Consider the following 57,671-nt stretch of genomic DNA (forward strand, 5'->3'; position numbering starts at 1 on the left):
CGGCCTCGCCTGTCTCGATACATAGCTTGCGGGCTCGCTGCTCGGCGTCGGCGCTGCGGTGGAGCGGCGTCGAGAGCGCTTCCCGATCAGAAGCAGGGCGGGCCGTTTCATGCCCTGGCCCCGAGCACGCTGCCACCACCGCCGCACCCGGGGCACCCACCCCTGGCCCGCAGGCAGCGTTCGGTGCCTGGCTTCTACAGCTGTCATAGACGCACTCCCCTTCATCGCCTGCGGAACGGCTTCCGGTCATCACACCAAGCGAGAGAAGAATGCATTAACGCCACCGAGGCTCACATGGGCCCTCACGCGCCGACCGAGAAGGTAAGCAACATGAAATATGGCCCGGGGAACCTGCCCCTTCCCGCCGAGTGGCACGACGGGACACACGCGCTCTGTGTGCGGCGGCAGTTTCGTTGCCGATCCAGAGATAGTGAGATGCAATAACTCACCCCTACCTATTCGTGGATCGGCTACCAGCGATACCACCGTCCTCGCTTTCCGCCGGCGCCGACGGACCGCATCACGAAGCCAAGCAGCCACACAGCGAGGACGACAACCCCGGCAATCCACAAGGCTTTCAGCGCGAAGCCGGCACCGAAGAGAACCAGGGCGAGAAGCAAGGGGAACCATGGTTTCCGCGCGATTTCGGGGGCAGGATTTTTGGTTAAATCTGGGTCGAGCTGGGGCAATTCGTCTACTTGGTGCGCGGGACGTGACAGGTGCTGCCGTGAGCGTGATCTCGTTTCCGGGGAAGTCCTCTGGGCACCCGGAGTGCACTAGGCCGTACAGCGGCACCTGGCCCGGCAAGGCTGGGCAGATTTGTTGGAGGAACGCATGCTCAAGGCCATCGCAGACGTATTCCGCGCCATCGGCGGAGCGATCGCCACCGTCGTCACACTTCCGTTCCGAGCAGTGGCCCGCCTCTTCGGCGGAGCCTCCGACAGCGCGCACGGCCGCCACTGAGCCAGCACCTGAGTGATAGAGCCCGACCGCGGGCCCCCTTACCCGCGGAATGCCTCGAGTGATCGAAAAGGCCGGACAGCTCTACCTTGATCACCAGCGTTCCGGGGACCCGGTCGGCGGCGGTCGGTAGAGCCATGCTTCGATTGCTGCGGCAGACCGGGATATTCTCTCGTTCCGTTCTCCGGCCAAGCGTACAGCTCACTCCTTCGGCAGGCGCCTCCGCACTTTCGCGGTTCTGCCACTTCACTTTCGGATGGTGGCAGAATGACCAGCACAGAAGATATTCAGCAGGGTCCCGTGCCAGAAGATTTGCCCCTGGCGGACACCACGGAGCGAGCGCAACGGATACGGCGACGACTGGAGCGGTTGATCGGTATCGCAGCCACTGAGGGAAATGCGCTCCTTCCACTCCGTAACGGGGATGAGATCTTTGCGGCGATGCTTGCGGAAATCAGTGCCGCAGAGCACACCGTGGACATGATGACGTTTGTGTACTGGCGAGGTGACATTGCACATCGGTTCGCAGCGGCTCTGTCCGAGCGGGCCCGTGCCGGCTTGCGGGTTCGTCTGCTGCTTGACGGCTTCGGCAGCAGGCTGATCGAGAAGGATCAACTGGAAGCAATGGAACGAGCGGGAGTGCAGGTTGCATGGTTCCGCAAGCCTCTTTACCTGTCCCCGTTCAAGCAGAACCACCGCTGTCACCGAAAGGTCCTTGTCGTGGACGAGGTAACAGCTTTCACCGGCGGCGTGGGCATCGCCGAGGAATGGTGTGGCAACGCCCGCAACGAGAACGAATGGCGTGACACACACGTCCAGGTGCATGGCCCCGCGGTGGACGGCATCGCCGCAGCATTCGCCCAGAACTGGGCGGAGTGCCACGACGAACTCTTCGATGAGCGGGACCGCTTCATCGAGCACTCCCCCCACGGCGACGCGGTCGTACAGGTGGTGCGGGGATCGGCGAGCTTCGGCTGGCAGGACATGCAGACCCTGATCCGCGTCATGCTGGAGTCCGCCCAGGAACGCGTGCGGCTGACCACTGCGTACTTCTCGCCGGACCCGTACTTCGTCGAGCTGTTGTGCGCGACCGCACGCCGTGGAGTGGAGGTGGAGATCCTGCTGCCGGGCCCCTACACCGACAAGCGTGTCTCCCAGCTCGCCGGCCAGCACCACTACGAGGAACTCACTGCCTGCGGTATCAAGATCCACCAATACCAACCGACGATGATGCACGCAAAGATCATCACCGTCGACCGGGTCGCGACCCTGATCGGCTCAACGAACTTCAACCGCCGATCCCTCGACCACGATGAAGAAGTCATGCTCGCTGTCCTCGACGAGCGGTTCACCGCAACGCTGGACCGGCACTTCGAAGAAGACCTGGCGATGAGCGAACCGATCGACGGACGCCGCTGGAAGGGCCGCTCCGTATTGCAACGTGCGAAGGAAGTGACAATCCAGCCCATCCGCCGGTTCCTGTAGGAGACGCCCCCTGAGCGGCGCCATCGTCACGACCAGCCTCCCGGACTCGCCGTCCACGGCAAGCTGATTCCAACGGCCTCTCCAGGTGCAGCACCTGCCGCCTTTCCGCGGACCATGCCTCGTTCAAGGACACAGAGCCCGAGCCCCAGCGAGCACTGGACACGCAGCCGAACTGCTTGCAGGGGGCCCCGCTGTACCTAATGCCGTCATGACGACCGAGGGTGACCCGAATCGCTCGGTCCGGCTGCCGGGACAGGATCCTTCCCGCGTCTACATCCACCGTCTGGGCGCTCGTCGCCTGCCTTGTCTCATGCGACATAGGCGCCGAACGCATCGGTTACCCCGCCTCCGCGATGTCGCCGGAGGTGAGGTCACCCCGAATACGCAGGTAGCGCGCACTGGGTGCTGGTGCCGGCCGCGGCCTACCACTGTGCGAGCGCGTGCCTAGGCGGGGCACTTTCGGGAGCACCCTCATGCCTAATCCATCGATACCTCAGCTCTGTCGCCGTTTTCTTCGCGGGAACCCCCGATCACTGCCGGGACATGAGCGCCGCTGATGTCCAGGCCGTGTGCGCGTCGATGACGCGTGATGCGCCGGCGGCCGCGACAGTGTGCACTCATGTCGCTCCTTGGGGCTGCTGCGGTCACGTAATTCCCCAAGTGCCCGCTGCGGATGGTGTCCAGACAGGGGCCTTTGGTGCTGGGACGACGCGGCTATCTGCCGACGGATCCGTCGGTTTGTTCCTGGAGAATGTCGGCGTGGCCGGCGTGGCGTGCGGTCTCCTCGATCAGGTGCACCAAGGCTCAGCGCATCGATCGTGTGACCGCCTCCATGCCGGCAGCTCGGGTGTCCCGGCCGAGGCCCTCACAGGGCGGGGAATCTCTGCCGCGATCGCCTCGCCCAAAGCGACATCGTGATGGGGCTGGTCCCAGTACCACCGTGATGGGGCTGGTCCCAGTGCCACGGCAACCCGACTCGCCCCGGCGGAATCCGTTTAGGCAAGTCAGCTTCAGCGGCCGTGGTGCATCGCCAGACGGTGCCCGCTGGTCAACCGCATGCTGGGCAGGGCTGACGCAGCCTTGTCCATGAGTGGCGCGACTACGTGGTGTGCAGAGGTTCTTTGAAGGACTTGCGGAACACAGGCCCGGCGAAGGGAATGATCGAGGACATCACCTTTGACTTGAAGGAGGTGGGGTGCCGTTCGAGTCTGACGTCGACGCGGGTGCCGTTTTCCGTCGGAGTCATCTGAAACTGCCAGCCCCCCGAGCCGAAGGGAACCGAGTCATGAGTAGTGACGGTGACCCTGTGCATCGAGGGATCCCATTCGTAGTGTGCACGCTCCCACGTCTTGTCGTTCCCCTCGGTCACCTCCGCCCAGGTATCGCCCCGTTCGTGGACCTGGAAGTGCTCGGCATCGATGGAGGACCACTCCTCGACACGGGATGAGCTGAAGTTCGTCAGCACACCCATCACCTCGTCTGGGCTCATCGAGGAGTTCACATGGAAGTGGAGGGACGGCATGACCTGCTCCCTGGTTCGAGATGCCCGCTGTCTGCTGGCGGCCTTCTGTGCTCATCTTGCGTGCCTGGCTCGCCGATGCTGGTTCGCAATCACCGGAACCTCCAACTTCCAGAATGCACCTCTGACCAGCACTGTGCACCAGCAGCTTCCTGACCTGCACCTGCGTAATCGTGTCCGGGACCGGCGATGTTCTCGCGGAGTGAAGAAGGGTGCGCATCGCCGCAGGCGAACTGATGAGGGCGACTGGCCGCGAAGCCCGGTCGGGGAGGAAGGCTTGGGCGGCGATTCCGGCCTCGCGGTCGGCGGGCCGGCCCGGCCGAAGCCCTCCGGGGCTCTGCGCCGACAGGCGTGATGGTGGGCTTTCGATGCTCGGGCGGCGATCCGGAAGCCACCCGCACACCCGTCAGTAGGAAGCCGTGGCGCGCATGGGTATCGGCCGTGCCTGGCAGGCGACTTACGGTCTCTGGCCGACGGCGCCGGTCCCCAGCCGGGTGAGCAGCCAAAAGGTGATTGCCGTGCCGGTGCCGTAGGCGACGTGCGCGCTGAAATCCCAGGCCACGGTCTTGGTGTCGTACTGCCAGATCGGCTTGTAAAGACCTGCGATCGGCAAGATGACATAGTCACCGGCGAACACCGCGGCACCAAAAGGAACACCATAAACGGCGGAGGGCCTGGGCAGCGATCCGGCCACGATGCCGTACGCCGCGCCCGCCGCTGATCCGTAGGCCCAGTGCGCGACTGCGCTCGTCATCCCGGCGGAAGCATCAGGAAGCCGACGCTGGGTGAAGCCCTCGATCACCCGCTTGGCCACCTGCCCCGGATCGGGGGCCTTCTCCCAGCTCTCGACCGGCGCGAACTCCCATGCGAGCGGACTGTCCGTCCCGCCTGCGCAACGGTACTTCAGGTAGTGGACAGCATCCAGACACACCGTTCCCACCGCCCCGGCCAGCAGGCCGACCGTCACCGCCGCGAGTGGAGTCAGTGGGTTCCTGTGGGAGCACATGACGCAATCTCCTCATCGGTCACGGCCGGAAGGTCGATGTTCTTCGGCACCCGGACTGCGGTTGGAGGCAATTGGGCCCGCATCGAGTATCCAGCGGCCAGGACATCCGCGCATGAGGAGAACTTTCGCGGGCGCAGGCAAGGGACCTGCGGCGGGCGGTCCTGCGGAAGCATCTGACCGCAGGGCGCCCGCTTGCTGAACTGCGTGTACCCCTAGGTGCAGGGCGCTCCACGGTGCACTTGCAGCCCGTCCCGGCCTCCCCCCGAACCACCGCTGACCTCCCCCACGCCTTCCAAGTCCGCCCATGACTCCGCCACACCAGTGCGGACAACCGCAAAATCCGCGCGGCATCTGCGCTTTTAAGGACGGGCGGACCAGTTTAAGGAGGGGCGGACCATAGCGCTTCGGGTGGAACTGACGAGAGCCAGGTCTCCGCACCGTTCATTGGGAAGACGAAAAGCCTTGCTGCGCCTGGGTGCGTCGTATGGAAGCACCGCGCCGATTCACCTTGGCGTGACCGGCCGAGTCGTTGAAGAGCTGCTGGATGATTGCGGTGCTGATGGGCGAGCCTGAGTCGTCGACTGCGGTGTTGCGGGCGACGAAGAGAATCCGCAGCCGGGGGCAGGTTCACTCAACACGCGGCACTTGACAGAGAACGCGACATGAACGGCGAAGTCCGCACCAGGGCGGGGGTGGCGGCCGGGTCGGTCTGGAGGCGTTCGAAGGCAACCTCACCGGTGCCCAGTACGGCGACGAGTTCGCCGTCGAGTACCGCGTCCGGCGGGCTCCGCGTGGAAGGTGCGGGTCAGGGCAGTGTCGCGATCGACGTCCGCGAACGCCGCATCGGGCCGGCGCGGCACGCTCCAACCGCACGGGAAGGCCCACATCTCGGCCATCTCGCGTCCCCGCCCTGCACGTCGGACACGGCTACGCCTCGGCCCGGATGCGGCCGGGCTGCCGGTATTCGCCTAGGCCGCGACGCCACCAACACCCGGCGGGCTTGCCTCGTCGATACCCGGCGACCGCGCTGCGGCGAGACCGCATTGCGAAGGTGGTGCTTCCGCTTACCCATCCGCGGGAAGGTTCCGTGCGGTTCGTTGCTCGGGCGGAGCGCCCGAGCACTTGGCAGGCTCGCGGGACCCGCGGGCGGACATTCTGGAGAGCTTCATGGATCTCACAACGCAGGCCGGAATCAACCAATCGTTGATCATGGAACCGATCGAGGCCGATAGCGCTCCCGTGGAGGCACTGCCCCCCTTAGAACTCGCTGCCGCACCTCTCCCAGAGACGCGCACAGCAGAATCCGGAGTGCTGTTGGCGGAGACCGGGGACGACCCCGGCTACCTCATCCCGCAGGACGTCGCAGCGCCGGGCATGCCCAACGGCGCTCGCCGCGTGGACGAATGGACATCCAAGCTGACCGACGGTCAGCTCTCGGAACTCCGACATGTGCACGCGGACGCCTTCAGCGACGACGAGTTCCACAGGGGCGTCCAGTTCATCGACTCCACCACCACCAGCGAGCCCGAAAAGTACCTCTACGACCACTTCGACGACTTCCGCGAAGTCGCCGGGGACGCCCATCGCCTGGTCCACGCGGGCGGCCTGCGGGTGCGCTACCCGTGGCGGGCGTCCACCGACACCGCACAGGGCCCCACCACGGTCAGCTACAGCGTCAGCCACGCACTCACCAGGACCGAGACCGAGACGAAGGGCTGGTCGGCCGGCGGGTCGCTCAAGCTGTCCATCGGCAAGCTCGGCGACGCCACCTTCTCCGGCAGCTACACCTACAGCCGTACCAACAGCACCGCCTGGACCGACACCGACACCGTCAACTCCAACCTGACGGTCGGCGACAAGCAGTGGGGACGCATCGACCTCTTCAACATCGGCGGCACCTACGACGGATATCTGTTCTTCTGCACCTGGAACCTTCCCGTAGCTGCCGAGGACCACCGCTACCGCGTCTTCCACTTCGACGGCCTCCGGTTCAGGTGCCCATATGGACTCCTGGTCTTCCCCTTGAAGGACTTCTTCGTCAAGTCGCCCGACAGCCCCTCCCCAGCCGTGCGCCTGCCACGCCGATGGGCCAACGGCGAAAAGGCACCCAACACCGACTTCCCGAAAGCTCCCAGCACCCACTTCCCCGCCGCGGTCCTTTAGACCCCGGCCGGGGCCCGGTGACCTCCCGCCCCGTGGGGAGCTCGGCGTAGAGGGCAGCGATACGCGCGATCTACCCAGACCCGGCGTCGTTGAGCCGGGCCCGGCCCTCCACACACTCGCGCTGCTGCCTCATCAACTCCTCAAGGCGATTTGCTGGTATCCGACGCGCCGCGCGAGCAGCAAATGCCGGCTGTAGGCGGCCAGGACGGCACCCACGATTTGGCGCGCCTCCTCAACGCCTACCCGGTCGCCGCTGCCCGGATCGGGAACCGGCCCCGACTACGGACCCGAATCGGGGGAGGAACGAGGGGGCGAACCAAAGTCGTGCATATGAAGGCCACCTCGGGGTGGACGATCACCTACGGCCTGCTCGCCGGCGCGCAATGCCTGGCCAGATCCACAAGAGGTCTTCGTCAGCGGGTACTTACACAGCTAAGGGGCCGGACGGATCGTCCGGCCCCTTAAGACGTCGTTTCTTATGGTTCGTTGGCTCGTTGAGTGGTGCATGACGGATCTGGTTGAGCGGTTGGTGCCGGATGAGTTGTGGGCATTGTTTCGTCGGGTCGTTCCGCCGACGGTGGTGATACGTCCGCAGGGTGGTGGCCGGGCCCGGGCGGGCGACCGTGAGGTGCTGGCAGCGATCTTGTTTGTGGCGACTACGGGCTGTACGTGGCGGCAGTTGCCGCCGGTGTTCGGGCCGGCCTGGCCCACGGTCTACCGGCGCTTCGCGCAGTGGAGCCGGGAGCGCGTGTGGGCCCGCCTTCACCGCGTCGTCCTGGATGAGCTCGGCGCTCAGGGCGAACTGGACTGGTCTCGGTGTGCGATCGATTCCGTCAGTGTCCGGGCGGCAAAAGGGGGCTTTTGACCGGACCGAATCCGACCGACCGTGGCAAGTTGGGGTCGAAGATTCACCTGGTCACAGACCGGAACGGACTGCCGCTGTCGCTAGGGATCTCCGGCGCCAACATGCACGACAGTCTCGGCCTGGCGCCGCTCGTGCGAGGAATCCCGCCCATCCGCTCTCGGCGCGGTCCTCGTCGCAGGCGCCCGGCCAAGCTTCACGCGGACAAGGGCTACGACTACGAGCACCTTCGGCGATGGCTCCGCGAGCGTCGCATCACTCATCGCATCGCCCGCAAAGGCGTCGAGCCCTCGCAGCGGCTCGGTCGCCACCGCTGGGTAGTCGAGAGAACGGTGTCCTGGCTGGCCGGCTGCCGACGCCTCCACCGGCGCTACGAACGCAAGCCCGAGCACTTCCTCGCCTTCGTCGGGATAGCCGCAACCCTCATCTGCTACCGCCGACTCACCAAGTGAAACAACGTCTAAGTGCGTCGCGGGAGCTGGTGGCCCGCCAGCTCCCGGCGGCTATCGGATCAGTGCTGCTGGACCCAGAGCATGAGCCAGCCGACGATCGCTGTCCCCATGGCTGTCGACGCGCCGCGGACGAGGCCGGCGGTTGCCTCGCCCGAAAGCCGTCGCAGTGCCTTCCGCCAGGTGGAGGCGGAGGTGGCGCGGGGCTTCGTTAATCCGTACTTGCTCGTAGGCTCAGACGTGGACACGAGGACTCCTTCACAGCGGTGATCGTGGATCAGATGCAGAACGGCTCCCTGTTGCAGCAGGGAGCCGTTCGTCAATTGTCCCGCGAGCAGGGGTCGACTGACTGAAACCGTGCCCAGCGGACGGTTTCCGCGACACCCCGACACCTCACCGAACTGCACATGTGACATACCGTCACTTTGGGAGTACAGAAAGTAGTTGCTCATCTGGCGAAGATGGGCGAGCTTCCCCGTGACAACGTGAGTCATCGCGAGGTATCCCTGGACTTCCTGTGTCAACGGAGAGGGGAAGCCATGGGGCGGGTCTTGCGGATGCCGGGGGAAGACCAGTTACCTCCGGGCCCGCGAAGGGTCTTCGTAGAAGCCCTCTTCACCTACTACCGGTCAGCTTCCAGGCCGACGCTGAGGAAGATCGCCGAGCTGATTCCGCAGAAGTACCCTGACGCGACCGGCAGCCCCGAAACCGTGCGCCGCACGCTCCTTGGACTGTCCACCCCGGCCAATTGGGACACGGTCGATGCGATAGTCACGGTCCTGTGCGACATTGCGCAGATAGACCCCGATGCGCCAACAACATCCCCTGACGACCCCTGGGCAACCATCGTCACCCCCGCAACACCCAGGACGGAGATCAAGAAGCTGTGGCACGCAGTGTTCGACGCCGATCCCCGGAACCCTGAGCAGCGAGGACGTCCGCAGTCTGGCAGCGACCCCTGGCGTGTAGCCCCGGCGGACGGGCCAGAAGCACCGCTGTACAGCGACGAACCTCCGTTTTAGCGGCACCACCCCGTGTCCCGCGTCCCGCAAGCCACGCCGACGGATCATTGCTGCCTCCTCGCAACCGGGGCCCGCCCAAAGGCCCCCTGAGGCACACAGCCACCGGTCCGCAAAGAGCAGCGCAGCGGCGCTGTGCCAAGCAGCGTTGCCCTTGGCGGCTCAGTACCTGGATCTCATCTCGGCTCTCAGGTACGTCTGGTGATGGCCTGATCACCAGGGTTGGTGGGTGGTCGGAGTCACTACGCTGAGCGCCTTCACACTGCGGGAGGTTCGGTTGGTACGGAGCACGCTCGGGCAGGACTTCCGGCGGTTGTGGGGTGCATACGCGGTCGGCGCAGCCGGCAGTGCCGTCGGTATGGGGGCGTTGCCGCTGATTGCCCTCCTGGTGCTGGATTCCACGGCATCCAGGTCTCTCTCTGCTCCGGCCCACCTGGTACATCCCTACATCGACACTCTGGGGAGACGGCCGGTAAGGCGTCGAGGGACCGAGCCGGAGCAGCCCACGGATCGCCCTGACAGACAGCGCGCAGGTAGCCGTCGCGATGGCCATCGAGCGTCTGCTGCCACACTGCGGCCCGGCCTTCGTCGGCAGTGCCGACGAATTAGGCTGCTCACGAGAAGACACGAGCGGCAGGGACGCTTTCCCAGGCTCGGCATTCGGCCCGGCTCGGCTCGGCCACGGCAATGGTGCCATCCCACGATACACAGCGGCCTCGAACCGTGAGGTGTCGGGCGTTGAACCACTGCACTCGCAGCGACACCCGGCTTCGTCGCCGCAGTGGCCAACGCGCTGCGCACTGACCTCACCGCATGGGGCGCGCCGCCTGGGAACGCACCACCCCGCGGTTTCCTCGGCCACGGCGCGACCGAGCGGTGGCGGCCGCCGTCACAAGCCACGTGGACGTCGGTCCGGGTAAGGCTGAGGACGCCGTTCCTCTCAGGGCGCGGTCAGGGGCAGTTCGATCAGATGGGGCCATTCAGCCCGGTAGCCGGCCGCCTTGGCGGTGTGTACGGCGGCCGGGGCGATTCCCGTTGGGCTGGGGCGCAGGACAGATGCACGCGGGCCTGGTTGCGCGGCTCCAGTTCGACGCCGAGGCCTTCCACGCCCCGCTGGCACCGCTGGATGATCCGGTCCTCGGCGTCGTACGACAGGTCGTCGGCGTCGCGGAAGATGAGTCGAATTCGCGGATGCCGTAACCGAGGTCGGCTCTCCCCACAGCAATGTTCCAGACGGTCTGGAACAGCGCTCCCGCCGTGAGGTACCACGGCGGGAGAACAAGAACCGACAGGCGTTCCAGAACCGCCCGCACCTGGGGGTTGCGCAGAACCGGTACCGCGAACGCGCGTTCCTGGTCCTCGGGTGCGGCCCGCGCGAGCCCGGGCAGTTCAGCGCCGGTCAGACTCTGGCACCGGGAGGTCGGAGTACAAGTTTCGCGGTAGTCGAGGAGCGCCACGGCCCAAGATTGGCGCATCCGCCAGAAGCGCGCGCACGGGACCCGCTCCCCGGAGGAGCGGGCCAGGCCGTCTCTTCAGCAGAGCCGTCATGGCCGAGTGGTCGCTGATCCGGCGTTAGCGCACGCTGTGCACGAAACGGCAGTCGGCGAGCCGCGAAACGAGGTCGGCGGTGACGAACGCATGGTTCGAGCCGCCGCAGATGCGCCGGCCGACCCGCGCGCGGCTGCCGTTCTTCGGTGGCGCTCCGCCCACTGGTGACAGCAGGCGGAGCCACTGCACGAGGTGCTACTGCTGTTGGGTCGGTGAGGGTGTCTCCGCCCCTCGGCCCGGGACGATCAGCGCCAAGGTGGAACGAGCCTCCTGACGCAATTCCCCCCGCCGCGCGAACGTCGCCGTGAAGGCCAGGAACGAGATCGTTCCTGCGTAGACGACCGCGGCAACCACAGATACCAGCCCGATGCCCATCGGGCACGCACCTTTCTCCCCCTGTTCGGGAACGCCCGGCCCTCTGCGACCGGGCGACACGTGCTGACGCGATTGTACGAAACCCCCGAACCAAGCTCTAGTCCAACAACCGTAAGGAGGACACAGGTTGCCTACGTCTACCTATCGCGTACTCGTCTGCGATCCGAGGAGCTGGTCGACGTGCTGCCGCTGCAAGAGGTCACCGTCGAGGACTACATCGGCGAGGCCGGCAGCGTGCAAGTCACCATGTCGATTCCCAACCGCGCCATGGCTGACCGCGTCCGACCCCTCCTCGTCCCGGCCCGCACGGCGCCGTGGGTCGAGCGCGACCGGCAAATCTGGTGGGGCGGCGTGCTGTGGACGGTCACCCCCCAGAGCGACGAGCGCGGAAACAGATCGCGACGTCATCGAGGAGTCCCGAGCCGTGCAGCGGCTGTCCATACGGCAGCTCACCCGCTGAACGACAACGCTCCCTGTACGGCCCAACGCAGGCCGTACAGGGAGCGCGCTCTGCGATTCTCACGGCCTAGAGTCGGTCCGGCGGATCATGAAACGGCCTCATACTGGGTCAGACGCTGCTGATGCTGGGCCCGCCGAAATCGTGCGGCTGTCCACCGCGCCATTCCGCCCACTCAGCGTCATCGAGGAGCGGCTCGGCTCGGGGAGGCCGGCGAGGCGCAGGAACTCCACGACGTCCATGTCCCTGCGGGCGAGGCCGAGGATGGCGTCAAGGTGGACGCGGCGGCCACCGGGGCGGGCGGGCGGATGACGATGCGAGCGGTCATGTGACCAGGTTTCCTGCGAAGGGGCGGTGGTCGGCGCGCCCCAGAATTCTGTAGTGGGGCGCCGGCCTCGCTTCGGTCGACATCGCCCCTTCCGCTCGCCAAAGGCCCGGCTGACGCCGGGGCGGCGAATAAGTTGGTGTGCGGGGCCGACGGGACCGGGTAACGTCTTTGTCATGTTCTTCCAGACGCCGATTTACGAGTGAGAGCGGATGGGCCCCGCTGACGTCCTTCGGCGTCGCCGCCCCTCCCCCACCGATGAATCCGTAGAACACTTCACCTCATACCGGGAGAACCCATGACCGTGAGCAAGAACATCAACAACCCCGTGGGCATGGGCGGCGGCCAGCGCAAGCGGCTGTCCCGCGCCGAACGGCAGAACAACGGCCCGCACCGCAACCTCGACCGCCAGGGTGCGGCCGAGCAGAAGGCGGAGCTGGTGCGCAAGATGCGCGAAAAGGCAGGCGCAGCTGAGGGCGCCGGGCAGGCAGGCGACGACACCGCACAGAGCTGACGCACCGCCGCCGGGCGGCACCACACGGGGCAGGGCCCGGACCACGATGCGCGGTCCGGGCCCTGCTGCCGTACCGGGCGCGGCCGGGCCCGATCAGCTCCCGGCCGACACCGCGTCTAGCCGACCGCGTCTTTGCCGGACACCCGGGGAAGCCGCCGATTTCAGTCGCCTCGTCACCGCCGGCCCCGAGCTGCGCCAGGGGCGGCACCACCTGCGCGTTTCTCGTGCCCAGCCGGGCGAGACCGCAGTTGTGGGTGGTGGCGTAACTGATCTTCGAAAGGGTGCGGGCGAGTCGGTTGCTGATCCGCCCGTTGCCTGGTCAGCGAGGGCAAGAGTGTCGTCGTCGAGCGGCGACCCTCGTTGATGCTGCCGAATCGGTCCGATCCGGTTTGCTCACCGCCGCGGCAGAAGGACATCCTGCCGCGGGTCATCCGCCGCGGCGGCAAGCAACCCGTGATGTGCGCGGGCTACAAGGAGTGCTTGAGGACGCGCCGCTCAAAGTTGCGGAAAGCAGCTTCGAGCTCCCACTCCTGCTGGGCCTTCGGGCTGGAGTCCAGCAGCGCCTGGCAGCGCGCGCCCGGATGGCTGGCTCCGGGCTCCTGCCCGGCACACCGCGCCACGGGACGGTACCTGCGCTTGGGAGTCTTGTCGTTCCACAGGCTCTTGCCCGACAGGAACGCCTCCTCCAGCGACGTCCGGGCGATGCCCTTCAGCTCCGGGTACGACAGTGCGTAGGTCGTCGCGGCCCGCTCGTACTCGCGGGAGATGTCGGTGCGGGAGATGCCCGGGTCGTCGGTGGAGATCGTCACCGGAACGCCTGCCTTGCGGTAAGCCTGGAAGGGGTGGTCCCTACCGGCGACCTGGAGGATCTGCTCGTTGCTGGTGAGGTTCGCCTCCAGGGCGATGCCGCGCTTCGCCATGGTGTGCAGCAGCTTCCTTGACAGATCCTCGTGCTTGAGGTCGACGCCGTGTCCGATGCGCTCCGCGTGGCCGACGCGCACCGCCTCGTTGATGTGAAAGGTGAGGTCCTTACGTCCGACGAACTCGGGGGTCAACTCGCCGGCGTGCAGGGCGATGTGGGCGTCCGGGTATTTTCTGTGCAGGAAGTCCAGCATGCGCATGTGCAGCCGGTAGTTGCGCAGTGAGTTCTTGTCGTCCTCGGGCTGTACGAGATTGACGCCGACGAACCGCCTGTCCTTCTCCGCGAGCGCCATGCCGAGTTCCAGTTGCGTGAACACATCCGCGGGTGCCAGCGCGCGCAACGCGTGAGAGAGGAAACGGGTCTCAACCTTGCACCCGGGCTGAGCGGAGGCGGTGCCACAGTGCGCGGCCCTGCGGAAGTCGCGATCAGTGTTGTCGGCCTCCTTGCGAGCCGCGTTCACCAAGCGGTCGAGCTTGCCCCCCGCGGTCAGACGCTCGTGCATGGCCGCCAGGTCCTTGTCGTAGCCGACCTGCTTGGCCAGCTTCGCGGCCTGCGGGAACGCGGGGCTGATCATCGTCTCCAGGTACTGCTGGTGGTTCCTGGCAGCCGTGTTGGCTACGTCGGCTTGCAGCTTCCCGTTGAAATCATTCGTGGTGACCGCCATGAATTTGTCGAACGTGGCGAAGAAATGGTCGTGCCCCGCCCGGCTCGGCCTGTTCTGCGGGAAGTCCTTCATCGACCAGGCCCGCGCAAGCTTCTCCCGGAAGGCGGAATCAGTGCGCACGTCGGAGGCCGGGCGGCTGCCGTCCTTGCAAGGGCCCTGAACGGCAGTTGAGCTGTCCTCCTCGATACACAGGCCGTTGTGCACGGCGAGGTCGATGAGGAGCTGTGTGGAGGCGGCACCGGAAAGGTGATTGTGCAGATCAGCGCCCTTGGGCATGGCGCGCATGAACTCCCGCAGTTGGTGCGGGTCGCTTCGTATGTGCTCCAGGTGCGCAGCAACCCGCCCTTCCCTGGCGATGGTGCTGTGCTCCGAGTCGGGCCTGGGCTTCGCGGCGTCGGCGGTGGCGAGCGGCAGGGCAACCGCCGAGGCGACGAGGACGACGCCCACACCCACCATCGACGCGCGTAGACCCTTGAGCGACCTGCACCTCACGAAAATTTGGCTCATGGACACGACATCTTCGGTGTCCGGAAGACATTTTTCAATCCTGCCGCCCGATCTCCACCGCAAGCACCTCCACCACACCCCCGTCGCCGCGAAGACGAAACACCTCAGTCCCCTGGAGTGGCTACGTACTCACCCCGAGGCCGTGGACTCGGCAGTGGAGAAACTGCTGCGCCACAACCTGGCCATCGGCGACGGCCTTCCTCGTATTGCCACGAAAGATACCGAACTGGGGGAACGGCCAGTGCCAAGGCAGACCTCGTACTCGTCCTCGTCGAAGGCGCCAACTACGACCCCACCGGGCTTCCGCGACCCGCACCAACGGGACCTGACCCGCACACCCCATGCGCATCTGGCCTTCGGCGCGGGAGGGCCCCACTGCTCAAGCCGCCTCTCCCGCCCGCACCCACGCATCGGTCGCTCTCTCCGCTGCTTCGGCTCGCCTGCCTGACCTTCGCCTGACCATCCCCGCAAGCGAGATCAGCCCGCGCTCAGGCCGGATCAAGCGGACCTCCGAACGGCTTCCCGTGCTGTGGCGACGTGGACACCGGCCGCATCCGCCGGCACTTGCGACCGCAGTACCCCAACACCAGCCAGTGCGCCGCCCTGGTAGCCCACCCACAGGACGGCCTTCCATCGGCGATCACCCTTTTGCGTGCCCACAAGGGGGCCGGGCCGAGCAGCCGGCGCGCCAGAATGACCTCATGCCGAAGCTGCCCGTACGGTCGGTCCGTCCCTCTTCGGATTCAGTGCTGTCCTTGTGGTCGCAGGACTCCGTGTTGTCGATCGGCTCAGTAGGGTCGGTGCTGTCCGTGGGGTCCGTCGGATCGGCCCTGTCTGTCGGCTCGATCGGAAGCGCCCTGTCGGTCGGCTCGATCGGCTCATCCCTGTCATTGATCTCGACCGGATCGTGGCTGAGTACGGGATCCCTGTTCTCCGCGCAGTCGCGGTGGTCGGTGCTGTCCTGGCGCTCCTCCCGCGGCTTCCTGGCCATGGGAGCAGTAGGGGCAGCGACAGGAAGCGTCCTGCTGTTGATGCACATGCTGCAGCCAGGCCGCCGACCCACGTCGAGATGAGGTGACGGGCTGTCCGCCCGGCGCGGCTCTGAGCGGCACCGGCAACAGCACCAACGACCACCGGCCTCATCGAGCACAACCTCGACAACGCGGGGCAGGCACCACCACCGGGGACCGAGCAGGAACCAACCACGAGCCCTGCGCCGGAGGCCCGGGCACCTCCGGTCCGACGATGATCAGCGGTCAGCCCAACGGCGCCACACCGGCCCGCCGGTCCTGGCCATCACGGAGCCTAAAGAGCGTTCGGTCCCTCGTCGTGGCTCAGGCACCGGTGTCCACCCACGCCCAGGCCGCAGCACGTTCCCCGTGTGGAGTTGCCTTCCCGCAGCGACCCACGAGCAAGACCAAGGTCTATGGCTGGAGGTCGCGCTGGTACCAAGTGCCTGACTTGCCGCCGAGATCGGCCGGGGTGGCAGGGCCGACCGAGACGAACCCGGCCTTGACCAAGACTCTCTGGGAGGCGGCGTTGTCGTGGGAGGTGGCCGCCCGCAGTGTACGCAGGCCGTGTATCACTGACGCCATCCGGCACAGCTCCCGGACGGACGCGGTCGCCACACCACGGCCGGCGACCCGCTCCGCGACCCGGTAGCCGAGTCTGGCAGTGCCGTCCTCCAAGTCGTACAGGTTGAACCTACCGAGCACCGCGCCGTCCTCGGCAACGAGTACGTAGAAGGCGCAGATACCGGCCTCCTGCTCGGCCAGCGCGGCGTCGAACCTGTCGGTGAAGTGGTCGAAGAAGTCGTCGCCGCGGTCGGAGATCGAAGCAGCGAAGTAGGTGCGGTTCGCCAGCTCGAAGGCCAGGACCGCCGGGGCGTGGCCGGCATCCAGCCGCGTCAGCTCGGGCATCGCCCGACTCTACCCACATCGAGCGCGGCGTTCAGGGTGAGCCTCACCCCTCAACTCGCTCAGAACCGGGCTCAGCCTCGTGGCCGGTGGCCCGCAATGTAGGCGACGAGGGAATCGGCTCCTCTTGGTGGTCGAGCCGGCGGTGCACGGCAGGGCGCGCGACGGTCAGGACGCCGCGGGCAGGAGCCCCCGCTCCACCGCCGCGTCCCGGACCTCTTCGTACAGGGCGGTAAGGGTCTCGCTGACCTGGACCCGCGGGAGTTGCAGGCGATCGAGCGCGGTGGCGTCCGCGTCAACGTCCTGCCAGCCCTGTCCGGTGAGGAGTCGCATCAGTGCGGGGTTGAGGCGGTCCACGCCGCGCACCAGCCGCGCCTCCGGTGTGACGCCTTCCTCGTACTCGTGCCACAGAGCGAGGAATTCCGTGGCGAGCGGGCCGGGGAGAGGAGTGAAGCGGCGCTGGGCGACCTCTTCCTCGATGCGGGCCTTGTCCTGGGTGTGCTCGGCACTGTGCTGGGTGGCCCACGCCGAGGGGTCTCCCGCCTCGATCTCCACGAGATCGTGCATCAGGCACATCTTGAGCATCCGCTCAAGCTCCAGCGCATGCCCGAATTCCCGCTCGAACTGCTGGTGGAGCAGCCAGCTGACCATGGCCAAGTGCCAGGAGTGCTCCGCCACGCTTTCCTTGCGGTCGGCGGTGGCGTTGTTGTGGCGTTCAACTTCCCGTAAGCGAGCGCTGAAAGCGATGAAGTCGAATACCGCCCGGAGATCTCCCGGCATGCCGTTTCCCCAATCTTCCACATATTGTTGACGCGACCGCGTGATCGCCGAGCCGGACTCTAGCACCGGCGCACCGGCCGTTCGCTTCAGGACAGTTGACGGGTCATCCGTGCGTCCGCAGAGCCATCACACCATCTCCGCCCCGCACATTGCGATTCCGTGTCCAGAAATCATCGTTGACAGTTTTCCAGGCAAGTTATTACGTTCCTGTGAAACCTATTGTCAACAAGTGACAGCAAAGGAATGAACTCGTATGGCAAAGTTCTACGCAGCGTCGGAACTAGAGGGAACATTGACCGGATTCCGCTCCCGCGGCCCGGCGACACTCAACGAATGCCTCGCCTCCGGCACGCTCTGGCAGCCGGTATTCCAGTGCACCATCATGGCAAACACCGGTGACGGCATGAGCGTCTTAACGGGCACCCGCCGGGCGGACAGCAACCCCACCCACCCCAACGTGATCAGCACGCCGACCAGCATGCTGCCGCTCGAATTCGCCCGATGTTACGCCGACGGCATGGCCTCGTCGGCAGCAGAGCTTGCCCCGGTCCATCTCACCGAGCTGAGGGCGGACGACCTGCGGACCGTGGCCCGTTTCCCCGAGGACGGGCAGCGCAACGTGGTCCCCGATCCCTCCTCCGCCCTCTCGTTCCTGGTGGGCGATCTCCTCGCCCGTAAGCTCGGCTGCGAGGCCGCCATGGAGGCCGCCTCCCGGGAAAAGCCGCTGGGAACCTGCCGCTTCTCCATGATCGGGGCCGGCTTCAGCTACGTCGCCGACCGCCCCACGGCGGACCCCGAGTCGCCCGAACCGCTCTTCGAGCCGCTGCTGATGTTCGGCGCGGTCCTCGAACTGGACGACCCGGCCCTCATCCCCGAGAACACCTCCTCGTACAAGGACCTTTGCTGGACGTCGCCGGCGGACTACGCCGAGGGCGTGCGCACCAAGCGCATCGAGAGCTTCAACCCGAAGTTCCTGGACCTGGCCGACGAGGCCGACAGCGACACGGTGACCGTGTGCGCCCGGGGCCTGTGCCTGCAGACCACCCATAAGGTGCTCGCGGGTCTCGGCCCGGCCCACGGCGGCGAGACCACCGCCACCCGCGAGGCCACCCCCGGTGCCCGGGCATGACGGCGCCGACAACCGGCCCCATAGGGCCCGGCCAGGACCGGGACGCGGCTCCACTGGACCCGGCCCTGATCCGCAAAGACTTCCCGATCCTGGCCCGCACCGTCTCCGACGGTCGGCCACTTATCTACCTGGACTCCGGCGCGACCGCCCAGCGTCCCGCCTCCGTCCTGGACGCCGAACGGGCCTTCACCGAGACCTCCAACGCCGCCGTCCACCGCGGGGCGCACCAGCTCTCGGAGGAGGCGACCGAGGCGTACGAGGACGCCCGCGCCCGGGTAGCGGCGTTCGTCGGGGTCGCCCCCGGCGAGGTGGTCTTCACCAAGAACGCCACCGAGGGCATCAACCTCGTCGCCTACGCCATGAACAACGCCACGACCGCCGGACCGGAGGCCGCCCGTTTCCGCCTCGGTCCCGGCGACGAGATCGTGGTGACCGAGATGGAGCATCACGCCAATCTGGTGCCCTGGCAGGAGTTGTGCCGGCGCACCGGCGCCACGCTGCGCTGGCTGGGGGTCACCGACGACGGTCGGCTGGAGCCGGCCGACGTGGACGAGGTGATCACGCCGCGGACCCGGCTGGTCGCCTTCACCCACCAGTCGAACGTGCTGGGCACGGTCAATCCCGTGCACCGCATCGTGTCCCGCGCGGCCGAGGTCGGCGCGTTCACGCTCCTGGACGCCTGCCAGTCGGTACCGCACGCTGCGGTCGACCTGCACGCCCTCGGCGTGGACTTCGCGGTCTTCAGCGGGCACAAGATGCTCGGCCCGTTCGGCGTAGGCGTCCTCTACGGACGGCGCGAACTGCTGGAGATCATGCCGCCCTTCCTCACCGGTGGCTCGATGATCGAGGTCGTCCGGATGACGGAGGCGACCTATGCGCCGCCGCCCCAGCGTTTCGAGGCGGGCGTGCCGATGGTGTCGCAGGCGGTCGGGCTGGCGGCCGCGATCCGCTATCTGACCGACGTCGGAATGGACCGGATCACCGCGCACGAGCACCGGCTCACCGAGCTGGCTCTGCGCACCCTCACGGCCATGCCAGGGGTGCGGGTCCTGGGGCCGTCCACCATGGAAGACCGTGGTAGCGCGGTGTCCTTTGTCGTCGACGGGGTGCATCCGCACGACGTCAGCCAGGTCCTGGACGCCCGTGGCATCGCGGTACGCGTCGGGCATCACTGCGCCTGGCCGCTGCATCGCCGGCTGGGCGTGCCCGCCAGCGTGCGCGCGAGTTTCTACCTGTACAACGGTCCCGAGGAGATCGCGGCGTTGGCGGCGGGCATCAAGGCGGCCCAGGCGCTTTTCGCGACGGGGGACGACACGGAGGCCGCGGTATGCAGCTGACGGCAGAGAACCAAGCGGTCATCCTCGCGCACTACCGTGCCCCCCGGCACATCGGGCTGCGCGAGCCGTACGACACGGAGGTGCAGCACACCAACCCGACGTGCGGCGACGAACTCACCCTGCGCGTCCGGCTGACCGGTTCGGGCACCGAGGCGGTCGTGGCCGACCTCTCCTACGAGGTTCAGGGCTGCTCGATCAGTCAGGCGTCGGCCTCTGTGATGGCCGGGCTCGTCCTGGGGCATCCCGTAGCGGAGGCCGAATCCCTGCATACGGAATTCGCCTCGCTCTTGCGTGAACGCGCGACGGAGGCGTCTGCCTGGCCTGCCCGGCTGGGTGATGCCGTGGCATTCCGGGAGGTGGCCCGGCATCCCGCGCGGATCAAATGCGCACTGCTGGGCTGGGCGGCGCTCCGCAGCGCCCTGTCTTAAGCGGGCGGGCAAGCTCGGCGTCTTATCGCGGGCGGGGGTAGCGGTGATTATGCCGGTGCCCCCGCCCGTGACACGAATAGCCCGGGACACGCGCCCATAAGCACGTCTTGGCTGTTTCATAAGGACACCTTGGGCCACATGGCGGCGGCGTACCTTTTGTTTTCGCTCCGTTTTGGCCGCCGCCATACGCCGGTTGAGCGAGATGCTCACCACCAGGCTGAGAAAGAACGACCGTTGACCGGCGCCCGGGGGCTACGCAGCGACAGCCGAAGCGAAAGAACGAAGTGATTGGCCGGTTGTCGCCGCGTAAGTAGGCACCGCCCGGTTCGCGCCGATCACGTCCGCTGCCTCAAAGAAGAAGAGTCGCCGCTGTGCAGGGCGAGCGGTGCCGCGAAACCGGCCGGGTACGCCACCTTCCAAGGGCAGCCACGGTGGCCGGCTGCGGGCCACGGAACAGATACCGCGACGCTCCCCCGTACCGGAGACGGCGCCGGCGTACGCAGCGTCGGTCTGCCGACCGAGACCTGTTGGCCTATTGGCCTGTCAGAGCTCACGCCGCCCCGTGGCTTCGTGGCCAAGGCCGCTTCTTGCGACTTGTGTTCAGACGAGCGCCGCGGTGGGAGCGGGCAGGTAGGGGGCGATGTTGCGCCAGGCGCGCTCGATGTATTCCTCTTTCTCGCCGACCGGGGCGACATAGTGCAGCGCGCCTTCGGCGGCGTCGTTGCCCTCAAGGCGAGCGATGATCCAGGCGGCGAGGTAGTGCGAGGCCAGGCAGCCGCCGGCGGTGGCGATGTTGTCCTTGGCGTAGAAGGGCTGGTTGAGTACCTCGACGCCCGCGGCGACGACCCAAGGCTTGGTGGTCAGGTCGGTGCAGGCGGGGATGTCGTGGAGCAGACCCAGCTTGGCCAGGACGAGCGCACCGGAGCACTGTGCCGCGATGAGTTGACGCGACGGGTCCAGGCCGCCGCGCAGGACCTTCATGATCGCTGGATCTTCGACAACCTCGCGGGTGGCGATGCCACTCCCGACGATGACGGCGTCAGCAGCACACGCCTCCTCAAGAGTGGACATCTGCTCGACGACCACCCCGTTCATCGACGTCACCTTGGGGCTGAGGGTGGCGATGGTGACGCGCCAGTCGTCGGTCTTGATGCGGTTGAGCACACCGAGTGCGATCAGAGAGTCGAGCTCGTTGTAGCCCTCGAAGGTGAGGATGGCGATGTGCACGGTGGCTGTCCTTCCGGGTGAGTGGGTCGTGACGGTAGGGACCCGGGAACAGGACAGTCAAAGAATTGTCATGGATACAGTTCGGTGCATGGCAGTCTCGCGCTACAAACAGCTGGTCGACGCGCTCGCATCCGACATCCGGACGGGACGGCTCGCCGCAGGTGTGCGGTTGCCGACACACCGCGGGCTCGCCGCCCGCGAGGGCATCGCCGTGGTGACCGCAACTCGGGTGTACGCCGAGCTGGAAGCGATGGGCCTGGTGAGCCGGGAACAGGGCCGCGGCACCTTCGTGCGCGACATCGCGGTTCCCGCTGGTCACGGCATCGATCAACAGGCCGTCGCCCGGGACGCGGTCGACCTCAACTTCAACTATCCGTCGCTGCCCGGCCAAGCTGACCTCCTACGGCAGGCCCTGCGAGACGTGGCCACCGCTGGTGATCTCGACTCGCTGCTGCGCTACCAACCACATCAAGGGCGTCCCCAGGACAGAGCCTCGATCGCACGGCACCTGAGGCGTCGAGGGATCACCACGGACGCAGATCGGGTCCTCGTCGTCAACGGTGCGCAGCACGGCCTGGCCATCACCGTCATGGCCGCGCTCAACGCCGGCGACGTCGTCGCGGTCGACGCGCTCACCTATCCGGGTTTCAAGGTGCTCGCGCATGCCTTTCATCTCGACCTGGAGCCCGTCCCCACAACCACCAACGGGCCGAATCTTGATGTCCTGGAAAAGCTGTGCGCGACCCGACCTGTACGCGCGATCTACACCATGCCCACCTTGCACAACCCTCTGGGCTGGGTCATGCCGGCAACTGACCGCACCCGCCTGATCAAGATCGCTCGACAGTACGGTCCGCTCATCATCGAAGACGCCTCCTACGCCTACTTGGTGGAGGACCCTCCACCGCCTCTGGCTGCCAGCGCGCCGGACATCACCGTCTACGTCACGGGGCTCTCCAAGAGCATCGCCACCGGCCTCCGGGTCGGCTTCGTCGTCGCCCCGCCGTCCACGGTGCCGTCGCTCGAACGCGCGACTCGGGTGACCACCTGGAACACCCCGGCCCTCACCACCGCGATCGCCTGCCGCTGGCTCGATGACGGCACGGTGGACCACTTGGAGGCGCAGAAACGAGACGACGCCAAGGCCCGCCAAGCACTCGCCAGACAAGAGCTGGCAGGCCTACCACTCATCAGCCACTCCTCGTCCTACTTCACATGGCTGCCACTGCCCGACGACGCACGCGCCGATCGCCTGACCGCCACCCTCGCGCGTCAGCACATCTCGGTAGCCACGGCCGAGCCGTTCACCACCTCGACGCACACACCACAGGCGCTCCGCCTCGCCCTGGGCTCGACCGATCTGGACCGTCTCCAGTCCACTCTGCGTACGGTGCGACGAGTCGCCATCGAGGATGCCTACGCCTGAACTCCCCCTCGATCAGCCGATTCCTGCCCGCGCCGGCACCCGTGTACGAAGGTCGCCGGCGCTGGGTTCCTAGGGGAGCCCGGTTGGCCCCCGAAGCGACGACTCCGGCCGTGCCCTCGGCCTCATGCACAGCCAGTCCCCGGCCGAGCCTCGCCCGCGCGTACACCTCGACCTGTTCGTGGATACGGCCGCCGAACAAGAAACGGAGGTCGAACGCCTCCTCACGCTCGGTGCCACGAGACCGGACTGGGACCTCTACCCGGAGGACCCGGACTTCGTCGTCCTGACGGACCTGACGGCGACATCTTCTGCATCGTCGACCTGAGCCACGCACCAAGCCACTGACGGCGGCAAGTTCAGGCCGCGCCGGACCTGCCGAGCCGCCCATGACCTGCGTGCGTCTCGCGAACCACGCTGTACACCGAAGTGCCGGATTTTGCCGCCGGGCGCATTCCCTGATCGCCGGCGACGAGGCCGCTCAGACCGAACTCATGCGGGGCGGCCAGCTCTCCTCAACGCCGTCGGCCGCCATTCGGCTTCCGTCGTCGGGCAGATCATCGGCGCCACGTTCGAGTCATGGCCGACGCTGAACATCCCGGGCCAGGATCTACGCCCGGCCCCTCTCGGCCGCCTCGTAGCAAGCTTCGATCAGGGCGCGCAGCTCGGTCCGGGGCGGCCCGTCCCGGACCGCCAGGTAGGTCCACATGACGGGCACCGGCCCGCTCAGGGGGCGGAACACCACGCCGGGGACAGGGAGCTGGCCGGCATGCGAGGCGTAGAAGACCGTCCAGGACGGTTTGCCGTGGCCGATGGCGGCGAGGGTGTCCTGGTCGTTGGTGAACTCCGGTCCCAGGGCGGGCGCGTAGCCGGCGGTCGTGCAGGAGCGCATCACCATGTCGTGGAGCGCGGGGTTGCGGGAGCGCGGGGAGAGCCGCAGTGGCAGGTCCGCGAGCTCGGCCAGTTCGACTGTCTCCCGCCCGGCCAGCTCGTGCCCCGCGGGCAGCGCCGCTACTAGTACGTCCTGCCACAGTGGCAGGAACTCCAGCCCAGGTGCGGTCCGTTCACCACGCAGCAGGGCGGCGTCCAGGTCACCGGCCCGCACCTGCGCCAGGCGTTGCTCGGTGCTGCCGGTGACGAGTTCCAACGGGGCGTATCCGGCGTGCCGGTTGAACGCAGTGAGTACGGCGTCCAGCCAGTCGCCCAGCCCTGAGCTGGTGCCGAGCCGCACGGTCGCGGCCTGTTCGGCCCGCAGTTCGTCGATGGCCTCCCGGGCGCGCGCCTGGAGGCCGAGCATCTCCCTGGCGTACGGGAGGAGCCGGTCGCCGGCCTCGGTGAGGCGGACCGTGCGGGTGGTGCGGGCGAACAGCTCCGTACCCAGTTCGCGTTCGAGCCGGCGGAGCTGCTGGCTGACCGCGGACTGCACGATGTGCAACCGCTCGGCGGCACGGCCGAAGTGCAGTTCCTCCGCGACGGTGAGGAAGTAGCGCAGCTGACGCAGTTCCATGGCCCCGACCCCCTGTCCACCGCGATCAGCATTGATCACGGTTCGCGATCAGTGTAGACGCGGATCGCTCATTGGCCGGTGGAGGTGATCGCGGTTGGCTGAGGACATCACGAACCGCGCGGCCGCAGGGCCTATGAGACAGAGGGAGACGACCATGCCCAGCTTGGACGTCAATGACACCGTGCTCCACTATGAGGACGAGGGGGCCGGCCCGGTGCTGCTGTTCCTGCACGGCTGGGGCACCAGCGGCCGGACCTGGGGCGCCCAGCTGCCCGATTTCACCCGGGACCACCGGGTCGTCACCGCCGACTGGCGGGGCTGCGGGCGATCGGCCCGCCCCGTTCGGGGCAACACCACCGCCGGGGTGGTCAGCGACCTGGTAGCACTGATCGACGCGCTGCGGCTGGACCGGCCGGTGGTCATCGGCTCTTCGATCGGCGGCACCTTCGCCACTGAACTGAGCCTGCAGCGACCTGAACTGGTCGCAGGAGTGGTTCCCGTGGGCGCGCCGGCGTACTGGCCGTCGACGCAGACCCAAGCTCAGGCGGATCTCGTGGCCGGCCTGCGCCGCGACCGGGCCGGTACGGTGGCCGGCTGGGTGCCGGGATGGTACGCGCCGGGAACCGCGCCCGCGCTCATCGACTGGACGGTCCGCCAGATCCTGGACTCCGGCGTCTACATCGATGAGCACCAGACCGGCGCCGAGGGCTACGACCCGCGCCCGACGCTGCCTGGGCTCCAGGTGCCGATCCACTACATCCACGGTGAGCTGGACCCCGCGATCCCCCTGGAAGTGGCCCGGACCTGCGCCGCCCTTACGCCCGGCGCCATGGTCAGCGTGATCGCCGGCGCCGGCCATATGCCACATCAGGAGCTCCCCGACCAGTTCAACGCTGCGCTGCGCGTCGCGCTCGCCCGGATGGCTCCGTCGGCCCACACCACCGCGTAACCCCGCCCGGGCGCCTCCGGCCGAGCCCACTCCACGACCGTGTGGGTGCGTAGCGAGGCAGGAGTTCCCTGCCGGACCGGGGGCGGTGAGGCTAGGCGTCTCCTCCCCCGACCTGCCGGACACGATCGCCGACACATCTGGTCCGTGCCGACGGAGTGCGGGACGCGCGGTGCGGCGCGTCCCGGATGACTCGTCACTGGCCGACGGGTCCATCAGAAGTCATACGGCTCCTTGGTGCTCCAGTTCAGTACGTCGGCCTCGTTCCAGCTGAACTGCGTCTTCTCACCCTGGATGTCGACCGAGTAGGAGGGGCCGTCGTGGCCGTCCGCACCGCGCAGGGCGATGGCGAACGACTGCGCCGTGTGGTTATTCGAGCCGTAGTCGAAGAGGTTCACCGCGCTGTATGCCTTGCCGCCGGGCTGGAGCGTGATGCGCTTGTCGCCGCCGGGGTTGTCCTTCTTCGAGTGCGGCAGTGCGGCGCTGTCGACGTCGCCGAGCTTCACGGTCGGGTACGAGGTGACCCAGCATGGCTTGGTGCCCTTGTTCGACGCGGTGACCAGCAGGTGGTCGCCCTGCTGCCCGGCGAACCGGTGCACCGCGGTGAGCAGCATCACGTCGCCGCGGCACTGCTGGGCGCCGGCCGTTGTGCCCTTGCCCCCGACCTCACCCGTCCCGCCCGAGGTGGCTGTCGAGCGCGCACCGTCCTTGGTGTCACCGCCACGGTTGGCCTGCTCCGCGCCGCCCTGGCCGTCGCCGTTGGACGCGGACCGGCTCTGCGCGCTGCCGGCGGCGCTGTCGCCGCCCGCCGCCTTCGAGCCGCCGTCCGTGCCGCCGCAGGCGGTCAGGCCCAGCGCCAGCGTGGCGGTGACTGCGGCCAGGGTGGCGGTACGAATCCGGGAAGTACGCATGATCAGGTTCCCCCTGTGCTTCGTGCGGGAGCTTCCTCAGGCCGTTCCCGCGGTGTGGACACCACTCTTCCCGGGGCCACTGACGTCCTGGAAACGCCTCACTCACGTCCCGCAAACAAACCGCGCGAACGGATGAGGCGTGAGCCGCGGGTGGCGTGGAGTTCCCCAATCGCAGCCTTGGGCCGCAGCGGTGTTGTTCACTGCCGGGCAAGCTCTCGGTCAAGGCCAAAGCGTCGGCGGCCTCCCTCCCGACCCAACGGGCGACCGCCCTTCCGGGGTACGCAACGCCCCCTTGGCCGGGAGGGTGAAGATCCTTACGACCTCGATCAGCGTAGTGACGGCAACGGCCTCGGCGGGGAGCTGCATCGGCGCAGGCTGCCCGCCGGGCCGGCGGGCAGCCAAAGCGCGTGAGTGCAATCTGCCAGGCGAAGGCCCAGCGCACAGAGACTCAGCATGACAACTCCCCCGCATGGCCCGTCTGGCTAGCACCTTTGCTGTGGCCTGAGACTCACCGCCGTGACAGCCGGAACGGCCGTGGTCCTTGGGGAGATTGTGGGCGGCCCGTCCACCTATCGAGCAGCTCGCCCAAACTCGGCGGGGGGCCCAGTCTCGTCATGCAGGGGCTACGACGGGCCGGCTACCGACTCGTTGACGGCGTTGAGGGCAAGGTGCCAGGGGTATCCCTCCCGACGCCGTTCCCCGGGTTGGTTCGGCTCGAATCCACCCGGTCCGTAGAGCACGCTGACGCCTGCGCCCCGCAGGGTCTCGATCGATAGGTCGAACTGCGGGTGCTGGACGTAGGCCGCGTTCACACATGGCATGGCCAGCATGGGGATCCCATTGCCGATGCCCTCGGCCACCACCCCGATGACGAAATGGTTCGTGAGGCCAAGCGCCCACGAGTTGATCGCATTGAACGTGGCGGGGGCGAACAAGATGACGTCAGCCGGCGGCCACGCATCCGCCTCGCCAGGCCACTTGTACTCCGACCGTACGGGCCTGCCCGTCAGATCCTCCAACGCGGCGGTGTCGTCGGCGAGCCAGCGCGCAGCCGTCGGCGTCAACCCGACACAAACGTCGAAACCGCTCTCTTGAGCGCGGCGCACCACGTCCGGAAACTCGTGGACGGGCGACGCAGCGGACCCGAACAGGTACAGCACACGGCGCGACATGGGGCCATCCCACCACAAGCAGCAGCCCCGAGCCGTGAGGTGCCGGGGCGAAAGCACTGCGCTCGCACTCGACCCCTGGGTATGACCCGCGGCGCAGCCACTCAGCCAGCGCGGCGACGTTGCCGTCCTCGCCCAGTTCTGGGTCCGGGCAGATCCTGACCGCATCCCCAGGACTACTGGCGGGAGGGAGTTATTCCGACCGTGCACCGCTCCCATCGGGTGTAGCTCGCTCCTATGGGACGCACCCGATTCACCACCGGGTCACCAGGAGCCGTGGTAGGCCAGGTTCACGGTCAGAGCGGCCACCGGCAGACAGAAGAACACGGCCCAGGGGCCCAACTGGTAGTCACGGGCTCGCAGGTGGGCACCGAACGCACCAAGGAAATACAGCGCGAGACCGGCGGCCGCGAGCGTGCCGAGGACCGGCACGGCGAAGCCGGCCAGCAGCCCCAGCGCGCCCGCCGCCAACAGCGTGCCCAGCGGGCGCATCCAGGACCGGGGCACGCGCAACTTGTCCGCCTGGCTCTTGGGGTACTCGTGGCCGATGAGGTTGGCGATGGCGGCCAGACCGTTGACGGCGGAGGTGAGCAGAGTGACCACGAGGTAGGTGGCGAACACGGAAGTCTCCTTCTTCTGCGCGGGAAAGACAGATAGTCATCCGCCCTCTTGGACGAGGCAGCGCCCCCAAAAGTGACATGCCTGGTCGGAGCAGCCCCTCACCTGGAGCCGCACCCATTCCCCTTCTTCTCCCGCTTGTTGGCCTCGCCCTCAGCTCGGGCGGCGGGGTACTCCGCCCAGTCCCGTCTGGCATAGGCGCTCAGCTCTGTCACTCGTCGTGAGGGGATGCCTGTACCCGGCGCGCACCACTCGATAGTCCGCACCCGGACTCCAGCGCGGCGACCGCTACGTCTGGACCACCACCGACATCCTTGCCTGGGCACTGGGCTACTCCCGCGGGGACAAGATCGCCCCCTGCATCCGCGAACTGGAGCGTCTGCAGCACTGACCGTCATCAAGGTCCCCGCCGGCGCAGGCCCGCAGATGCACAACGTCTATCGCCTGCGCCATCCCCCCGGCTACGCCGGACCGATGTCTCTGGGCCCTCAAATGAGCGAGTGCAGCTACGAGAATGGGCCCGCGGTATCCAGCGACGGCCCGTTCACAACCCAAGGCAACTGAGCGGCGGCTCGGGGCGTCGCCGGTGTCAGCCGGTCGCCGCGACCCCGGCTTTGGTGATGAGCATGTCGAGAAGGGCGAGCAGGGCACCGCGAGCCTCGTCACGGGAGCGGGCATCGAGCATACGGATGGGTGTGTTCGGGTCACGCAGATGCAACGCCGCCCTGATCTCCTCGGCGGTGTAGGGCTGTTCGCCGTGGAAGCAGTTCGCGGCGACCACGAACGGAAGCCCTCTGTTCTCGAAGAAGTCGATGGCCGGGAAACTACGGTCGAGGCGTCGTGTGTCAACAAGGACGATCGCCCCGAGTGCCCCGTTCAGCAGGTCGTCCCACATGAACCAGAAGCGCTCCTGGCCAGGTGTGCCGAACAGGTAGAGCACGACCTGCGCGTCGGTGAGGGTGATACGGCCGAAGTCCATCGCGACGGTGGTAACTGTCTTGGACTCGATGCCGTCGAGGTCATCGACGCCGACGCCCGCGCTCGTCAGCCGCTCCTCGGTGCGCAACGGCTCGATCTCGGAGACCGTCTCGACCAGGGTCGTCTTCCCGACCCCGAACCCCCCAGCGATGAGGATCTTGACGGGGGCCGCTTCCTGGGCAGAGGTGTCATATCCGGGCAAGGTTGTCCCTGATTCTCATGAGCAGGTGGACATTGGTGGTCTCGGCCCCTTCAAGGGGCGACCGGTGCTCGATCAGCCCCCGATCCGCGAGTTCGCCGAGAAGAAGCGTCATGGGAGTGAGGCGGATGTGCATGCGCGCCGCGATCTCGGCGACCGCCAGGCCGCCCGGAGGCGAGCACATCGCGAGGATCGCCTGCCACTCGCTGGGCAGACCGCCGTGGCCGTCCGCGACGGCCACGGCTGTGATCGTGGTGTCCATGGTGAGGGCGGCGTGTGCAGCCGCCGTACGTCCATCAGTCAGCGCGTACAGCCGCGTCCGGCGGCGGCCGCCCTCTCGCGGCCCGGGCTCGTCCGCCATTACGGGCGCTGCGCCTGGCCGCGCTCAGGCGTCCCCAGCCACTCACCGAGCGCCTGGGCGGTGCGCACGGCCTCACCGCCCAGCTCCCCCAGCCGCGCCTTACGGGAGGTCACCACGATGAGCGTGCTGCCCTCCCCGCACCCGACGATGCAGAGGTAGCTGTCGTCCATCTCGACCAACTGGCGGATTACCCGGCCGCCGTCGACCTCCCTGGATATCGCCTTCATCGTGGAAGCGATACCGGAGGACGCGGCGGCGATGCGTTCCGCCTGGTCCCGTTCCAGCTCGTACGAGCTGAGTTTGATCCCGTCGTTGGACAGGAGTACGGCTCCCTTGATGCCGGCGATCCTGCTCAGGTTGTTGTCCAGGACGCTGTAGATCATGTCGTTCGTTGGCGTCGTCATGGCTGATCCTGTCGGAGTTCTTCTTCCACTGTCTGAGTTCCGTGTTCGTAGTCTGCCCAGGCGTCGGCCACCTCTTCGGGTGTCGCCGCGTCCTGATCGACGGCAGTCTCCGGTGTGTGTGGCGCGCGGAGCCGCTCGGCGATGTGAGCCTGCGGGACCCGCTCGGGGAGGGCCGGCTTCGCGTCACCGTCCCGTGTCACGGAGGGAAGCGGCGGCTTGCTCTCCACCGGCCGCTCGGGGGAGCGCTCCGGCGTCCTACGGCCGGACGGCGCGGTCTTCGCGTCCAAGACCAGCTCGGGTTTGCGTTCGTTGAGCGTGCCCGGTGCCGGGGCGGGCGTCGCCGCCGCACGCGGCGCTTCCTTTCCAGCTCGGACCGGTTCGGTCGGCACAAGGCATTCCCCGGGAAGGATCACGACGGCCGACGTGCCCCCGTATACCGAACGGCGCAGCGTCACTGTGGCCCCGAGCTGTTCGGCGATGTGGCCGACCACGAAGAGTCCGAGCCGGTGCGCGTTCTCCGCCAGGACGGAGTACGGCGGGGCCGAGTGCAGACGCCCGTTCATCTCCTCGTAGGTTGCGGCGGTCACCCGTGGCCCGCGGTCCTCGATGTCGACCAACAGCCCGTCTGTCACCAGTTCGGCCCGGACGACCACCTTCGACTGCGGCGGGGAGAACCGGGTGGCATTGTCGAGGAGTTCTGCCAGGAGGTGGCTGATCTCGCTGATCACCCGCGGTGCCACGCTGATCTCGTCCAGGGCCTGGCGCTCGATCCGCCGGAAGTCCTCGACTTCCGCGGCGGCTTCGCGCAGCAGGTCGGCGACACGCATGGGCTCGGTGTGCGGATCGGGGATCTCGCCACCTGCCAGGATGAGCAGGTTCTCGACCTGCCGCCGCATACCCACCGTCAACTGGTCGGATCGCATCAACCCGGCGAGAAGCTCCTCGTCGTGACCGAAGGCGTCCTGCAGTTCGTCGGTGAGGGTCAGCTGCCGGCTGACCAGGTTTCCGGTGCGCGAGGCGATGCCCGCGGCGAACATACCGAAGCCCTGACGCTCGGCCGCGAGCTGCGCATGCCCGTCGACGGATACGGAGACGACCCGGGCGAACGCGTCGCTGATACGTCCGACCTCGTCCTGGTCCCCGCTCACCGCCGGCAGCACATCGTCGTCGACGGACTGCCCCCGCTGGAGCCGGGCCACGACATCCGGCAGCGTGTCCTCAGCAATGGCCACCGTGCGTTGGTGCAGACCGCGCAGACGGCGGAGGACGGAGCGCGTGGTGAGCACGATGACGGCCGCGACGGCAAGGACGGCCGCGCCGTTTCCGACGATCAGCCAGATGACCTCGGTCTCCAGCTCCGTGGCCTTGGCGTCGGCGTGCACGAGTACTGCTCGCGCCTGTTGCGCGTCGAGTGCGGCAAGGCGCGCCGCGAACTTGTCATACGCGGCCCGCCAGGCGTCGGCCACCATGGGTAGCTTGATGCCGGACGCGGTGTTCTGGTGGTCGGAGATGACCGCGTCCTCGATGCGGACCTTCGTCTTCCAGCTCTCCGAGGCGAAGACCCGGTCGTAGTCCGCTCTGTCCTCGGCCGCCAGATACGGCGCGACCCACTCGTCGTACTGGTACCGCTGGGATCCGACGGAGTTGACGAATTCGGCGAACCCGGAGGAGCTCAGGCGCCTGGACGGGCCGGCCATGGCGAGGATGGTGGTCTCGCGCGCCACCATCTCGGACACCGTGAACATCGTGACGACCACGCCGCTCTCCTGAATGAGCTCGGCGTCTTCCGCATGGCTGAACTCGTTCTGGTACACCCGGATGATGCGGTCGACGAGGTCGGAGTAGGAGCCGATCGTCCGCTCCACGCCTCCTCTGCGGGAGTCCGCCCGCTCGCGGAAAGCGGCGAGATCCGCGAGGCTGTGCTTCAGCTCCGCGACGTAACGTTCGCCCTCGCGCCCGTTCTCCGCGAGAGCTCCATCCGCCGACCGGCGGAATTCGTCCGCGGCCCGGTCCGTGGCCACGCGCCGCTCACGTAGCTCGTTCTCGGCCACGGAGCTGCCCGCCCACCATGTGGCGGTCATCGTCCGCTCAGCCTGCACTTTGACCATCAGCTTGGTCAGGGGTACGTCGATCCGCTCGCCAACTGCCACATCAGCGCGCAGGTTCTCCGACTGGTCCACCAGCCGCTGTGCGGTCATGACCACTTGGGCACTCATCGCCAGAATAGGGACGATTGCCAACCAAATGAGCAGCGTACGCAGACGCAGGGTCCGCTGCCGACGAGTCGTCGACTGCCCTCGTGCGCCTTCGGGTTCTATGGGAGACATCAGTCCTCGGGGAAGCGGGGAACACTGGGGACGGTCCAACAGCCGAGACCAGACGCAGTCCTGGGTTCAGGACTGGGGGAAGCCCGGTTCGGCTTTGGTGCGATGTGGGGGGGCGATCATAACCAGCCACACCGGAGAAACGGAGAGATGACTTCCGTTAACCATGTGTGGTATTGGCGATGGAGACGTTTGCACACGGGACGGCGTTCGGGCGCCGGCGGGCCGTCTCGGGGAGCCTCGGCTCACCCGAGTCGGGTGCCGCTGCGGGAGCTGATGTGCGCGGGGGGTGCGATGCCGCCGGGGAGGAGGGGGTCGGCTTCCGGTTCGCCCCAGGTGGAGACGAGGGGCAGGACGCCCGCCCAGATTCCGAGGGCGGCGTCGGGCCCGTCGCCGTCGTCCGGGCCGCCGGTGCGAATCTTGATCGATGCCTCTTCGAGCGAGATGGCGAGCAGGGCGGTGGCCGCCAACTCCTTACGGTTCGGCTGCCGTGCGTAGTCCCACTGACCGGGTGTGGCGTTCTCGGTCAGGCAGCGCAGCCCCTCCAGCTTCTCCTCGGGGCCAGTGACAAGGCGCGGGATGCCGTAGACCATCGCGCTGCGGTAGTTGACGCCATGCTCGAACGCCGACCGTGCGAGCACGAGGCCGTCCACATGCGTCACGGTGACGCAGACCGTCGCGTCGGGCGAGGCGACCAGGCTTCGGCTGGCCACGGAGCCGTGGAAGTAGAGGTTTTGTCCGTCGCTTCCGTAGACGGTGGGGACAACCATGGGATGCCCGTTGACGACCACCCCGAAGTGGCACATGAAGCCTGCGTCCAGGATCGCGTTGAGCTCTGCACGGTCCAGGCTTCCCTGTTCTCGCAGACGACGGTGGCGGGTGCGGTCCGTCTCCGGAAGCGTGGTGGAGAGTTGGCGGTGGTTCACGTCAGCCCTTTCACAAGTGGGGTGGCGTAGCGGGGTTTCGTAACGTGGCGGCTTGGGCTGAGGGCTTGCGATGCGTTCGAAGCCGCGAGCCATGCATGACGGGGCCGGTCCCGCCATAGACGACCGGGGGCCGCATCCGGCGCCCCTTTGCCCGCGGGAAGCAGGTGAGGGGCGAGCCGTCTGTCGGCTGCCCAGGCCCGCGCCCCGCCGTTCACGCAGGGGCATGCCTGACAGGTGAGCCGGGGCCCGGTGCGGCCGTACGCTACCGATATCGCTGCCAAGACGCCAGTGTTCAACGAAATCAGCTGCACAAAACTCAAATCGCTGCGGAAACCCTTGCGGGGATCAGCTGGCGTATGTCAGTCTCATGATCGCCGGCGAACGAGAGCAGTGGTCATCTACGGGGTGTCCTGCTGCCACCACGATCACCGTCAGGACGCCTCACTGACCGTGGGTCTGCATCTGACGTGCCTGCTCGGCGATCTGTCAGCAATCCTGTCTTTGTGAGGTGTCGGAAAGGCCGCCCGCTACCTGCCACACCCGCTCCAGCGACGGGTGGGCCAGCGATGGCACTCCGCAGCCCACCCCGGCCACGACAAGGGCTGCTGTCACTGCGGCCGCCCGGAGCTCCGCGCGGCCGGCGCATCGGGTTGGGTGGTCACCGGTGCGGCCGCGGGCACCGCGTAGGCCGTGGCAGAGCCTGCGTAGGCGGTGACCCGGGCAGCGGGCAGCGGGCAGCGGGCAGCGGGCCGACCATGGGCGGTTGGGAGGCTGAAGGCGGGGCGAACGAACTGTACCGGCGCGGGTGCCGGCGGTCGCGCCAGGGCAGTCTGGGCGAGCACCTGATGGCCAGTCAGGGTCGCCGGTCTCCCTCGGTCGGGCGCTGTGCACCAGCGCGGGCGCCTCGGTGGCGCGATCGGGTGCCGCCACCCGGCGCCGGCTCCCCCCTGATCCAGCTTTCGCGAATCTGCCACTACCCGGCGTCAGGGAACCGCGGTCCCCCTACGTGGAGGGCAGCCTCTCGATGCCCATGACGGTGATCAGCGTCTCGGGAAGGGCCAGGCGCATCCTGCCGTAGCCCCCGGACTCGACCACTGACAGGTGCCGGTCTCGGCGATCGCGAAGTTGGTGCCGGAGATCGCCACCTCTGCCGCCATGAACTTCTCGCGTAGCGTGCCGCGTCCTCGGCGTCCTCGGCACTGTCGGAGGCGTCCACGCCGCGACCGCCCCCTCCCGTACCCGCGAGCGTGATGATCTCGGATGCGTCGCCCCGGGTCCGCTGTCGGGCGCAGCCACCGCCCCAGCTCCCCCGCCAGTGCGTTCGCGCGGGCAGCGTGCCGACGGGCACCAGGGCGAGCACCCATGGCATGCTCTCGGCGATCGCCGCCCCTGTCAGCGGCGGGAACGAAGCCGCAAGGGCGCGTAGACGATGAGTGCCACGAGGAAGGCCACGTAGTACGACAGGTCGGCGCCGTGCAGTGCGTCCGCGATCGGGCCCACGTACAGGCTGGTGTTCATGAACGGTATGGCGGCGGCGAAGGCGGCGGCGAAGGCGAGCAGGGCGGGGTAGGCCGGCTGTCGCCGCTCGGACTCAGCGGCGATGTCGAGCGCCGCTCCGCCCCGTGCGCGGGCCCGCGCACGCCAGTCGACGATGACGATCGCGACGAAGCCAGGAATCCAGTAGCCGACGAACAGCAGCACGTTCTGGAAGCGCGCGGTGGTGTCCGCCGCGTGCATCCACAGCACGAGGGGGAATCCGAGCGCGGCCGCGAGGGCGGCGGCCGCGGGGCGCGGGATGCGCACCCCGACCGTCTGCAGGGCCAGCGAACCGCTGTAGTCGTTCATCGCGTTACTGCACAGCGCGGCCAGCGCCACGGCGAGCAGCCCGAAGCCACCCAGCGCCCCACCGCCGAGGAGCTCGCTCACCCCGCCGGCCGTCTGGTCGGTCAGCACGGAGGCGCCCCACAGCCCGAGCGTCTGGACGGCCACGAAGGACACCACAAGGCCGAGCAGCGTGTACCAGAACATGCGTGTACGCGAGGTCGAGGCCGGCAGGTAGCGGCTGAAGTCACTGGCGTACGGGGCCCAGGACAGGGCGAGACTCAGCGCGATGGTGCTGGTCAGGGCGAAAGCACCGACACGGTCCGCACCATGGACGGAGCCGTGGGCTGCGGGGTGCACGCCGTCCAGCAGCCGCCAGGCGATCAGCGCGAAGGCCGCGCCGAGCACGAACGTCATGACGATCTGCAGGCGGTGGATCGCCTCGTAGCCGAAGACTCCGAGGACACCTTGGGCGACCAGCATGACCAGGACACCGAGCCAGAAGGGCCAGCCGCACAGCCGGGCCAGCGCGTCCCCGCCGAACAGCCCGATCAGCGCGTCCCACGCGATGGAGGACAGCCACTGCAGGACCCCGGGCAGCGCGACGGCCCGGCCGAACGCCAGCCCAGCCAGAGGCAGTTGACCTGCTCCGGTCCGGCTTCCCCAGGTCCCCAGGTAGGCGGTGGGCACCGCACCGAGGACCGTACCGAGCACGACGGCAGCGAGCGCGGTGGCGAAGTCCAGGCCGAGCGCGACGCCGACCGTGCCGGTGAAGACGCCGGTCATGGTCAGATTGGGGGCGAACCACACGGTGAAAAGGCGCCCGGCCGTGCCGTAGCGGTTACTCTCCGGAATCGGCTCGATGCCGTGCGCCTCGACGGTCAGGTCGCCGGGCGCCGCAGGCATCCGGCCGTCGAAGGCGGCCGGCCTGCCGTCGGCGGTCAGCCCACTGGAAACATGCGTCCACGACATGAAGACATCCCTCCGCCAGTACGAACTGGTTCAGGTTCGACGGGTGTGATCTCAGCCCCCTGGTGGGGCACCCCGTGTCCGGTATGCCAAACACCTTAACGCGCCCTCTGGTGTGCTCATGCAGGCGGGGAGAGGACGGTGAGGGTGCCGGACGGACATCGCGCTCGGCAACCTCTCCCCCGCACACTTCAGGTGCGGACCGTAACTGCCGCTTTCCCGGGCGCGGCCCTCTGGTTCAGCGGGCGTGAGTGACCGGATCGACCTATGCCGCTTGCCGACCCTCCGCCGACCTCCGCCACCCGCCCCTGCCCCTGCCCCGCCCGGAGGCACCTTCACACCGGGCGGTCTTGGTCAAACGTAGCGATCCGGGCACGGTCGGGAGCAGCAGGTCCAGCCCCTTGGTCATGTCGAGACGGTAGGTGCCGTGCGGGTTGATGCCCGACCAGAAGAGCGCGGTCGGTCCGCGCCTGTCCTCGTCGGACAGCTTTTTCGCCCCGGCCCGTTCGGCGAGGACCTGCTGCGACAACAGAGTGTTGACGTGGACCAGCGCGGACTGGAGCAGGTGGAGCCCGACATCCACCTGAGCGTCGTCCGTGTGCATCCCAATGGAACGGCTGAGGGGGAAGTCGTGGGCTCCAAGATCCTTTCAGTGTCCGGCCGCTCGCCTGCGTCCGCTGAGGCTCCCGGCCGAGACTGGCTGCTGGAGTCAGCGCCGTAGCAGTCGCTTCTGCACCGATTCCAGCGGTCCGTGCTCGAACCGCCGCAGCCACAGGCGTGCCCCGATCACCAGCACCAGGCACATCGCCGCCCACAGACCCATCACCCACCACGGGCCGCTGTCCGCCCAACGGGACGCCAGACCCAGGCCGATGCCGTAGCAGCCCAGCATGGCGAGCACGTTCTGCAGTACGTAGCAGGACAGGGCCGTACGGCCGACGGAGGTCAGGGCGGAGGTCAATGGGCCCGGGTGGCGGAGCCGGTCCATCACCATGCCGACGAGGCCGAGGTAGCCGATCGCCAGCACCGGCGCCGCCACGTACCGCTCCAGGAAGAAGAAGTCCGAACCGCCCAGCACGGCAAAGGTGGTGAGGGGTAGGCCGATCCCCAGTCCCCACCCGGCCAGCCGACGTCGAATGCGCCGCCCCGCTGCATCGCTCTGAAAGGCCCCGCCCCTGAAGAGCCGTACGCCGAGCAGGAACAGGAACACCAACAGCCCGAAGGAGAGCACCGGTTCCATGCGCAGCACCATGGCGTGCGACAGCCGGAAGGCGACCTGTTCCGCGTAACCGCCCTTGGCGTACAGCGCCACGGCCTCGGCGTCGGGTCCGCCATCCGTCCCGCCGCCCGATGCGAGCAGCATGGCAGCCGTGAGCAGCGTCATCGCCACCAGGTGGAGTCCGCCCATGACGATCCACGTCACGCGCTGGGCCCGCGCGGAACGCGTGAGCAGCCAGGCCACCAGCAACGCGACCACCGCGTACCCCATCAACACATCCCAGGCAAAGACGAGTACGAAGTGCACGGTCCCCTCGGCGAAGAGGAACAGCGCCCGCCACGTGTACCGGCCCGGCCACGGCTGCCCGCGCTTGGCAGCCGACCGGAACTGGATGGCCAGCCCGACCCCGAAGAGGATCGTCAGCATCGACAGAAACTTGCCGTTCGCGAGGGACCGGAAGATCGTCTCCGCCACCCCGGCAAGGGATGACGAGTAGTGAGCCTCCATCGAGGTTCCGGCGTTCCCGCTGAGGACGCCCCACTCGGCGCCCGGCCCGGCGAAGATCCAGACGTTGCTCATCAACGTCCCGAGAATCGCCACCCCACGCAACACATCCAGCAACGGCAGGCGCGCCCGCGCCCCGCAGCCTGCGCTCCCGGTGGCCCCCTCCGCCGCTACGACCGACTGCGTCCCCATTACCTCGGCCACCCCAACTCCCCCCGTATTGCTCGCTTTCCCACCATGGTCGGGGCGCTCGGGACCGGATTCTTCGTCCGCAGCGACGACATCCCACTACATCCTTCGATGCAGTAAGTGCGAGACGCCCGGCGTGTCCCGTCGGTGTCAACGAGGACAGCCAATCCCGTTTCTGGAGCATGCGACGCTTGCGCAACGGAAGGGGCGGCGCCGAAATCCTTCGGTGCCGCCCCTTCCCACTGTCTGTCTGCGTGCTCAGGAGCCCCCGTGGCGTCCCCGAACATGGGACCGTCCCCCGAGTTTCCGATGCCTACGGACGAGGCACCGAAGCTCACCGCGCCGGTGCCCGTGATGCCCCCGGTGGAGCCGCGCAGGACCCACACGGCGCCGTCGTCTTCTGTTCTCGCCGCCCGCGCCCGCTCATCAGATCACCACGCCCCACGAGCCGTGATCATCCACGACGGGGCGCGCCCACTGCGGGCGCGCCACTCCAAGATCCGCTTCCGCAGCAGCCCCTGGGCCCCGGCCGGCGGCTGAAGGAATCAGCCGCTCCCTTGGATGCAGCGGGGGCACCCGGGGGCGCAGGAGCCGAGCGGATGAGCTGGGCATGCTTGCCCTACCCCTCAACTGATGGTTTGGCCCGGGAAGGTGAGGGGGGGCCTGAATGCGTCCCTAACGTGGTTCGTGCCGTGGCCTTCGGGCTGCGATGCGGTGTCGCTTCCGGCGGCACCGGAGCAGTGACAGACGCAGTGGCAGACAAGGAGCACTGAGTGGCGAACTTCCAGACGGGCGAGATTCCCCCCGGCTTCGCGTTCACCGAGAGCGGCGGGCTCATCCACTACAAGTACGGCATCGTTCTGGCCGTCCCGGCAGCCAACCAGGCCGGCTGGTCAGGCGACATGTGGATCAGCTTCGCCGCCGCCTGGGCGGATGCAAAGATCAAGGTGAACTGGCACGACGGCACCAACTGGAGCGCCGCCGTGGACTTGAACGTCACGAACGCGGGCGGCCGCGTCCACAACGGCGCGAAACTCCCGACGAGTACGCAGAAGATCGCCATCGGGCGCGTCAAGAAGAGCGCTACCGACAGCGAGGACGACATCCCCGTCAGCTGGCTGCTCCAAGTCGCCGAGGCATGATCCAGGCCCCCTCCTAAAACTCCCGATGCCCGGTCCGGCTCAGCAGGCCGGCCCGGGCATCGGCGTGGTGGCCGTAGCCTTGCCGGCCGAGCAGGTCAGCGCCGTTGTTGAAGGCAATGATGTCGTCGCAGCGGTTGAGCGGTGCCTCCTCTACGAGGCGGGCCCTGTGCCGATGTCCATGAGGCGGCGGCAACTCGTCTGGCTCGATCAATGATCAGCAAGACGTCCCCTGGGACAACGGGATACATTGCGCGCGTCGACGGTCTGGCTGCTTGAGGAGGGGAAGCGTGACCGACACCAGCAAAGCCCGATCCGCGGACGAGTCAGCGCATGCGACCCAGCAGAGCCGACTGCGCCGCCTGATGCGCTTTATCCCTATGATCGCCCCCGTCCTGCTGTGGACGGTGCCTTGCTGGGTGCTGCTGTACGCAGGCCAGGACTGGCCACTCCCCGTGACGCTGGGCGGCACCGCCTTTTTCGGCCTCGGTCTGATCGGGATGCCGCTCGCGATGGTGCGCGGCCACGGCCGGCGGCAGCAGGACTGGGCGGCGATCGTCGGCGACACCCTCCTTGGCACCATCTGGGTGCTGTTCACCTGGTCCGTTCTGCTCGGCGTCCTGCTGCGCCTCGCCCTGACGGTGGCCGGCGCAGGCGACGGACAGAACCGGGCCCGGATCGTCACCTGGGCGGTCCTCGGCGTAGCCGCCGTGCTGCTCGCCTGGGGGTACGCCGAGGCCCGCCGGGTACCACGGGTGCGCCACCTCGACGTACAACTCCCGCGCCTGGGCGCCGGATTGGACGGAACCCGCGTCGCCCTCATCACCGACACCCACTACGGCCCACTCGACCGCGCCCGCTGGTCGGCGCGAGTCTGCGCGACGGTCAACACCCTGGAGGCCGATCTGGTCTGCCACACCGGCGACATCGCCGACGGCACGGCCGAACGCCGCCGCGCCCAGGCCGCTCCGCTCGGCACCGTGCGAGCCACCCGGGCCCGGGTCTACGTAACCGGAAATCACGAGTACTACGGCGAGGCCCAGGGCTGGGTAGACCTGATGGACGAGCTGGGTTGGGAGCCTCTGCGCAACCGGCATCTGCTGCTCGAACGCGGCGGCGACACCCTTGTGGTCGCCGGCGTGGATGACGTCACCGCCGAGTCCTCGGGCCTGGCCGGCCACCGCGCTCACCTCGCAGGAGCCCTGAACGGCGCCGACCCGGACCTGCCGATCCTGCTCTTGGCCCACCAGCCCAAGTTCGTAGACCAGGCCGCAGCCGGCGGCATCGACCTCCAACTCTCCGGACACACCCACGGTGGCCAGATCTGGCCCTTCCACCACCTCGTTCGCCTCGACCAGCCCGCCCTCGCCGGCCTCAGCCGCCACGGCACCCGCACCCTCCTCTACACCAGCCGCGGCACCGGTTTCTGGGGCCCGCCGTTCCGCGTCTTCGCCCCCAGCGAGATCACCCTGCTCGTACTGCGCTCCCCACAGCGGCCCCTCACGCCGTAACACGGAGCGGGCCGACAATCCCGCATGGACCGGCTCACCGAGTCGAAGCCTGCCGCCCCGTCCGAAGCTCCGCGCCCCGGAGGCGGCGGGCTGGTGGACGTCGCTGGTCATCGCGGCTCACGCCCCGCTCGAGCCCGGCCCGTGCGCCGAAATCCAACCGTCCCTGCCCCGGACGCCTGGGCAAGACCACCAGACGCCCCCGAAAGCATCACCGAAAGCGACCAGCTAGACGCTGAACACAGCATTCAGAAGGGGACGGTCAGCCCGGCTTCTCGCAGTCGAAGCAGTGCCCTGCCCATGCACTCGGCGACCGAGGCCCCGTCGGCTCTCATCCCACCGTCCAACGGCCCACCGGAAGCGGCGAACGTCCACGCCGGCTGACCGTCATGCATGCGCTCCGCGTCCACCCGGATCATGGCACCGACACCCTGCTCGCCGAGCCATTCCAAGATGAGCAAGGTCGCGTCCTCGACGCCGCTGTTCAGGTCCACCTTGGGCCGCCGCCCCATTCCCTTGGCCATGGCCACAACCCTACTCAGCGCCCGGTCGGACCTCGTGACGCACTTTCAGGGCGGCTCTCAGACCATGAAGAATCAAGGTCAGCTTGTTCTCTATCTACCAAGAGCCAGGTCGCCCTGATCGTCCTTGATCTTCACCTTGACCCAGGCATGGCCGCTGCTGTTGCCGTCGCCGACGCCGTCGACGTTGCACTCGAACTCCCGGCCCGCCTCGACGGGGACGGAAGCGGGGCAGCTGACATCGTCGATGGTCGGGGGCTTGGCGAAGTCGTCGGAGGTTTTGACATCGTTCAGCACGGCCCGCGCCAGCGCGTCCTGATCCAGTACGCGCTGCGGCTGCACGGCGGGACTCCCCGCCAGCAGCATGATGGTGAAGGTGAGCGCACAACAGGCGATCACGGCCAGGGAGAGCACGATGGCGGTACGGGCGAAGCTGCGTTGATCAGTCACGCGGACAGTCCTATCCGGTTGTCCGTGCTCATACAATCCCCTGTGGCGACGTGAAGACGCCTCTCGGTACTGCGGAGTGCTCGCACCACTACCTGCGCGGCCGGAGAGGCGCCGACCCCGGACAGCCACCCGGCGCCAAGAACAAATGCCCGACACCCCGCTACGACGTCCGTAACAGCGCTGTGGGCTGGTCGGACGACGCCCGGATCCGCAGCTAACCGAGCGCCGACGGGTGCTCGGCTGGACGGCGTCCCCAGGCCGAGATCAGCGGCGCGAGTGTCAGGTCGAGTTGGCCCGCGTGGATGGCGGCCAAGTGCGCGTCGATCTCGGCGTCGTCAGCCAGACCGGCCGCGAGCAGCTCGCCGCGCACGTGCCGGATGGTCGCCGCCTCCAACCGGTCGCAGGCCGGCCCGCCGACCGGGAAGGAGCCCGCCGCGGCGACATCTACCAAGCCGGCCTCACGCAATGCCCGCGGCAGTGTCCGGCCGTAGCGCAGGGCCGCGCCGCGGCGCGCCAGCAGTTCCCGGACCGCGTCGCGCAGCCGGTTGGCCCGCCGCTCCGCCGGGCCGCTGTCGTCCAGGCATGCCAGTGGCTGCAGAGCGGTATCGGCGTCCTCGATCAGCAGCCAGCCGCCAGGCCGCAGCGCCGCCACCATCGTGGCCAACGCCCGAGCCCGGTCGGGTACATGGACCAGCACGAGCCGGGCGTGCACCAAATCGAATGTCCCCGGCTCCGGGGGCGGATCAGCGGCGACGTCGTGCCGGCGCACCTCGTACCCGTCACCTGCCTTCAGCCACGACGGGTCGATGTCCGTGACCAGCACGTGCCCGGTCGGACCGACGGCCGCCGCGAGCGCCTCCGGGATACTGGGGCCACCGGCCCCCACTTCCCAGCAGCGCGAGCCGGCCCCGACCCCCAGTCGATCGAAGTGCCCGTGCGTCACACCGTCGAACAGCTCGGCCAGCCAAACGAATCGCTCGCCCGCCTCGGCGCGCGCATTGTCCAGCAGGTACCCGCGGGCGGGGGTGAACTCTCCACCGAGCGCGGTAGTCCCGTCTAACGGATCCGGTCGGCCACCGACGTGCGGCGGGCGGGGCGAAGAAGTCATGACTACATGGTCAACCTCCCCAGGCCACCAGCGCCACGACGACGGGAGAGGAATGCCTCACACAGCCGGCGAACCCCGCACGTCCTACAGCACGGTTCTGCACCTTGACGCGCCGGCAGGGGTACATGCATTCGACCCCCACAGCAAGCGCACCAGGAGCGGGACAGTGCGCTGACCGGACTGTCGGCTACGGCCGGTTCGACTCGTACCGGACGCCTTCGATCACGACGTAGAGCCCGGGCCAGCGGATCCAGCAGATGCAGGCGACGACATCGCTGTTTCGAGCGGATGGATGAGGAAGAGCCATCGTTCGGGGAGAGTCGGCTGCCCTGCGCGACAAGGGCGTGCAGCCAGCGGAGCGGCTCGCCGACGTGGTGCTGAGACGTGCAGGGCGTGGCTGTACCTCGTTCGCGTGGAAACACCGGCGATGGAAGGCCACGGCCGTGCCGGGAACAGCCGGCCGGTCGGCGCGGTTGCATCGTCCGAGGGACCGGCGCCACACGGGCGGGGAACACGGAGACCGCGAGGTCGTCCGCCCCACCAGGATCCGGGCCCAGGGAGCGCGGTACGCCCGCCGCGCGCTCGGCCCACGACGTATTTCTGCAGAGGACTTTTCATGACTGACCGGCCCTTGACGCTCATGGCAGTGCACGCCCACCCCGATGACGAGGCCACCGGAACCGGAGGGGTCCTCGCTCGGTATGCGGCGGAAGGGATCCGCACGGTTCTCGTGACGTGTACCGACGGCGGTTGCGGGGACGGACCGGGGGGTGTCAAGCCGAGCGACCCCGAGCACGATTCCGCGGCCGTCGCCTTGATGCGCCGTCGAGAACTCGAGGCGAGCTGCGAGGTCCTGAAGATCAGCGATCTGGAGATGCTGGACTATGCGGACTCCGGGATGATCGGCTGGCCGAGCAACGACGCCCCCAGATCCTTCTGGCAGACGCCCGTGGAGGAAGGCGCCGCCCGAGTTGCGGAACTGATGCGGCACTACCGACCCGATGTGGTCGTCACCTACGACGAGAACGGCTTCTACGGCCACCCCGACCACATCCAGGCCCACCGCATCACGATGGCGGCACTGGAGATGACCGAGCTGACACCGAAGGTGTACTGGACGACGATGCCCCGCTCGATGATGCAGCGGTTCGGGGAGACCATGCGCGAACTCGGAGACATGCCGGAGCCGGATCCTGCCGAGGCCGCCGCGTTGGCCGAGATCGGCCTCCCCGATGATGAGATCACCACGTGGGTGGACACCACCCCATTCAGCGGTCAGAAGTTCGACGCGCTGGCCGCGCACGCCAGTCAGGGCGAGAACATCTTCTTCCTCAAGATGGGCAAGGAGAGGTTCGGCGAGTTGATGGGCATGGAGACCTTCGTACGTGTCAAGGACGCCACCGGCGCGACCGTACCCGAGAACGATCTCTTCGCCGGACTGCGCTGATCCGTCCGTCCGACCGGGGCCCGTCCGCACGGGCCCCGGGTCGGGCAGGCCCCCGATGGTTCCGGGGAGTTCAAGTAACCGGCTGCCGACTGCGTGCAGAGCGGGGCAGCCGCACGGCGTAGAGCAGAGCCGACAGGCAGGCCGGCTCCGACGGCACGCATCCGCCTGTTCGGGACCGGCCGAGGACGAACGCCTGCGTGGCGGGCTTCGTGCCAGTGATTCCGATGACGACGGCTTCAACGGTGCGGTGCTGTCGCCATTCACCCAGCCCGAACCGGTGCGCCCGCCCACGTAGAGCCGGCCCGCGGCCGGCGGCCGACCGGCTCACCAAGTGCGGACCGGTGCGCAGTGGCGTGATCTGCCCGAGCGGTTCGGTCGTCCATGGAAGACGGTCGGTCTACTCACAGTCGCCGGTTGCGGTCGGCGGACGGGAGTGGGAGAGGCTGCTCCAGCAGGGCCAGGCCGCGGACGACGCGGACGGCGCGATCGATTGGGACGTCCCGGTGGACTCCACGATCGTGCGGGCACATCAACACGCGGCCGGCGCCCGCGGCGAACCTCCGTCAGCCCCGGTCGCGTCAAAGGGGACGCGCCACCGGCACGCCCGCGCAGTGGCGTTGCGGGTGAAGCCCTCCCTGCTGGGCACGGCGCATCCCGTCGCGGTGCAAGCGCCGCCCCTCGATGTACATCGACTCCTCGCGCACCGGACCAGATTCTTCAAGTCCCCCCCGAAAATTCCCTTGCTCAATGGTCAAGGATCGTTGACCATTGCTCGCATGCCTACCGATGACCTTCCCGAGACGTTTCACGTCACCACTGACGAGCAGCTGCGGGCCGTCTCCAATCTCACGCGCCACCGGATCATGGCCGCGCTCCGCTTCGAGCCCGCGACGATCACGCAGATCGCCGAGCGGGTGGGCCTTGCGAAGGGGAGTTCCAGCTATCACATACGGCTGCTGGAGCGGGCCGGCCTGGTGAAGGTGGTACGGACACGAAAGGTGCGGGGTGTCACCGAGCGGTACTACGCGATGGCCGCGCGGTCGATCGCGCTGCCGGACCCGGGCGAGGGAGGGCCGGACGTGCTGATGCGCCATGCGGTGGCGGATCTGGAGGCGTCCCCGGTGGATGGCGAGCGGCACGTGCGGATGGCGCATCTGCGGCTCACCGAGGAGCAGTTCGCGCAGCTGGGGGCGCGGCTGCAGGCACTGGCGGACGAGTACCGGGAGCTGTCCGATCCATCGCTGCCGGACGCGTCCCTCGTCTTCGCCCTGTTCCACCCGGCACAGCCCGAGCAGACCGAGAGAGGCGCCAAGTGACCTCAGACGTTGGGAAGTTGCCGGCCGGGTTCGCACGGCTGTGGACCGCGCAGACGGTGTCCTCGCTCGGTGACGGGGTGTCACATGCCGCGCTGCCGCTGCTCGCCTTGACGTTGACGCGGGATCCGATGGCGCTCGCCGTCGTCACGGCCGCAGGGACGCTGCCTTGGCTGCTCTTCGGGGTGCTCGGCGGTGCGCTGGTGGACCGCTGGGACCGTCGGCGCACGATGTGGGTCGCGGACGCGGCGCGTGCGATGCTGCTCGCGATACCCGCGGCGGCGGCCGTGCTCGACGTGCTGAGCATTCCGCTGCTCGCGGCCGTCGCCTTCCTGCTCGGCGTCGGCGGACTCTTCTTCGATACGGCCGCCACGGCCTATCTGCCGGATCTGCTCCGCCGCGACCCCGCACTCCTGGAGCGCGCCAACTCCCGCTTGCGCGGCGCCCAGACCGCCATGTCCGGCTTCGCGGGGCCGCCTGCGGGCAGTGCGCTGCTCGCGCTCGGGCGGGCGGTTCCGCTGCTCGCCGACGCGGTGTCGTTCATGCTCTCCGCACTGCTCGTACGGACGCTGCCCGCCATGCCCTCGCCCGTGCCGGAGGTCCGCGAGTCGCTGCTTCGGCAGGCGCGGGCCGGGGCCTCGTACGTCTTCCGGGACCGGTTGCTGCTCGGGCTCGCGCTCCGCCCGGCGGTCGGGAACATCGCATTCCTCGCCGTGGAGACCGTCCTCGCCCTCTTCGCGCACGACCGCCTCGGCATCGACACCTACGGCTTCGGCCTGCTCCTCACGGCCGAGGCCACCGGCGGCCTGCTCGGTGCAGGCATCGCCTCCTACCTTGGCCGACGACTCGGCACCGGCACCGCACTGACCTGCACGGCCGCCGTCGAAGGGCTTGCCATCCTGGGCCTGGCCGGTGCCCCGAACCCGTATGTGGCCGGGCTGGCGCTCGCCGTCTGCGGGGCCGGCATGGGCGCCACCATGGTGCTCGGGCCCTCCCTCCGGCAGGCGATCGTCCCGGCACACCTGATGGGCCGGGTCGCCTCCACCTCCCGCATGCTGGCCATGTGCGCGGCCCCCATCGGGGCCTTCCTCGGCGGCTGGCTGGCCACCACCTACGACATCCGCACCCCGCTGTACGCCGCCGCGGGGCTCCTCCTGGCGATGACGGCCGTGACGGCATCCATGACCAGCAACCGCCGGGTCGAAGCGGCGCTTCGTGCCGCCGCCCCGGCCGGCGGTCCAGATCACCCGGCATCCAACGATCCCGCCCAGAAGAGTGCGCCCGGCTTGTCGTGACGCCTGCCGTGAAGGCGTCACGACAAGCCGGATGCAAGGTCCCCCAGGGGCGAGGAGTTCTCGAGGGTCGTCTCCGGCCCCGGCCCCGACTGCCCGCCCCATGGCCCGACAGATCAGTCCCGGTAGTCCGGAGCCACCCGGTTCAGCAGGCGCAGCATGGCCGCCCACGCCAGGTCGTAGGCGACATCGTCCTGAAGGTCCGCGTCCGCGTCGCCCGCGAGCTGCCGGGCGGTGTACTCGCACGTCTCGGCCGGCGGCACGGTCAGCGGTCCGCCGCCGGCCTGGGCGGTGACCTGGATCTCGCAGGCCTTCTCCAGGTAGTACATGCGCAGGAATGCCTGGGCCGCGCTCTCACCCACCGTCAGCAGACCGTGGTTGCGCAGGATCAGCGCCGGGTGGTCGCCGATGTCGTCGACCAGGCGCTTCTGCTCGTCGAGGTTGAGGGCCACGCCCTCGTAATCGTGGTAGCCGACGCGGTCGTAGAACTCCATCGACATCTGGTTCAGCGGCAGCAGCCCGTCGCGCTGGGCGGCGACCGCGCAGCCGGCCCGGGTATGGGTGTGCAGGACGCAATGGGCGTCCGCGCGCGCGGCGTGGATCGCGCTGTGGATGACGAAGCCTGCGGGGTTGACGGGGTGAGGTGTGGGCTCGACGGGATGGCCGGACAGGTCGATCTTGACCAGGTTCGAAGCGGTGATCTCCTCGAAGAGGAGGCCGTAGGGGTTGATCAGGAAGTGGTGGTCGGGCCCCGGGAGTCGCAGCGAGATGTGGGTGAATATCAGGTCCGTCATCCGGAAGTGCGCCACGAGCCGGTAGACGGCGGCGAGTTCGCGGCGCAGCCGGGCCTCTTCCTCCCGGTCCGTGTCGGGGGTGGCCGGCATTTCGGTCATGAGGAGGCTCCTTCGGGTGTCGGTTGGACCACAGGGGTCAGCGGGCGTCCGGTCCGGTGCCAGGCGATGACGTTCTCGGCGGGTGCGCAGACGTAGGCCCGCTGGGAGGTATCGGACAGGTACGCGCTGTGTGGGGAGAGCTGAATGCGCGGGTGGGTGCGCAAGGGGTCATCGTGCGCCGGAGGCTCGACCGGGAACACGTCCAGAGCCGCCGCCCGGAGCCGTCCGCCGTCCAGTGCGGCCAACAGCGCAGCGGCGTCGACGAGTTCACCGCGAGCGACGTTCACCAGGTAGCCTCCGGGCCGCATACGGGAGAGCAGCTCCGTGTCGACCATGCCGCGGGTCTGCTCGGTCAGCGGGGTGTGCAGCGAGAGGACGTCACAGGCGGCGACCAGCTCGTCCCTGCCCATCCGCTCGACGTCGGACGGCCACCCGGCCGCCGCGGCGTGCGGGTCGTAGGCGGCGACGCGGCCGAAGACGGGGCCCGCGATCCTGGCCAGGGTCCTCGCGATGCGCCCGAGTCCCATGAGACCGAGCGTCAGCTCACTTGCCCTGCGCGGCAATTCGGCGAACTCCGCGTTCCAGCCGCCGCCGCGCACGGTGGCGTCGGCCTGGGGAAGGGCGCGTACGAGCCCGAGCGCGGAGGCGAGCGCGTGGACGGCGACGTCCTCGGTCGCGGCCTGCGGGAGGTTGCTCACCCACATACCGAGCCGACGTGCGTGCGCGGTGTCGATCATGTCGTATCCCGCGGACATGGTGGCCAGCATCCTTACGCCGGGGAGGCGGTCGAGCAGCGCGGCGTTCACCGGGGCGTAGCCCACGATCAGTGCCACCGCGTCACGTGCGGCCGCGGCGATTGCGTCCGGGTCGCGACTGCCCACGACCCGGGTGGCGAATCCCGCCTCGGTCAACAACCGGATCCCCGGGCCCACGTCGAGTTCCTCCGGGTCCGTGAACACCACCAGGGGCCGACTCATCCCATCCTCCTCGAGCTCCTCAAGACCTTCAGTGGCAGCGGAATAACGATTCGACCGTATGGGCCGCATTGAACTTACGTTTCAGCCGGTAGAATTGTCCAGAGGTAGCGATACGTAGGGCGGCGGTGCGCCCACCCTGTCCGCGTCCCGGAGCCCCGGCGTTCCGGTGGTCGAGAATGGGCCCTGCCCCGGGCGCGCCCGCGCCCGGACGACCGAAACGAGGGGAAACGCCAGGTGGATCTGGACCCGACCGATCTGACCGTCGTCCGCGAACTGCAGTCGGACGGCCGCCTGACGTACGAGACGCTGGCCCGACGCGTCGGACTCTCCCGCCCCGCCACCCGCGCCCGCGTGCAGCGGCTGCTCGCCGGGGGCGGCGTCCGCGTGGTGGCCGTCGTACATCCCGCCGTACGGGGCCTGACCGCCTCGGCCCATCTGTCGATCGGCGCGAGCGGACCGGCCGAGCCGGTGGCCCGCGCGGTCGCCGCCATGCCGCAGGCGCCTTTCGTCACCCTCACCGCGGGCAGCCACGCGATCCTGGCGGAGCTGCGCACCGCGGGGCTTCCGGAGCTGGACCGGGCCATCGAATCGATCAGATCGCTGAAGGGCGTTGACGCGGTGGACCCGCTGATCTCCCTCCAGCACCTGAAGGATCCGTACCTGCCGGCAGGCCGGCCCGAAATGCCGGAACCGGACGCGACGGACCTGCTGATTCTCGACGAACTGGAGCACGACGGACGGCTCCCCTTCGCCGAACTCGCCGAACGCGTGGGGATCTCGCCCGGCGCCGCCCGCGCACGCACCCTGCGCCTCCTCGACGGCGGCGTCGCCAAGGTGCTCGCCCTGGTCCGCCCGGAACTGCTGGGCCTGGGCTTCCTGTGCGGATTCGCCGTACGCCTGGACGGCGAGCGGGACAGCGTCGCGCGGCGCATCGGCGAGTGGGACCGTGTCTCCTTCCTGTCCGCCTGCATGGGGCGCGCGGAACTCGTCGGAACGATCAGCGCGGAGTCCCTCGCGGCGGTGCGCGACACCCTGGAGGAAATGCGGGCGTGCGCGGGCGTGCGCAGGGTGGAGAGCTGGGTCCACCTGGAGCTGGTCAAGGAGCGGTACGACCTCACCACCCCCGCCTCCTGAGCGCCACGCCAGACGATGCGTAAGCGAAAACCGATAGGACTTTCCGAAACATTCGCAAGCCTGGGGCCTAGGCAAGACATCGTCTGCTGCATATCGTCCATGCGAACGAATCAGCCGTCGCGGGCTCTCCGTGGGCACGGCTCCCTCATGGACGTCCAGGTCGAAAGCAGGCCCCTCTCATGTACCAACCCCTCGACGACGCCGGCCGCACGCTCCTGGTGACCGGCGCCGCCGTCGCCACCCCCGGGACCACCGAACGAACCGAGGCACTGGCCGTCCGCGGCGGCCGGGTCGTCCACATCGGGACCACGGACGACGCCCGCGCCGCACTCGGCGGCCGGGCCGACGACACCCTCGAACTCGACGGCGGCCTCGTCCACCCCGGCTTCGTCGACGCCCACTGCCACCCCGTGATGTACGGGCAGGCACTCGCCTGGGTCGACTGCCGCCCCGAGCGCGTACCGGACATCGAGACGCTCGTCGCGGTCCTCACCGAGGCGGCCCGCGACCTGCCCGCCGGGGTTCCGGTGCGCGGCTTCGGCTACGAGCACCGCCGCCTCGCCGAGCAGCGTCACCCCACCTGCCACGACCTCGACCGCGTCGCCACCGACCGCGAGGTGTACGTGATGAACGCCTCCGGCCACGGCGGCGTCGTCAACTCCCATGCCCTGCGCAGCTGCGGCATCACCGCGGGCACCCCCTCCCCCGAGGGCGGCAGCATCGGCCGCTCCGCCTCCGGCGAGCCGGACGGCCGGCTCTGGGACGCCGCATGCGACCTGCTCACCGGGCCCGGCGGCGTGAAGATCGGCAACCACGGCCCGAACTTCCATCTCTCCGAGCCCGACGCCGTCATGGCCGACCATCTCCAGCGCGCCCAGGAGGTCTTCCTCGCCGCCGGAGTCACCACCGTCGGCGACGCCCAGGCCTCCCGCCGCGAGATGGAAACGTACCTGCGCGCCCGCGCAGACGGTTCACTGCGCCTGCGCGTCTCCGCCTACCTCACCTCCGCACTCCTGGACACCGCCCTCGAACTGGGCGTCGTGCACGGCTTCGGCGACGACCTGTTCCGCGTGCAGGGCGTCAAGTTCTACGCCGACGGCACCCTCGGTGGCTGGACCGCCTACTTCCCCGACGGGTACGCCGCCGACTGCTGCCACCACGGGCAGCTCTACCACTCCGCCGAGGAGTACGCCGAGCTCGTCGGCCGTGCCCACCACGCCGGGCTGCAGACCGCCACCCACGCCCAGTCCCCCTACGCCATCGGCATGGTCCTCGATGCCGTCGAGAAGGCCCAGGCCGACCGGGAACGCCCCGGGATCCGCCACCGGATCGAGCACTCCGGCCTGCCCACCGACGAACAGATCGCCCGCATGGGCCGGTTGGGCGTCATCCCGGTCATGCAGCCCCAGCACCACCTGCGCACCGGCGACGGCACCCTCACCGCCGTGGGGGACCTCGGTCACCGCTACAACCCGGCCGGCAGCTGCCTTGCCGCCGACGTCCCCGTCGTCTTCAGCTCGGACGCCCCCGTCGCCCCGCCCGCCCCGCTGGAGGCCGTCTCCGCAGCCGCGACCCGGCGCACCGTGCTCGGCACCGTCCTCGGTGACGCCTCCCTGCGGGTGCCGGTGGCGGAGGGGCTGCGGGCACACACCGCCTCGGCCGCCCGCGCCCTGCACCGCGAACACTCCGTCGGCGCCCTGACCCCCGGCATGCTCGCCGACTTCGTCGTCCTGGCCGACGACCCGCTCACCGCCGACCCGGCCGAACTCTCCTCCATCGCCGTACACGAAACCTGGATCGGCGGCACCCGCGCCTGGGCAGCCCCCGGCCGCTGACCGCCGCCCCGCCCCCTCCCCTTCCGCCCCCGGAGGCCCCGTGTCCCCCTCCTCTCCCCCTCAGCCCGCCACCGGGCGGAGCCCGTACAGAGCCGCCGTCGCGGCGCTGGCAGGCACCTCCATCGAGTGGTACGACTTCTACGCGTTCGCCACTGCCGCGGCGATCGTCTTCAACGACGTGTTCTTCCCACCGGACATGTCGCCGTACCTCAGGACCTTCTCCGCCTTCGCGACCTTCGCCGTGGGCTTTTTGCTGCGACCGCTCGGGGGCATCATCTTCGGGCACATCGGTGACCGTGTCGGGCGCAAGAAGACTCTGGTCATCACCTTGCTGATGATGGGCACCGCCTCGTTCGCCATCGGCCTGCTGCCCACCTACGCCCAGGTCGGCGCACTCGCCCCGATCCTGCTGATCGTGCTGCGCCTGATCCAGGGCATCGCGATCGGCGGGGAGTGGGGCGGCGCGGTGCTGATCGCCGTCGAGAACGCCCCGCGTGGCAGGGCCGCCTTCTTCGGCTCGTTCGCCCAACTCGGTTCCTCGGTCGGCGCGTTGCTGTCGACCGGCGCCTTCAGCCTGATGAACCTCTTCGGCCACGACACCTTCATGAGCTGGGGCTGGCGCGTGCCGTTCCTGGCCTCCGCCGTGCTCGTGATCGTGGGCCTGGTCGTCCGGGTCAAGCTGGAGGAGTCCCCGGTCATGGAGGAGGTGCGCAAGGAGCAGCAGGCGACAGAGGGCGGGGTGACCAAACTGCCCGTCATCGAGGTCTTCCAGAAAGCCTGGCGCACGGTCCTCATCGGCGTCCTCGCCCTGGCCACCGCGACCGGCGGCTACTACCTCGTGACCAGCTTCCTGCTCTCGTACGGCACCGGCGACCTCCATCTGTCGGAGTCAATGCTGCTCAACGGCCTCACCCTGGCGGCATTCCTCGAACTCGCCGTCACCCCCTGGCTGTCGTGGCTCGCCGACCGCGTGGGCTCGCACAAGGTCGTCATCGCCGGGCTCGCGGGCGTCATCGTCCTGGCCCTGCCACAGTTCATGGTGCTGGGCACCGGCAGCGTCTTCCTCATCTGGCTGATGATGCTGGCCATGCGCCTGGTGATGTCCGCGCTGTACGGGCCGATCGCGTCGATCCTCGTCGAGGGCTTCGCACCGCACGTCCGTTACACCGGCATCTCCCTCTCCTACCAGATCTGCAACATGATCTTCGGTGGCCTCGCCCCCCTCGCCGCGGTCTCGCTCACGGCGGCCACGGGCGGTCACTACTGGCCGTCGGCCGTAGCCCTGATGCTCATCTCCGCGATCGGCATCGTGTGCACGGCCCACCTCCACCGCATCGGCACAGCACAGGCGTCCGACGAACGAACCAGCAGCCCGGCGCCACAAAAGACAGTGCCGACCACTTCGTAGCAATGGGCGCTGCTACGGCCACCCCGCGGGGCCCCCGCGGAGCCTGCCGGCAGGGGCCCCGGCTGACGACTGAGCCCCGGCGCCGGCGCGGCGGCCGGGGCTGTTCAGCTCGGGCAGCGGCGCGTTGGTACGAACGTCGGACCGCGGCATTCAGTTCGGGGCAGGAACTTGCAGTTCAGGGCAGGAACTTGTCGGCAAGGAGACGGGCGACGGCCCAGTCCTGCATGGCGACACCGACGGTCTTGAAGACGGTCCGCTTGCCACGGAGGGCTTCGGTTGCGGTCAGGGCAGTGCCGAGTTCGGTGAGGTCGTCCTGGGTGAGGGCGCCGGACTTGAGGGCGTGGAGGATCTCCCCGGACTCGGCCAGGATCGCCTCGCGCTCGTCGATGATCACGGTGCTGGTGGCGAGAAGTTCATCGGGCAGCTCGCGCATGGTCGGGCGGAAGGCACCGATGGCGTTGACGTGGACCTGAGCAGGCAGGGCCTGTTCGGCGAAGAGCGGGCTGGTGGCAGAGGTTGCGCAGCAGACGATCTCGGCGTCGCCGACCGCGGCCTCGGTGTCGGTGGCGGTGCGGATCTGCGTCCCTGTGAGCTCAGGGGCAAGCGTTTCCGCGAGGCTTTCGGCGCGGCGGGGGTCGGCGTCCACCACGGTCAGTTCGCTCAAGGGGCGCACGGTGTGGACGGCGCGGACCTGGTCAGGGGCCTGGCCACCCGCTCCGATGATGGTCAGGCGGCCGGCGACCGCGGGAGCGAGGAGGTCGGTTGCGACGCCGACGGCGGCGCCGGTGCGCAGGGTGGTGACCGCTCCGGCATCGGCGATCAGACTGTCGCTGCGGCCGGTCTCGGTCCACACCACGGTGCCGGCGATGGCGGGCGCGCGGTCGAAGTTCAGGCTCAGCGTCTTGATCATGGCGGAGGCGGAGGCGCGGTGATGGGCGGACATCACCAGGAACTGGCCGTCGCGCAGCGCGGTGCGGGTGGGCATCTCGAACTCGCCGGCGGCCAGGTCGAGGAAGCCGCTGCGCACGGCGTCGATGGCCTCGCGCATGGTGACGGCTTCGCGGATCTCGCGGGGGTCGACGGTGACGCTCTGCATAGGGACTCCGCATCGTTGATGAGGGCTTTCCACCGGGTCCCGAGAGAGGAGAAGTGACCGCCGGCTGTGTTGTCAATGGGGCGGCTCGCCGGACTGGCGGTCCGGGGCTGTCAGCCGACCGCTCCGGCATTCGGCCGCTGACGCTGTGCGGACAGGCGGACCTGTTCCCTGCGGCAACCTGACTCACAGGGAGCAGCTTCTCAGGCCACCGGGCCGGTGCCCTCGTCCGCCCGCGGCGGGCTTTGCAGAAAGGCCGAGCCACGGGCCGGACGACGATTAACGGGCCCTGCCGGGTGGGGATGCCGGGCGGCCGCCCGCGCCATACGCTCGACATATGTCCGATTTCATCTCCGCAGGCGCGTCAGCCGAGGACCTTCCCGCACCAGCCGAGGGCCTGCTGCTCACACACTTCCTCACGGTCGGTGACGTCCCCCGCTCGCGGGCGTTCTACGCCGAGGTGCTGGGTGGGCAGGTGGTGCTGGACGAAAACCCTTGCATCATCAAGGTCGCCAACAGCTGGATCATCATGAACCCAGGCGGCGGGCCCACCGACGACAAACCCGATGTCGTTCTTCGCACACCGGAGGACCCCCACACCGTCTCCAGCTTCATGAACGTACGGGTGGCGAACATCCATGGGTTCTACGAGGCGGCCCGCGCCAAGGGAGCCGAGTTCCTCACCCCGCCCATCGACCGGCGCGCCGAGCTGCGCTGCTACATGCGGGACCCGGATGGCTACCTCATCGAGGTCGGACAGTCCACGGGCCTGCTGAAGGGCATCCTGGCACGCGCCGACACCAAAACCTGACCCTTGAACGGCGTCTCACGAAAGAGGCATCCTTCATGGCAGACCACCAGATCCCTGGTCTCGATCCGACCGCGGCGCCCAGCGGAACCGGGTGCGTGGAGTGCTTGGCGGGGGACGGACCGGGGTGGTGGTTCCACCTACGGCGCTGCGCCGCCTGCGGGCACATCGGATGCTGCGACTCCTCGCCCGCGCAGCATGGCACGAAGCACGCGCGCCAGACCGGACATCCACTGCTGACCAGCTTCGAACCGGGTGAGGACTGGTTCTGGAACATCGAGACCGATCAGTTCTACGAGGGGCCGGAGCTGGCCCCGCCCACCGCGCACCCGGCCTCGCAGTCCACTCCGGGCCCCTGGGACAAAGTCCCTGGGGACTGGGAGCGGCAGCTCCACTGAGAAGCTGTTTTCGGACCCTCTGGCTGGCCTTCCCTGCTGTCCGTCGGATGAGGAGGCTCTGGCTTGTCTTCCTGGCCGCCAATGGCAGCTCTGGGCATGGGCTGTCTCACTTGAAGCTGCTTGAAGTTGTCGGTCAGTCAGCTCTACTACCGACGCCCCGGCCCTCGTCCCGGGTTCTGCGGATGTGTCCTGCCCGGGCGTAGGAGGTCCCGGACTCGGACGAGCACCAGCCCGCGTACGCCGCGCGGTGAAGGTGCCGGAGTACGCAGTGACGGTGCACGCCTCGGGCGCACAGCCGAGCGGTACCGCGTGTGTGTGGGAGCGGTGCGGCATGCGCTACGACGGGTTGGCCGGGGGCCCGGGCCAGCGGCGGTAAGCATGTGCGACGCTGATGCGATGTCGCTCGCCGCTGACCCTGCAGAGCCGATAGCGCCCGATCCGGTGCGTGAGGTGCCGGACACGCTGCTCACCCAGTCCTGGCTCGACCTGTCGTTCCTGCACTGGGCCGCCGACCCTGCGGACGTGGCGCCGCTGCTGCCGGCCGGGACCGTGCCGGACACGCACGACGGGCTCACCTACGTCGGCCTGGTGGCGTTCCGGATGTACCGGGTGGGCTGGTTCAGAATGCCGGGTATCCCGTACCTCGGCACCTTTCCAGAGACCAACGTGCGGCTCTATTCGGTGGACCGGCACGGCCGACGCGGCGTGGTGTTCCGCTCTCTGGAGGCATCGCGGCTGCTACCGGTGGCCTTCGCCCGCAGCGTCTGCCGGCTGCCCTACATGTGGGCCAGAATGGCGATCCACCGCGACGCGGACACCGTCAGCTACACCAGCAGCCGACGCTGGCCGGGGCCGCGCGGGGTGCGCTGTCGGATCGAGGTGCGGGTCGGCGAGCGGATCGAGGAACCGACTGCCCTCGAACACTTCCTGACCGCCCGCTGGGGGATGCACCACGCCTTCTTCGGCCAGCCGGTGTATCTGCCCAACACCCACCCGCGCTGGCCACTGCACCGGGCCGAACTCCTGCACTGCGAAGACGAGTTGGTGACCGCCGCCGGGCTGCCGTCGCCGGTCGGACCGCCGGTGAGCGTGCTGTACTCCCCCGGCGTGCCGGTCCGCTTCGGCCGCCCTGCCCGCCCGGGCGGCCTGCCCACCCCCTGAGTCCCCGTAGACGGCGGCCGGGCGCTAGGCGAGAGAGCGGCCCGATCTTCGACACCTCTCAGCGCGCGGCACAAAGCAGCCGACCGACCGTAAGCAACGGAGCCAAGATCCAGCTGTTGCTCTCGGTACCGTGCCGGCCGGCGCCTCACGCGACGTTGCCCCTGGAACGCGAGCCGAACAAGATCAGGTGAGACAGGGGCAAAGACTCTTTGACAGGACACACGTTGTTCCGGAGGAACGTGCTCCCTGCCTCCAGCCCCGAGCGATCGGACCGGTTGACCTTGCCGCGGCGTCATGGTTTCTACTGAGCGGCATCCGGCCCGAAGCAATCACCGAGCAGGTGGGATGATCCCCGAGAGGACCCCTGAGATGACCACCGGTGTCGACAAGAACATGGCTCTGCTGCGCACGGCGTACCAGCTTGTGGAGAGCGGCGACCTCGACGAGGCCGCGCAGATGCTGACCGAGAACTTCATCGCCAACGTCCCCGTGACCCCCGACCCGCTGCACGGCCGGGAGATCTGGCAGCAGGGCACGAAGATCATGAAGGACGCCTTCCCAGACCTGAAGATCAACGTCCAGGACATGTTCGGCGTCGGCGACAAAGTGACGGTGCTGGCCCACTTCCAGGGCACGCACCAGGGCGCGTTCCAGCAGTTCGAGGCGACGGGCCGCCAGGTCAGCTACCGGAGCGTCGAGGTGTACCGCTTCGAGGGCGACCAGATCGCCGAGGAATGGGTCGCTCCGGACCTGCTCAGCCTCATGCAGCAAATCTCACCCACCCCCACCAGCCACTGACGTCGACCGGTCACCGACCCCGGCAGACACGGCTCATGACACGCCGAGGTGCGCGGCAGACGGTGGACCCAGCGAGCCTCTGCCCTGCGGGGATCACTGTGCTAGCCGGCCAAGATCGATCTCAGCGCCAACCACGGTTCCGGTGATCCCCCGGGCCGACCTCGTCCACTTCCCAACTGCCGGCCCAACGAATTTGGCCACAGCTCATGTTCGGGCGATCCCGCATGCCGCCTTGGCGTCCTTCAGCCGTCACTCAGCGCGGCTGCGTCGCAGACGTCGACCAGACCCGGTACCGAACTCACCGCCCACCCGCCCGAACTCGCACACG

Annotated in this window: 50 protein-coding genes, 3 pseudogenes and 1 riboswitch; of the genes and pseudogenes, 26 read left to right on the plus strand and 27 right to left on the minus strand. The window is 68.4% G+C overall.

From position 1 onward, the window contains the following. Positions 1-470: 470 nt before the first annotated feature. Positions 471-644 carry a hydrophobic protein gene (locus tag QOM21_RS00265; RefSeq protein WP_407555533.1) on the minus strand — a complete coding sequence of 58 codons (174 nt, stop codon included), beginning with the start codon at positions 642-644 and terminating at the stop codon, positions 471-473. 190 nt (positions 645-834) lie between these two features. Here QOM21_RS00265 and QOM21_RS00270 point away from each other — a divergent pair, with 190 nt between their 5' ends. Both QOM21_RS00270 and QOM21_RS00275 read left to right on the plus strand, forming a co-directional pair. Then, a complete protein-coding gene (locus tag QOM21_RS00270; protein WP_401468560.1) occupies positions 835-963 on the plus strand; it encodes an LPFR motif small protein in 129 nt (42 codons plus the stop codon). Positions 964-1,227: 264 nt separating this feature from the next. After that, positions 1,228-2,445, plus strand: a complete 1,218-nt coding sequence (locus QOM21_RS00275; protein ID WP_407547450.1) for a phospholipase D-like domain-containing protein — start codon at positions 1,228-1,230, stop codon at positions 2,443-2,445. A 714-nt stretch (positions 2,446-3,159) separates the two neighbouring features. Here the strand turns inward: QOM21_RS00275 and QOM21_RS00280 are convergent. The 3 genes and pseudogenes from QOM21_RS00280 to QOM21_RS00290 form a co-directional block, all read right to left on the minus strand. Next, positions 3,160-3,249: pseudogene (locus QOM21_RS00280) on the minus strand (DUF664 domain-containing protein); the annotation flags it as partial. A 295-nt stretch (positions 3,250-3,544) separates the two neighbouring features. After that, entirely contained in the window at positions 3,545-3,967 is a 423-nt protein-coding gene (locus QOM21_RS00285; RefSeq protein WP_407547451.1) for a hypothetical protein, read from the minus strand. Positions 3,968-4,421: 454 nt separating this feature from the next. Further along, positions 4,422-4,931: a hypothetical protein gene (locus tag QOM21_RS00290; protein WP_407547452.1), complete on the minus strand. Its 510-nt coding sequence runs from the start codon at positions 4,929-4,931 to the stop codon at positions 4,422-4,424. A 1,353-nt stretch (positions 4,932-6,284) separates the two neighbouring features. Between QOM21_RS00290 and QOM21_RS00295 the strand changes: the two genes are divergently transcribed. From QOM21_RS00295 to QOM21_RS00310, 4 genes are all read left to right on the plus strand, one after another. Further along, positions 6,285-7,133: a hypothetical protein gene (locus QOM21_RS00295; protein ID WP_407547453.1), complete on the plus strand. Its 849-nt coding sequence runs from the start codon at positions 6,285-6,287 to the stop codon at positions 7,131-7,133. A 505-nt stretch (positions 7,134-7,638) separates the two neighbouring features. Then, positions 7,639-8,447, plus strand: a protein-coding gene (locus QOM21_RS00300; RefSeq protein WP_407547454.1) for an IS5 family transposase whose coding sequence is annotated in 2 segments (ribosomal slippage) — positions 7,639-7,981 and positions 7,981-8,447 — 810 coding nt in all. Because the reading frame shifts where the segments join, the coding sequence is not laid out codon by codon here. Positions 8,448-8,905: 458 nt separating this feature from the next. Further along, a complete protein-coding gene (locus tag QOM21_RS00305) occupies positions 8,906-9,466 on the plus strand; it encodes a hypothetical protein (RefSeq protein WP_407547455.1) in 561 nt (186 codons plus the stop codon). A 3,000-nt stretch (positions 9,467-12,466) separates the two neighbouring features. Further along, positions 12,467-12,682, plus strand: coding sequence for a DUF6243 family protein (locus tag QOM21_RS00310; RefSeq protein ID WP_407547456.1), 216 nt, complete (start codon positions 12,467-12,469; stop codon positions 12,680-12,682). Between the two features lie 467 nt (positions 12,683-13,149). On the opposite strand, the gene QOM21_RS00315 is transcribed toward QOM21_RS00310, so the two are convergent. Next, the gene (locus tag QOM21_RS00315) at positions 13,150-14,775 is read right to left on the minus strand and encodes an adenosine deaminase (protein WP_407547457.1); all 1,626 of its coding nucleotides are present in this window, start codon (positions 14,773-14,775) and stop codon (positions 13,150-13,152) included. 701 nt (positions 14,776-15,476) lie between these two features. Between QOM21_RS00315 and QOM21_RS00320 the strand changes: the two genes are divergently transcribed. Beyond that, positions 15,477-15,848 carry a hypothetical protein gene (locus QOM21_RS00320; protein ID WP_407547458.1) on the plus strand — a complete coding sequence of 124 codons (372 nt, stop codon included), beginning with the start codon at positions 15,477-15,479 and terminating at the stop codon, positions 15,846-15,848. A gap of 351 nt (positions 15,849-16,199) precedes the next feature. On the opposite strand, the gene QOM21_RS00325 is transcribed toward QOM21_RS00320, so the two are convergent. Both QOM21_RS00325 and QOM21_RS00330 read right to left on the minus strand, forming a co-directional pair. Then, complete coding sequence (locus QOM21_RS00325) at positions 16,200-16,694, minus strand: GNAT family N-acetyltransferase (RefSeq protein WP_407547459.1); 495 nt, start codon at positions 16,692-16,694, stop codon at positions 16,200-16,202. 165 nt (positions 16,695-16,859) lie between these two features. Continuing rightward, positions 16,860-17,471 carry an HD family hydrolase gene (locus QOM21_RS00330; RefSeq protein WP_407547460.1) on the minus strand — a complete coding sequence of 204 codons (612 nt, stop codon included), beginning with the start codon at positions 17,469-17,471 and terminating at the stop codon, positions 16,860-16,862. 403 nt (positions 17,472-17,874) lie between these two features. On the opposite strand from QOM21_RS00330, the gene QOM21_RS00335 reads away from it, so the two are divergent. The 3 genes from QOM21_RS00335 to sufU are packed head-to-tail and all read left to right on the plus strand — an operon-like array spanning position 17,875 to position 20,365. Then, positions 17,875-18,600 (plus strand): hypothetical protein, encoded by a 726-nt coding sequence (locus tag QOM21_RS00335; protein ID WP_407547461.1) that lies wholly within the window; start codon positions 17,875-17,877, stop codon positions 18,598-18,600. Next, positions 18,597-19,937: a cysteine desulfurase gene (locus tag QOM21_RS00340; protein WP_407547462.1), complete on the plus strand. Its 1,341-nt coding sequence runs from the start codon at positions 18,597-18,599 to the stop codon at positions 19,935-19,937. Before QOM21_RS00335 ends, QOM21_RS00340 begins: the two co-directional genes overlap by 4 nt. Further along, on the plus strand, positions 19,928-20,365 hold the full coding sequence (gene sufU, locus QOM21_RS00345) for a Fe-S cluster assembly sulfur transfer protein SufU (RefSeq protein ID WP_407547463.1): 438 nt from the start codon (positions 19,928-19,930) through the stop codon (positions 20,363-20,365). The genes QOM21_RS00340 and sufU overlap by 10 nt, the downstream gene beginning before the upstream one ends. Positions 20,366-20,965: 600 nt before the next feature. Here the strand turns inward: sufU and QOM21_RS00350 are convergent. Next, positions 20,966-21,592 (minus strand): DJ-1/PfpI family protein, encoded by a 627-nt coding sequence (locus QOM21_RS00350; protein WP_407547464.1) that lies wholly within the window; start codon positions 21,590-21,592, stop codon positions 20,966-20,968. An 88-nt stretch (positions 21,593-21,680) separates the two neighbouring features. Here QOM21_RS00350 and QOM21_RS00355 point away from each other — a divergent pair, with 88 nt between their 5' ends. After that, entirely contained in the window at positions 21,681-23,018 is a 1,338-nt protein-coding gene (locus QOM21_RS00355; RefSeq protein ID WP_407547465.1) for a PLP-dependent aminotransferase family protein, read from the plus strand. Positions 23,019-23,112: 94 nt separating this feature from the next. After that, a pseudogene (locus tag QOM21_RS00360) lies at positions 23,113-23,363 on the plus strand (VOC family protein); the annotation flags it as partial. Positions 23,364-23,625: 262 nt separating this feature from the next. Here the strand turns inward: QOM21_RS00360 and QOM21_RS00365 are convergent. Next, positions 23,626-24,522: a LysR family transcriptional regulator gene (locus QOM21_RS00365; RefSeq protein WP_407547466.1), complete on the minus strand. Its 897-nt coding sequence runs from the start codon at positions 24,520-24,522 to the stop codon at positions 23,626-23,628. A 154-nt stretch (positions 24,523-24,676) separates the two neighbouring features. Here QOM21_RS00365 and QOM21_RS00370 point away from each other — a divergent pair, with 154 nt between their 5' ends. Beyond that, positions 24,677-25,471 (plus strand): alpha/beta fold hydrolase, encoded by a 795-nt coding sequence (locus QOM21_RS00370; RefSeq protein WP_407547467.1) that lies wholly within the window; start codon positions 24,677-24,679, stop codon positions 25,469-25,471. Between the two features lie 212 nt (positions 25,472-25,683). On the opposite strand, the gene QOM21_RS00375 is transcribed toward QOM21_RS00370, so the two are convergent. The 12 genes and pseudogenes from QOM21_RS00375 to QOM21_RS00430 all read right to left on the minus strand — a co-directional run bounded on the left by QOM21_RS00375 (position 25,684) and on the right by QOM21_RS00430 (position 37,946). Then, positions 25,684-26,379 carry a DUF4232 domain-containing protein gene (locus QOM21_RS00375; RefSeq protein WP_407547468.1) on the minus strand — a complete coding sequence of 232 codons (696 nt, stop codon included), beginning with the start codon at positions 26,377-26,379 and terminating at the stop codon, positions 25,684-25,686. 623 nt (positions 26,380-27,002) lie between these two features. Beyond that, positions 27,003-27,551, minus strand: coding sequence for a flavoprotein (locus QOM21_RS00380; RefSeq protein ID WP_407547469.1), 549 nt, complete (start codon positions 27,549-27,551; stop codon positions 27,003-27,005). Between the two features lie 261 nt (positions 27,552-27,812). After that, positions 27,813-28,169, minus strand: a complete 357-nt coding sequence (locus tag QOM21_RS00385; protein WP_407547470.1) for a DoxX family protein — start codon at positions 28,167-28,169, stop codon at positions 27,813-27,815. A 586-nt stretch (positions 28,170-28,755) separates the two neighbouring features. Beyond that, a complete protein-coding gene (locus QOM21_RS00390; RefSeq protein WP_407547471.1) occupies positions 28,756-29,346 on the minus strand; it encodes a GTP-binding protein in 591 nt (196 codons plus the stop codon). Continuing rightward, a complete protein-coding gene (locus QOM21_RS00395; protein WP_053209654.1) occupies positions 29,333-29,704 on the minus strand; it encodes a DUF742 domain-containing protein in 372 nt (123 codons plus the stop codon). Before QOM21_RS00395 ends, QOM21_RS00390 begins: the two co-directional genes overlap by 14 nt. Beyond that, the gene (locus QOM21_RS00400) at positions 29,704-30,108 is read right to left on the minus strand and encodes a roadblock/LC7 domain-containing protein (RefSeq protein ID WP_407547472.1); all 405 of its coding nucleotides are present in this window, start codon (positions 30,106-30,108) and stop codon (positions 29,704-29,706) included. Before QOM21_RS00400 ends, QOM21_RS00395 begins: the two co-directional genes overlap by 1 nt. Then, complete coding sequence (locus QOM21_RS00405; RefSeq protein WP_407547473.1) at positions 30,105-32,324, minus strand: nitrate- and nitrite sensing domain-containing protein; 2,220 nt, start codon at positions 32,322-32,324, stop codon at positions 30,105-30,107. Before QOM21_RS00405 ends, QOM21_RS00400 begins: the two co-directional genes overlap by 4 nt. Before the next feature lie 353 nt (positions 32,325-32,677). Next, positions 32,678-33,358 (minus strand): pyridoxamine 5'-phosphate oxidase family protein, encoded by a 681-nt coding sequence (locus tag QOM21_RS00410; protein WP_407547474.1) that lies wholly within the window; start codon positions 33,356-33,358, stop codon positions 32,678-32,680. Positions 33,359-34,372: 1,014 nt separating this feature from the next. Continuing rightward, positions 34,373-34,539 (minus strand): annotated as a pseudogene (locus QOM21_RS00415) (LUD domain-containing protein); the annotation flags it as partial. Positions 34,540-34,750: 211 nt separating this feature from the next. Then, positions 34,751-36,151, minus strand: a complete 1,401-nt coding sequence (locus tag QOM21_RS00420) for a purine-cytosine permease family protein (protein ID WP_407547475.1) — start codon at positions 36,149-36,151, stop codon at positions 34,751-34,753. Continuing rightward, a riboswitch (TPP riboswitch) is annotated at positions 36,142-36,236 on the minus strand. (Overlaps the previous gene by 10 nt.) Positions 36,237-36,413: 177 nt before the next feature. Continuing rightward, complete coding sequence (locus QOM21_RS00425; protein WP_407547476.1) at positions 36,414-36,752, minus strand: Tn3 family transposase; 339 nt, start codon at positions 36,750-36,752, stop codon at positions 36,414-36,416. 105 nt (positions 36,753-36,857) lie between these two features. Further along, a complete protein-coding gene (locus QOM21_RS00430; protein WP_407547477.1) occupies positions 36,858-37,946 on the minus strand; it encodes a DUF418 domain-containing protein in 1,089 nt (362 codons plus the stop codon). A gap of 887 nt (positions 37,947-38,833) precedes the next feature. On the opposite strand from QOM21_RS00430, the gene QOM21_RS00435 reads away from it, so the two are divergent. Continuing rightward, the gene (locus tag QOM21_RS00435) at positions 38,834-39,202 is read left to right on the plus strand and encodes a hypothetical protein (RefSeq protein ID WP_407547478.1); all 369 of its coding nucleotides are present in this window, start codon (positions 38,834-38,836) and stop codon (positions 39,200-39,202) included. Between the two features lie 287 nt (positions 39,203-39,489). Continuing rightward, the gene (locus QOM21_RS00440; RefSeq protein WP_407547479.1) at positions 39,490-40,710 is read left to right on the plus strand and encodes a metallophosphoesterase; all 1,221 of its coding nucleotides are present in this window, start codon (positions 39,490-39,492) and stop codon (positions 40,708-40,710) included. A 245-nt stretch (positions 40,711-40,955) separates the two neighbouring features. On the opposite strand, the gene QOM21_RS00445 is transcribed toward QOM21_RS00440, so the two are convergent. Together QOM21_RS00445 and QOM21_RS00450 are read right to left on the minus strand one after the other, a co-directional pair. Further along, complete coding sequence (locus QOM21_RS00445; RefSeq protein WP_407547480.1) at positions 40,956-41,231, minus strand: hypothetical protein; 276 nt, start codon at positions 41,229-41,231, stop codon at positions 40,956-40,958. 90 nt (positions 41,232-41,321) lie between these two features. Beyond that, positions 41,322-41,678, minus strand: coding sequence for a DUF4333 domain-containing protein (locus QOM21_RS00450; RefSeq protein WP_407547481.1), 357 nt, complete (start codon positions 41,676-41,678; stop codon positions 41,322-41,324). 50 nt (positions 41,679-41,728) lie between these two features. On the opposite strand from QOM21_RS00450, the gene QOM21_RS00455 reads away from it, so the two are divergent. Then, entirely contained in the window at positions 41,729-41,896 is a 168-nt protein-coding gene (locus QOM21_RS00455) for a hypothetical protein (protein ID WP_407547482.1), read from the plus strand. On the opposite strand, the gene QOM21_RS00460 is transcribed toward QOM21_RS00455, so the two are convergent. Then, a complete protein-coding gene (locus QOM21_RS00460) occupies positions 41,893-42,786 on the minus strand; it encodes a methyltransferase domain-containing protein (protein WP_407547483.1) in 894 nt (297 codons plus the stop codon). The genes QOM21_RS00455 and QOM21_RS00460 overlap by 4 nt on opposite strands. 616 nt (positions 42,787-43,402) lie before the next feature. Between QOM21_RS00460 and QOM21_RS00465 the strand changes: the two genes are divergently transcribed. From QOM21_RS00465 to QOM21_RS00475, 3 genes are all read left to right on the plus strand, one after another. Continuing rightward, positions 43,403-44,233, plus strand: a complete 831-nt coding sequence (locus QOM21_RS00465) for a PIG-L family deacetylase (RefSeq protein WP_407547484.1) — start codon at positions 43,403-43,405, stop codon at positions 44,231-44,233. Positions 44,234-45,009: 776 nt separating this feature from the next. Next, positions 45,010-45,549, plus strand: a complete 540-nt coding sequence (locus QOM21_RS00470) for an ArsR/SmtB family transcription factor (protein ID WP_407547485.1) — start codon at positions 45,010-45,012, stop codon at positions 45,547-45,549. Beyond that, complete coding sequence (locus QOM21_RS00475) at positions 45,546-46,841, plus strand: MFS transporter (protein ID WP_407547486.1); 1,296 nt, start codon at positions 45,546-45,548, stop codon at positions 46,839-46,841. Before QOM21_RS00470 ends, QOM21_RS00475 begins: the two co-directional genes overlap by 4 nt. Before the next feature lie 113 nt (positions 46,842-46,954). Here QOM21_RS00475 and QOM21_RS00480 read toward each other — a convergent pair whose 3' ends face one another. Next, entirely contained in the window at positions 46,955-47,731 is a 777-nt protein-coding gene (locus QOM21_RS00480; RefSeq protein ID WP_407547487.1) for a class II aldolase/adducin family protein, read from the minus strand. Then, the gene (locus QOM21_RS00485) at positions 47,728-48,708 is read right to left on the minus strand and encodes a C-terminal binding protein (RefSeq protein WP_407547488.1); all 981 of its coding nucleotides are present in this window, start codon (positions 48,706-48,708) and stop codon (positions 47,728-47,730) included. Before QOM21_RS00485 ends, QOM21_RS00480 begins: the two co-directional genes overlap by 4 nt. 234 nt (positions 48,709-48,942) lie before the next feature. On the opposite strand from QOM21_RS00485, the gene QOM21_RS00490 reads away from it, so the two are divergent. The 3 genes from QOM21_RS00490 to QOM21_RS00500 all read left to right on the plus strand — a co-directional run bounded on the left by QOM21_RS00490 (position 48,943) and on the right by QOM21_RS00500 (position 53,085). Then, positions 48,943-49,842 (plus strand): Lrp/AsnC family transcriptional regulator, encoded by a 900-nt coding sequence (locus tag QOM21_RS00490; protein ID WP_407547489.1) that lies wholly within the window; start codon positions 48,943-48,945, stop codon positions 49,840-49,842. Between the two features lie 179 nt (positions 49,843-50,021). Further along, positions 50,022-51,677, plus strand: a complete 1,656-nt coding sequence (locus QOM21_RS00495) for an amidohydrolase (RefSeq protein ID WP_407547490.1) — start codon at positions 50,022-50,024, stop codon at positions 51,675-51,677. Between the two features lie 40 nt (positions 51,678-51,717). After that, positions 51,718-53,085 (plus strand): MFS transporter, encoded by a 1,368-nt coding sequence (locus tag QOM21_RS00500; RefSeq protein WP_407547491.1) that lies wholly within the window; start codon positions 51,718-51,720, stop codon positions 53,083-53,085. Positions 53,086-53,260: 175 nt separating this feature from the next. Here QOM21_RS00500 and QOM21_RS00505 read toward each other — a convergent pair whose 3' ends face one another. Next, positions 53,261-54,181: an ornithine cyclodeaminase family protein gene (locus QOM21_RS00505; protein WP_407547492.1), complete on the minus strand. Its 921-nt coding sequence runs from the start codon at positions 54,179-54,181 to the stop codon at positions 53,261-53,263. A gap of 334 nt (positions 54,182-54,515) precedes the next feature. Here QOM21_RS00505 and QOM21_RS00510 point away from each other — a divergent pair, with 334 nt between their 5' ends. The 4 genes from QOM21_RS00510 (at position 54,516) to QOM21_RS00525 (ending at position 57,343) form a co-directional block, all read left to right on the plus strand. Then, positions 54,516-54,989 (plus strand): VOC family protein, encoded by a 474-nt coding sequence (locus QOM21_RS00510; RefSeq protein ID WP_407547493.1) that lies wholly within the window; start codon positions 54,516-54,518, stop codon positions 54,987-54,989. A 35-nt stretch (positions 54,990-55,024) separates the two neighbouring features. After that, positions 55,025-55,384, plus strand: a complete 360-nt coding sequence (locus QOM21_RS00515) for a UBP-type zinc finger domain-containing protein (RefSeq protein WP_407547494.1) — start codon at positions 55,025-55,027, stop codon at positions 55,382-55,384. 396 nt (positions 55,385-55,780) lie between these two features. After that, a complete protein-coding gene (locus tag QOM21_RS00520) occupies positions 55,781-56,545 on the plus strand; it encodes a YqjF family protein (protein WP_407547495.1) in 765 nt (254 codons plus the stop codon). Positions 56,546-56,914: 369 nt separating this feature from the next. Next, positions 56,915-57,343 carry an ester cyclase gene (locus tag QOM21_RS00525; protein WP_407547496.1) on the plus strand — a complete coding sequence of 143 codons (429 nt, stop codon included), beginning with the start codon at positions 56,915-56,917 and terminating at the stop codon, positions 57,341-57,343. The last annotated feature ends 328 nt before the right edge of the window (positions 57,344-57,671 follow it).

Origin of the sequence: Streptomyces sp. Pv4-95, assembly GCF_045782725.1 — a bacterium.
GTDB lineage: Bacteria > Actinomycetota > Actinomycetes > Streptomycetales > Streptomycetaceae > Streptomyces.

Coding starts and splice junctions, on each gene's coding strand:
- QOM21_RS00270 (WP_401468560.1), top strand. CDS start 835: ATGCTCAAGGCCATCGCAGACGTATTCCGCGCCATCGGCGGAGCGATC.
- QOM21_RS00275 (WP_407547450.1), top strand. CDS start 1,228: ATGACCAGCACAGAAGATATTCAGCAGGGTCCCGTGCCAGAAGATTTG.
- QOM21_RS00285 (WP_407547451.1), bottom strand. CDS start 3,967: ATGCCGTCCCTCCACTTCCATGTGAACTCCTCGATGAGCCCAGACGAG.
- QOM21_RS00305 (WP_407547455.1), top strand. CDS start 8,906: ATGGGCGAGCTTCCCCGTGACAACGTGAGTCATCGCGAGGTATCCCTG.
- QOM21_RS00310 (WP_407547456.1), top strand. CDS start 12,467: ATGACCGTGAGCAAGAACATCAACAACCCCGTGGGCATGGGCGGCGGC.
- QOM21_RS00315 (WP_407547457.1), bottom strand. CDS start 14,775: ATGAGCCAAATTTTCGTGAGGTGCAGGTCGCTCAAGGGTCTACGCGCG.
- QOM21_RS00320 (WP_407547458.1), top strand. CDS start 15,477: ATGCCGAAGCTGCCCGTACGGTCGGTCCGTCCCTCTTCGGATTCAGTG.
- QOM21_RS00325 (WP_407547459.1), bottom strand. CDS start 16,694: ATGCCCGAGCTGACGCGGCTGGATGCCGGCCACGCCCCGGCGGTCCTG.
- QOM21_RS00330 (WP_407547460.1), bottom strand. CDS start 17,471: ATGCCGGGAGATCTCCGGGCGGTATTCGACTTCATCGCTTTCAGCGCT.
- QOM21_RS00335 (WP_407547461.1), top strand. CDS start 17,875: ATGAGCGTCTTAACGGGCACCCGCCGGGCGGACAGCAACCCCACCCAC.
- QOM21_RS00340 (WP_407547462.1), top strand. CDS start 18,597: ATGACGGCGCCGACAACCGGCCCCATAGGGCCCGGCCAGGACCGGGAC.
- sufU (WP_407547463.1), top strand. CDS start 19,928: ATGCAGCTGACGGCAGAGAACCAAGCGGTCATCCTCGCGCACTACCGT.
- QOM21_RS00355 (WP_407547465.1), top strand. CDS start 21,681: ATGGCAGTCTCGCGCTACAAACAGCTGGTCGACGCGCTCGCATCCGAC.
- QOM21_RS00365 (WP_407547466.1), bottom strand. CDS start 24,522: ATGGAACTGCGTCAGCTGCGCTACTTCCTCACCGTCGCGGAGGAACTG.
- QOM21_RS00370 (WP_407547467.1), top strand. CDS start 24,677: ATGCCCAGCTTGGACGTCAATGACACCGTGCTCCACTATGAGGACGAG.
- QOM21_RS00375 (WP_407547468.1), bottom strand. CDS start 26,379: ATGCGTACTTCCCGGATTCGTACCGCCACCCTGGCCGCAGTCACCGCC.
- QOM21_RS00380 (WP_407547469.1), bottom strand. CDS start 27,551: ATGTCGCGCCGTGTGCTGTACCTGTTCGGGTCCGCTGCGTCGCCCGTC.
- QOM21_RS00395 (WP_053209654.1), bottom strand. CDS start 29,704: ATGGCGGACGAGCCCGGGCCGCGAGAGGGCGGCCGCCGCCGGACGCGG.
- QOM21_RS00400 (WP_407547472.1), bottom strand. CDS start 30,108: ATGACGACGCCAACGAACGACATGATCTACAGCGTCCTGGACAACAAC.
- QOM21_RS00405 (WP_407547473.1), bottom strand. CDS start 32,324: ATGAGTGCCCAAGTGGTCATGACCGCACAGCGGCTGGTGGACCAGTCG.
- QOM21_RS00420 (WP_407547475.1), bottom strand. CDS start 36,151: ATGTCGTGGACGCATGTTTCCAGTGGGCTGACCGCCGACGGCAGGCCG.
- QOM21_RS00425 (WP_407547476.1), bottom strand. CDS start 36,752: ATGCACACGGACGACGCTCAGGTGGATGTCGGGCTCCACCTGCTCCAG.
- QOM21_RS00430 (WP_407547477.1), bottom strand. CDS start 37,946: ATGAGCAACGTCTGGATCTTCGCCGGGCCGGGCGCCGAGTGGGGCGTC.
- QOM21_RS00445 (WP_407547480.1), bottom strand. CDS start 41,231: ATGGCCAAGGGAATGGGGCGGCGGCCCAAGGTGGACCTGAACAGCGGC.
- QOM21_RS00460 (WP_407547483.1), bottom strand. CDS start 42,786: ATGACTTCTTCGCCCCGCCCGCCGCACGTCGGTGGCCGACCGGATCCG.
- QOM21_RS00465 (WP_407547484.1), top strand. CDS start 43,403: ATGACTGACCGGCCCTTGACGCTCATGGCAGTGCACGCCCACCCCGAT.
- QOM21_RS00470 (WP_407547485.1), top strand. CDS start 45,010: ATGCCTACCGATGACCTTCCCGAGACGTTTCACGTCACCACTGACGAG.
- QOM21_RS00480 (WP_407547487.1), bottom strand. CDS start 47,731: ATGACCGAAATGCCGGCCACCCCCGACACGGACCGGGAGGAAGAGGCC.
- QOM21_RS00485 (WP_407547488.1), bottom strand. CDS start 48,708: ATGAGTCGGCCCCTGGTGGTGTTCACGGACCCGGAGGAACTCGACGTG.
- QOM21_RS00495 (WP_407547490.1), top strand. CDS start 50,022: ATGTACCAACCCCTCGACGACGCCGGCCGCACGCTCCTGGTGACCGGC.
- QOM21_RS00505 (WP_407547492.1), bottom strand. CDS start 54,181: ATGCAGAGCGTCACCGTCGACCCCCGCGAGATCCGCGAAGCCGTCACC.
- QOM21_RS00510 (WP_407547493.1), top strand. CDS start 54,516: ATGTCCGATTTCATCTCCGCAGGCGCGTCAGCCGAGGACCTTCCCGCA.
- QOM21_RS00515 (WP_407547494.1), top strand. CDS start 55,025: ATGGCAGACCACCAGATCCCTGGTCTCGATCCGACCGCGGCGCCCAGC.
- QOM21_RS00520 (WP_407547495.1), top strand. CDS start 55,781: ATGTCGCTCGCCGCTGACCCTGCAGAGCCGATAGCGCCCGATCCGGTG.
- QOM21_RS00525 (WP_407547496.1), top strand. CDS start 56,915: ATGACCACCGGTGTCGACAAGAACATGGCTCTGCTGCGCACGGCGTAC.